Origin of the sequence: Comamonas sp. MYb21, from assembly GCF_037479395.1 — a bacterium.
GTDB lineage: Bacteria > Pseudomonadota > Gammaproteobacteria > Burkholderiales > Burkholderiaceae_C > Comamonas.
This window is the reverse complement of sequence record NZ_JBBGZC010000005.1, coordinates 284,645-333,966: the sequence shown is the minus strand read 5'-3', so window position 1 is coordinate 333,966 and position 49,322 is coordinate 284,645. Positions and strand designations below refer to the sequence as shown.

General features: G+C 60.7%; 42 protein-coding genes and 1 pseudogene (1 of these 43 cut by a window edge). 34 read left to right on the top strand and 9 right to left on the bottom strand.

Annotated features, from left to right (window positions below; translation table 11 throughout):
- Both WH367_RS09760 and WH367_RS09755 read right to left on the bottom strand, forming a co-directional pair.
- Nucleotides 1-1,187: pseudogene (locus tag WH367_RS09760) on the bottom strand (RHS repeat-associated core domain-containing protein); the annotation flags it as partial.
- Nucleotides 1,174-2,508, bottom strand: a complete 1,335-nt coding sequence (locus WH367_RS09755; protein WP_339535805.1) for a DUF6531 domain-containing protein — start codon at nucleotides 2,506-2,508, stop codon at nucleotides 1,174-1,176. The pseudogene WH367_RS09760 and the gene WH367_RS09755, both read right to left, overlap by 14 nt.
- A gap of 392 nt (nucleotides 2,509-2,900) precedes the next feature.
- Between WH367_RS09755 and WH367_RS09750 the strand changes: the two genes are divergently transcribed.
- The 13 genes from WH367_RS09750 to WH367_RS09690 all read left to right on the top strand — a co-directional run bounded on the left by WH367_RS09750 (nucleotide 2,901) and on the right by WH367_RS09690 (nucleotide 15,065).
- The gene (locus WH367_RS09750) at nucleotides 2,901-3,680 is read left to right on the top strand and encodes an IclR family transcriptional regulator (protein WP_021026217.1); all 780 of its coding nucleotides are present in this window, start codon (nucleotides 2,901-2,903) and stop codon (nucleotides 3,678-3,680) included.
- A 44-nt stretch (nucleotides 3,681-3,724) separates the two neighbouring features.
- Entirely contained in the window at nucleotides 3,725-4,462 is a 738-nt protein-coding gene (locus WH367_RS09745) for a transporter substrate-binding domain-containing protein (RefSeq protein WP_339535803.1), read from the top strand.
- Between the two features lie 109 nt (nucleotides 4,463-4,571).
- Nucleotides 4,572-5,240: an amino acid ABC transporter permease gene (locus WH367_RS09740; protein WP_116925410.1), complete on the top strand. Its 669-nt coding sequence runs from the start codon at nucleotides 4,572-4,574 to the stop codon at nucleotides 5,238-5,240.
- Nucleotides 5,241-5,251: 11 nt separating this feature from the next.
- Nucleotides 5,252-6,013: an amino acid ABC transporter ATP-binding protein gene (locus WH367_RS09735; protein ID WP_339535801.1), complete on the top strand. Its 762-nt coding sequence runs from the start codon at nucleotides 5,252-5,254 to the stop codon at nucleotides 6,011-6,013.
- 16 nt (nucleotides 6,014-6,029) lie between these two features.
- Nucleotides 6,030-6,620 carry a HutD/Ves family protein gene (locus WH367_RS09730; RefSeq protein ID WP_339535799.1) on the top strand — a complete coding sequence of 197 codons (591 nt, stop codon included), beginning with the start codon at nucleotides 6,030-6,032 and terminating at the stop codon, nucleotides 6,618-6,620.
- Between the two features lie 4 nt (nucleotides 6,621-6,624).
- The gene (locus tag WH367_RS09725) at nucleotides 6,625-8,022 is read left to right on the top strand and encodes a formimidoylglutamate deiminase (RefSeq protein ID WP_339535797.1); all 1,398 of its coding nucleotides are present in this window, start codon (nucleotides 6,625-6,627) and stop codon (nucleotides 8,020-8,022) included.
- Between the two features lie 3 nt (nucleotides 8,023-8,025).
- The gene (gene hutG / locus WH367_RS09720; RefSeq protein WP_339535795.1) at nucleotides 8,026-8,853 is read left to right on the top strand and encodes an N-formylglutamate deformylase; all 828 of its coding nucleotides are present in this window, start codon (nucleotides 8,026-8,028) and stop codon (nucleotides 8,851-8,853) included.
- A 135-nt stretch (nucleotides 8,854-8,988) separates the two neighbouring features.
- Entirely contained in the window at nucleotides 8,989-10,416 is a 1,428-nt protein-coding gene (locus WH367_RS09715) for an FAD-binding oxidoreductase (RefSeq protein WP_339535794.1), read from the top strand.
- Nucleotides 10,417-10,659: 243 nt separating this feature from the next.
- The gene (locus tag WH367_RS09710; protein WP_339535813.1) at nucleotides 10,660-11,892 is read left to right on the top strand and encodes an ammonium transporter; all 1,233 of its coding nucleotides are present in this window, start codon (nucleotides 10,660-10,662) and stop codon (nucleotides 11,890-11,892) included.
- Nucleotides 11,893-12,077: 185 nt separating this feature from the next.
- Complete coding sequence (locus WH367_RS09705) at nucleotides 12,078-12,398, top strand: hypothetical protein (RefSeq protein WP_021026210.1); 321 nt, start codon at nucleotides 12,078-12,080, stop codon at nucleotides 12,396-12,398.
- Between the two features lie 160 nt (nucleotides 12,399-12,558).
- The gene (locus tag WH367_RS09700) at nucleotides 12,559-13,899 is read left to right on the top strand and encodes an aspartate aminotransferase family protein (RefSeq protein WP_339535792.1); all 1,341 of its coding nucleotides are present in this window, start codon (nucleotides 12,559-12,561) and stop codon (nucleotides 13,897-13,899) included.
- 35 nt (nucleotides 13,900-13,934) lie between these two features.
- Nucleotides 13,935-14,504, top strand: coding sequence for a carboxymuconolactone decarboxylase family protein (locus WH367_RS09695; RefSeq protein WP_339535790.1), 570 nt, complete (start codon nucleotides 13,935-13,937; stop codon nucleotides 14,502-14,504).
- A 33-nt stretch (nucleotides 14,505-14,537) separates the two neighbouring features.
- The gene (locus tag WH367_RS09690; RefSeq protein ID WP_339535788.1) at nucleotides 14,538-15,065 is read left to right on the top strand and encodes a GNAT family N-acetyltransferase; all 528 of its coding nucleotides are present in this window, start codon (nucleotides 14,538-14,540) and stop codon (nucleotides 15,063-15,065) included.
- Between the two features lie 66 nt (nucleotides 15,066-15,131).
- Here the strand turns inward: WH367_RS09690 and WH367_RS09685 are convergent, their stop codons facing one another.
- Complete coding sequence (locus tag WH367_RS09685) at nucleotides 15,132-15,650, bottom strand: PepSY domain-containing protein (protein ID WP_148293103.1); 519 nt, start codon at nucleotides 15,648-15,650, stop codon at nucleotides 15,132-15,134.
- Nucleotides 15,651-15,867: 217 nt separating this feature from the next.
- Here WH367_RS09685 and tkt point away from each other — a divergent pair, with 217 nt between their 5' ends.
- Nucleotides 15,868-17,907 (top strand): transketolase, encoded by a 2,040-nt coding sequence (tkt, locus tag WH367_RS09680; RefSeq protein ID WP_339535786.1) that lies wholly within the window; start codon nucleotides 15,868-15,870, stop codon nucleotides 17,905-17,907.
- Nucleotides 17,908-18,015: 108 nt separating this feature from the next.
- Here the strand turns inward: tkt and WH367_RS09675 are convergent, their stop codons facing one another.
- Complete coding sequence (locus WH367_RS09675; RefSeq protein WP_339535785.1) at nucleotides 18,016-19,011, bottom strand: glycosyltransferase family 2 protein; 996 nt, start codon at nucleotides 19,009-19,011, stop codon at nucleotides 18,016-18,018.
- A gap of 376 nt (nucleotides 19,012-19,387) precedes the next feature.
- On the opposite strand from WH367_RS09675, the gene gap reads away from it, so the two are divergent.
- Together gap and WH367_RS09665 are read left to right on the top strand one after the other, a co-directional pair.
- On the top strand, nucleotides 19,388-20,389 hold the full coding sequence (gene gap, locus WH367_RS09670) for a type I glyceraldehyde-3-phosphate dehydrogenase (RefSeq protein ID WP_021026203.1): 1,002 nt from the start codon (nucleotides 19,388-19,390) through the stop codon (nucleotides 20,387-20,389).
- A gap of 153 nt (nucleotides 20,390-20,542) precedes the next feature.
- Nucleotides 20,543-20,950, top strand: a complete 408-nt coding sequence (locus WH367_RS09665; protein ID WP_339535784.1) for an OsmC family protein — start codon at nucleotides 20,543-20,545, stop codon at nucleotides 20,948-20,950.
- 175 nt (nucleotides 20,951-21,125) lie between these two features.
- On the opposite strand, the gene WH367_RS09660 is transcribed toward WH367_RS09665, so the two are convergent.
- Complete coding sequence (locus WH367_RS09660; protein ID WP_021026201.1) at nucleotides 21,126-21,368, bottom strand: hypothetical protein; 243 nt, start codon at nucleotides 21,366-21,368, stop codon at nucleotides 21,126-21,128.
- A 324-nt stretch (nucleotides 21,369-21,692) separates the two neighbouring features.
- On the opposite strand from WH367_RS09660, the gene WH367_RS09655 reads away from it, so the two are divergent.
- The gene (locus WH367_RS09655; protein WP_339535782.1) at nucleotides 21,693-22,607 is read left to right on the top strand and encodes a pirin family protein; all 915 of its coding nucleotides are present in this window, start codon (nucleotides 21,693-21,695) and stop codon (nucleotides 22,605-22,607) included.
- A 134-nt stretch (nucleotides 22,608-22,741) separates the two neighbouring features.
- Here the strand turns inward: WH367_RS09655 and dinG are convergent, their stop codons facing one another.
- Nucleotides 22,742-24,925 (bottom strand): ATP-dependent DNA helicase DinG, encoded by a 2,184-nt coding sequence (dinG, locus tag WH367_RS09650; protein ID WP_339517038.1) that lies wholly within the window; start codon nucleotides 24,923-24,925, stop codon nucleotides 22,742-22,744.
- A gap of 305 nt (nucleotides 24,926-25,230) precedes the next feature.
- Here dinG and WH367_RS09645 point away from each other — a divergent pair, with 305 nt between their 5' ends.
- The 10 genes from WH367_RS09645 (at nucleotide 25,231) to WH367_RS09600 (ending at nucleotide 36,532) form a co-directional block, all read left to right on the top strand.
- Nucleotides 25,231-25,584 (top strand): DUF2304 domain-containing protein, encoded by a 354-nt coding sequence (locus WH367_RS09645; protein WP_021026198.1) that lies wholly within the window; start codon nucleotides 25,231-25,233, stop codon nucleotides 25,582-25,584.
- 38 nt (nucleotides 25,585-25,622) lie between these two features.
- Nucleotides 25,623-27,065 (top strand): mannose-1-phosphate guanylyltransferase/mannose-6-phosphate isomerase, encoded by a 1,443-nt coding sequence (locus WH367_RS09640; RefSeq protein WP_339535780.1) that lies wholly within the window; start codon nucleotides 25,623-25,625, stop codon nucleotides 27,063-27,065.
- A gap of 74 nt (nucleotides 27,066-27,139) precedes the next feature.
- Nucleotides 27,140-28,231 (top strand): GDP-mannose 4,6-dehydratase, encoded by a 1,092-nt coding sequence (gene gmd, locus WH367_RS09635; protein WP_116925426.1) that lies wholly within the window; start codon nucleotides 27,140-27,142, stop codon nucleotides 28,229-28,231.
- 9 nt (nucleotides 28,232-28,240) lie between these two features.
- On the top strand, nucleotides 28,241-29,323 hold the full coding sequence (locus WH367_RS09630; RefSeq protein WP_339535776.1) for a DegT/DnrJ/EryC1/StrS family aminotransferase: 1,083 nt from the start codon (nucleotides 28,241-28,243) through the stop codon (nucleotides 29,321-29,323).
- Nucleotides 29,324-29,360: 37 nt separating this feature from the next.
- Entirely contained in the window at nucleotides 29,361-30,143 is a 783-nt protein-coding gene (locus WH367_RS09625; protein ID WP_116925428.1) for an ABC transporter permease, read from the top strand.
- A complete protein-coding gene (locus tag WH367_RS09620) occupies nucleotides 30,140-30,883 on the top strand; it encodes an ABC transporter ATP-binding protein (RefSeq protein ID WP_339535773.1) in 744 nt (247 codons plus the stop codon). Before WH367_RS09625 ends, WH367_RS09620 begins: the two co-directional genes overlap by 4 nt.
- Nucleotides 30,884-30,895: 12 nt before the next feature.
- Complete coding sequence (locus WH367_RS09615) at nucleotides 30,896-33,163, top strand: glycosyltransferase (RefSeq protein ID WP_339535772.1); 2,268 nt, start codon at nucleotides 30,896-30,898, stop codon at nucleotides 33,161-33,163.
- Complete coding sequence (locus tag WH367_RS09610) at nucleotides 33,154-34,752, top strand: glycosyltransferase (protein WP_339535770.1); 1,599 nt, start codon at nucleotides 33,154-33,156, stop codon at nucleotides 34,750-34,752. The genes WH367_RS09615 and WH367_RS09610 overlap by 10 nt, the downstream gene beginning before the upstream one ends.
- Entirely contained in the window at nucleotides 34,749-35,372 is a 624-nt protein-coding gene (locus tag WH367_RS09605) for a NeuD/PglB/VioB family sugar acetyltransferase (RefSeq protein ID WP_339535769.1), read from the top strand. Before WH367_RS09610 ends, WH367_RS09605 begins: the two co-directional genes overlap by 4 nt.
- Nucleotides 35,372-36,532, top strand: a complete 1,161-nt coding sequence (locus WH367_RS09600) for a glycosyltransferase family 4 protein (protein ID WP_339535767.1) — start codon at nucleotides 35,372-35,374, stop codon at nucleotides 36,530-36,532. Before WH367_RS09605 ends, WH367_RS09600 begins: the two co-directional genes overlap by 1 nt.
- Nucleotides 36,533-36,626: 94 nt before the next feature.
- On the opposite strand, the gene zigA is transcribed toward WH367_RS09600, so the two are convergent.
- Nucleotides 36,627-37,856, bottom strand: coding sequence for a zinc metallochaperone GTPase ZigA (zigA, locus tag WH367_RS09595; RefSeq protein WP_339535765.1), 1,230 nt, complete (start codon nucleotides 37,854-37,856; stop codon nucleotides 36,627-36,629).
- 175 nt (nucleotides 37,857-38,031) lie between these two features.
- On the opposite strand from zigA, the gene WH367_RS09590 reads away from it, so the two are divergent.
- From WH367_RS09590 to WH367_RS09565, 6 genes are all read left to right on the top strand, one after another.
- A complete protein-coding gene (locus tag WH367_RS09590; protein WP_339535764.1) occupies nucleotides 38,032-38,292 on the top strand; it encodes a hypothetical protein in 261 nt (86 codons plus the stop codon).
- A gap of 27 nt (nucleotides 38,293-38,319) precedes the next feature.
- Nucleotides 38,320-38,748, top strand: coding sequence for a Fur family transcriptional regulator (locus WH367_RS09585; protein WP_339535762.1), 429 nt, complete (start codon nucleotides 38,320-38,322; stop codon nucleotides 38,746-38,748).
- 485 nt (nucleotides 38,749-39,233) lie between these two features.
- Nucleotides 39,234-39,362 (top strand): hypothetical protein, encoded by a 129-nt coding sequence (locus tag WH367_RS09580; protein ID WP_339535760.1) that lies wholly within the window; start codon nucleotides 39,234-39,236, stop codon nucleotides 39,360-39,362.
- Nucleotides 39,359-40,096: a metal ABC transporter ATP-binding protein gene (locus WH367_RS09575; RefSeq protein WP_339535759.1), complete on the top strand. Its 738-nt coding sequence runs from the start codon at nucleotides 39,359-39,361 to the stop codon at nucleotides 40,094-40,096. The genes WH367_RS09580 and WH367_RS09575 overlap by 4 nt, the downstream gene beginning before the upstream one ends.
- Nucleotides 40,093-40,986 carry a metal ABC transporter permease gene (locus tag WH367_RS09570; protein ID WP_339517048.1) on the top strand — a complete coding sequence of 298 codons (894 nt, stop codon included), beginning with the start codon at nucleotides 40,093-40,095 and terminating at the stop codon, nucleotides 40,984-40,986. The genes WH367_RS09575 and WH367_RS09570 overlap by 4 nt, the downstream gene beginning before the upstream one ends.
- Nucleotides 40,983-41,963, top strand: coding sequence for a metal ABC transporter substrate-binding protein (locus tag WH367_RS09565; RefSeq protein WP_339535757.1), 981 nt, complete (start codon nucleotides 40,983-40,985; stop codon nucleotides 41,961-41,963). The genes WH367_RS09570 and WH367_RS09565 overlap by 4 nt, the downstream gene beginning before the upstream one ends.
- A gap of 1,643 nt (nucleotides 41,964-43,606) precedes the next feature.
- Here WH367_RS09565 and WH367_RS09560 read toward each other — a convergent pair.
- Entirely contained in the window at nucleotides 43,607-45,622 is a 2,016-nt protein-coding gene (locus WH367_RS09560) for a sensor histidine kinase (RefSeq protein ID WP_339535755.1), read from the bottom strand.
- Nucleotides 45,619-46,329 (bottom strand): response regulator transcription factor, encoded by a 711-nt coding sequence (locus tag WH367_RS09555; RefSeq protein WP_339535753.1) that lies wholly within the window; start codon nucleotides 46,327-46,329, stop codon nucleotides 45,619-45,621. The genes WH367_RS09560 and WH367_RS09555 overlap by 4 nt, the downstream gene beginning before the upstream one ends.
- A 597-nt stretch (nucleotides 46,330-46,926) precedes the next feature.
- Here WH367_RS09555 and WH367_RS09550 point away from each other — a divergent pair.
- Nucleotides 46,927-49,322, top strand: partial view of a putative Ig domain-containing protein gene (locus WH367_RS09550; protein WP_339535751.1) — the 5' portion only. It continues 7,876 nt past the right edge of the window; only the first 2,396 of its 10,272 coding nucleotides appear in the window; it begins with the start codon at nucleotides 46,927-46,929; its stop codon lies off the right edge, out of view.

Sequence of the window (49,322 nt, the reverse complement as noted above, 5' to 3'; positions counted from 1 at the left end):
CCCGCCCTTTGGTGCCAGACGCTCGCCTGCAGCAGCTCTCCGGTCTTGCCCCATTCATAGCGGTGGGTCGCCGCAGGGGTCCGGTCGCTGGCTGGCAGATGGCGGGCAGCGAGCTGGCCGTTGAGGGTCCATTCATAACGGCTGGTGTGTGATGCCAGGCCCTGCTCTGCGGCCCACCCATCGCTGGACTCGGTGAGCTGGCCAGCTGCGTCGTACTGGTAGCTTTGCACGCGGGCATCAAACCCGGTCTCCTGGGTGAGGCGGTCCATTGCATCCCAGGCAAAGCTGGTGTGCTCGCCGTTCTCGTTGGTGAGCTTTGTCAGGCGCCCTGCTGCGTCATAGGCAAAGGCCAGGTGCTGACCTGCATGGCTGCGCTGCACCAGGCGGCCCCAGAGGTCGTACTGCATGCTGACAGCGGCTGCGGTGGTGCTTTGCGGGATGGTGCTGCTGGATGTGTTGGTTCTGTCATCGTTCCCTGTGCGCCCCGCTTTGACCTCCACGACTTGGCCTTGGGCGTCGTACTGGTAGTGTTCCGTGCTGCCATCGGGGTACTGCACCGCCTGCAGCTGGTCTTGCGCGTTGTAGAGGTAGCGCACCCGCTCGGCCAAGGCGTTGCTAACAGCCAGGGTCTGGCCCCAGCGGTTGTATTCGTAGCGCGTGCTGTGGCCCGAGCAGTCGGTGTAGCTGGCCGTTTGCCCGCTGCGGGTGTAGGTGAGGTGTTTGTCGCCTCCCTTGGCATCGGTGATGCGATGGGGCTTGTCTGCGTTAAGGCGCGTGGCGAGGTCTGCCTGGGCGCCGCTCGCATCTGTGATGTCCGGGTAGTGGTAGTGCTCGGCGCTGCCATCGGGCATGGTCACCTGCGTCATGCGGCCGTAGTGGTCGTAGGCGTAGTGGGTGGTGCGGCCCGCCGCGTCGGTGCTGCTTTGCAGCCGGCCGGTGGCGTCATCAAAGCGCTGGCTGCTGCGCGCCCCGCCCGGGCCTTGGGTGGACAGGAGCTGGCCCAGGGGGCTTACTTGCATGCTGACTCTGCGGCCCAGCGGGTCGGTCACGCTGGTCAGGTGGCCAAACTGGTTGTAGCTGCGCTGCACCGTACTGCCATCAGCTCTTTGGTGCTCTACGAGCCGCGCCAGGCCCGCCTCGCCTTGGAAGATGTAGCTGTCTACGCGGCCCAGGCTATCGGTGACCACGCAGGCCCTGCGCGGCTGGCCGTTGGCTTCGGGGAGCACCTGGTAGACAAAGGTAGTCCAGGCCCTCCTGGTTGCGCTGGGCAATGGCCTGGCCGCCCGGTTCATAGCGGTCGTAGGCGTAGTGGTGCTCGGGGCCGCTGCGCTCTTGGTGGAAGACCATCAAATGGTTGCGCCAGGCAAAGCGGCGGGTGACCTGGCCGTGGCGGTCTTGTACCTCAAGCAAGTCACCCTGGGCGCTGTAGCTGTAGTGCACCAGGGTGATGGGTTGGGGGAGGGATTCTGTGTGTTCGGTAGCGGAAGGGTCGCGTGCGAGGCGGATGCTGGTCAGGCGCACACCGCTGTCGGCTTGCCAGAAGAAGTGGCTGCCTTGAGTGCCATCCTTGTGGCTGTAATGCTGGGCATCCTGCGCGGCAATCGCCTGCGTGTAGTGCAGTTCGTAGTGGCGGCCTACACCATCATCAATGCCGGTGATGCGTTCCTGGCCCAGCACCGTTGACCAGTGGTAGCGCTGTTTGCGGTCCAGGCGGTCTATCTTGCCCAGCAGGATCCAGTTCAGGTCTGGCTCGGGCTCGGAGGTGTGAGTGCTCAGGGGTGTGCCAGCAGTTTGCTGCGCCTGCGTGGCCGCACGCGCCGCTTCGATCTGCTGCCAGTTGGCTGGCGCAAACACCCAGACGGTGTCGCCGTTGCCTGTCGAGGCAAAGACCAGTAGATCGCTGCAAGCCATATCTCGCCGGATCCAGGCAAAGCGGCCTTGCCACCACAGCGGGGCTTGGCCCGGGAGCTGCTTTGCGTTTGCGTTTGCGCTGTGCGGTGCCTCTGCACTGAATCTTGCAGCCCCCGTCATCGCTGCCAACTCCTGCGAGAGCCCACCGGCGTGCATGCCTGAGCGCAGCAGCCAGATATCTTCGCTCGCGCTGTAGATCGACTCGCCCGGCGCCAGCGCATCAAAGGTGATGGTGCGGCCCTGGCTGTCGTGCAGCAAGGTGGCGCTCGCCTGCATCGATATCCGCAGCTCCATCGGCAGGCCCCAGCCATAACCGAGCATGCCGCAGTAGCCGCCTTGCTCGGCATTGACGTAGCTGCTGTACTGGCGCTGCCAGACGAGCGGCATGGCGCCGGGCAGCGCAAAGTCGAGGTCAGAAGCACCGGACAGAACCTTGGCGCCTAGCTGCGGGTTGACGGGGTTGCCGACTGCTGTGCCACTTGGGCATACCGAGCAAGCCACCCCGCCTTGGGTGCCGATCAGGACCGTGCGCGAGCCCGTGACGATGCGTGCGTATTTGACTTTGTCATCGATGCGGGCTGCGGGTTTTCCTGTCATGCAAGTTTCAATCGAAAAGTGATGATAGATAGTTTAAATCTACCATATGAGGCTTTTCGATGGATTGCAGCTTTATCAGGAAAGCGCGACTTTTGGCTTTTCGTGACACCAGAAGATTCAGTACAAGGGCGATTTCCTGCAGCCATTGGCCTTGTTGTGATGGCGCACCCAGGAAGATGTGTTCAGGTGAAATGGCCTCGATGACTGCGCCAAGCGCCGCACCACGCCGGGGATTTTTACATTTCAAATTCCCAATAATTGGGAATTGAATGGGCCATTCAATTCCGACCTAGGGTTTGCGCTAGGGTGCAATACAGAGAGCAATTCGACAATTCTGGCATTGATCTTGCAAGATCCTTGTTGTCACTAGTCCCGAGGAATGGGAATTGCGAATGGATGCTACAGAGTTGTTGGTCAGCGAGCGTGCGGCTGCGGACACCCCGGGTTCCGAGGTGTCGGCGGCCGACCGGGTGCTGCAGGTGTTGGCGGTATTGGCCTGCGCCGGGCGGCCGCTGTCGGCCAGCGAGCTGATGCAGGGCACCGGTTTGCCTCGCAGCAGCCTGTACCGGCAGCTCGCGCGCCTCAAGCGTTTTGGCTTTGTGGCCGACAGCGGCGCGCTGTATGCGCCCGGCCCGCTGGGCCTGCAGCTGGCGCGTGGCTTTGACGATGGCTCCCATTTGGTGCATGTGGCCCGCCCTGTGCTGGTGCAGCTGTCGCAGCAGACCCAGGAGAGCGCAGGCCTCTTGGTAGCTGCCAATGGCCAGGCCGTGTGCCTGGACATGGTGGAAAGCCCGCTGTCGCTGCGCTGCTCCTTCGACAAGGGCAGCAGCGTGCCGCTCAAGGTCGGGGCTTCTGCCAAGTGCGTGCTGGCCTACCTGCCTGCCGTGCAACGCGAAGCGCTGCTCAACCAGCACTACGGCGAAGGCACCCCGGCCCGCGCCGAGGCCGCTGCCGAGCTGCAGGAGCTGCGCACACAGGGCTACATCACCACGGTGGGCCAGGTCGATGCCGGTGTCTGGGGTTGCAGCGTGCCGGTGTTTGCCAGCGGCCGCCGCGCGGTCGCTGCGCTCAGCCTGATGGCGCCGCAGCAGCGTGTGCAGCACCAGCAGGCCCAGCTGGTGCAGGCGACCTTGGCAGCGGCGGCCCGCATCTCCCGCAGTCTGGCTGGATGACATTGCGATTTTGCTTGGTACTTGAATTGAAAAAGGACTCTCCCATGAACTTCCGTCGCCTGGTCTTGAAGACCTCTTTGATCGCTCTGGCCTGTGGTGCAGGCGCTGCCTTTGCCCAGAACAATGTGCTGCGCGTGGCCACCGATGCCACTTTCCCGCCGATGGAATTTGTCGAAAACGGCAAGAAGACCGGTTTTGACGTCGAACTCGTCGAGGCCGTCGCGGCCAAGATGGGCAAGAAGGTCGAATGGGTGGATATCGACTTCAAGGGCCTGGTGCCCGGTCTGATCGCCAAGCGCTACGACATGGCCGTCTCGGCCATCTACATCACCGATGAGCGCAAGAAGGTGGTGGACTTCACCCAGCCTTACTACGCCGGTGGCTTGGTGGCCATGGTCAAGGAAGGCAGCCCCATCACCAAGCTGAGCGATCTGGATGGCAAGAAGGTCTCGGTGCAGGTGGGCACCAAGTCGGTGGGTTACCTCACCGAGCACTTCCCCAAGGTGCAGCGCGTGGAGGTCGAAAAGAACCAGGAAATGTTCAACCTGGTGGACATTGGCCGCGCCGATGCCGCCGTCACCGGCAAGCCTGCCGCGTTCCAGTACAACCGCACGCGCGGCGGCATGAAGGTGCTGGCCGAGCAGATCACCACCGAGGAATACGGCATGGCCATCCGCAAGGACACGCCCGAGTTGACGGTGGCCGTGAACAAGGCGCTGGAGCAGCTCAAGGCCGACGGTGGCTACAAGGCCATCGTGGACAAGTGGTTCCCCAGCAAGTGAGCAAGCGATGCGCGTGTTGACGGCCTGGTAGGAATGAGGCCGTCCACATGTCCCAAGGCAGCGCAGGGCCCCCAGGCCAGCGCGCTGATCTGAGACGACAGGATTGACTATGGATTTGGATTTTTCGCCCGTCTGGGCAGGTTGGCCCGATCTGCTGCGCGGTGCAGCGGTGACGGTGGAGATCACGGCCGCTGCGCTGGTGCTGGGCTGCGTGATGGGTCTGCTGATCGGCATTGGCCGGCTCAACCCCAAGAACAGGATCATCTACGGCATCTGCACGGCCTATGTGGCCGCCATCCGGGGCACGCCGCTCCTGGTGCAGCTGTTCATTCTGTTCTTCGGCCTGCCGCAGTTCGGCATCATGCTGCCGGCCTTTGCCTGCGGCGTGCTGGGCCTGGGCATCTACTCGGGCGCCTATGTGTCCGAAGTGGTGCGCGGCGCCATCCAGTCTATCGATCGCGGTCAGATGGAGGCGGCGCGCTCCATCGGCATGTCGTCAGGCCAGGCCATGCTCTCGGTGATCCTGCCCCAGGCCATCGTGCGCATGATTCCGCCACTGGGCAATGAGTTCATTGCGCTGATCAAGAACTCGGCGCTGGTCTCGCTGCTGACCATCCACGATGTGATGCACCAGGGCCAGAAGATCATCAGCGTCTCCTACCGCTCGCTGGAAGTGTATTTGGCGATTGCCGTGATTTATTTTGTATTGACCGGCGTGACCACCTTGGCCCTGCGCCATTTTGAAAAGCGCCTGCGCGCTGGAGGCATGGTGCAATGACCGCAGCTCCGATGAATTCCGAATCCATGGTCCGCATCCGTGGGCTGCGCAAGGCCTTTGGCACGCATGTGGTGCTCGACGGCATCGATTTTGATGTGCAGCCCCAGCAGGTGGTCGTGGTCATCGGGCCCAGTGGCTCGGGCAAGAGCACCTTCTTGCGCTGCTGCAATGGCCTCGAAGTGCCGCAAGGCGGCAGTGTCGAGATCTGTGGCCGCACCCTGGTGCAGGACGGCCAGATGCTGCCCGAGAAAGCCCTCAACGCGCTGCGCGAAGAGGTGGGCATGGTGTTCCAGTCCTTCAACCTGTTTCCGCACCTGTCGGTGCTGGACAACGTGACCCTGGGCCCGCGCAAGCTCCATGGCTTGAGCCGCAAGGATGCCGATGCGCTGGCGCATGACCTGCTGAAAAAAGTGGGCCTGGGCCACAAGGCCGATGCGATGCCCGGCAGCCTCTCGGGCGGGCAAAAGCAACGCGTGGCCATTGCGCGCGCGCTGGCCATGCGGCCCAAGGTGATGCTGTTTGACGAGCCGACCTCCGCCCTCGACCCCGAGCTGGTGGGCGAGGTGTTGCAGGTGATGAAGATGCTGGCCGCCGAAGGCATGACCATGATGGTGGTGACCCATGAAATGGGCTTTGCCAAGGAAGTGGCCGATGTCGTGGTCGTCATGGATGGCGGCGGCATCATCGAAGCCGGTGACCCCCAGACCATCTTCAGCAACCCGACCAAGGAGCGCACGCGCAGCTTTTTGCAGGCCGTGTTGACCAAGCAATAAACGGGCAGGGATGAGCATGCAATTTTTCAGCAGCAGCGCGCTGCCCGCCGCGCCATGGAAGAACGGCGGCGGCACGACGCAAGAGGTGCTGTGCTGGCCGCCTGGCGCCAGCATCGACAGTTTTGCCTGGCGCATCAGCATTGCGCAGATCGCCAGCAGTGGCCCGTTCTCGGCCTTTGCTGGCGTGGACCGCATCATCACCTTGCTGGGTGGTGACGGCGTGCATTTGCAGGCTGCTGATGGCAGCGTGGACCATCTGCTGCAGCACTGCCTGCAGCCCTTTGCGTTCTCGGGCGATGTGGCGCTGGACTGCGAGCTGCTGGGCGGCGCCTCGCAGGATTTGAATGTGATGACCCGGCGCGGCCGCGTGCAGGCACAGGTGACGATCCACCGGGGTGGCAGCCTGCAGCTGGGCAGTGCCCAGGGCCTGCTGCTGGCGCGGGCTGGCAGCTGGCGCTTGCCAGCGCATGCCGCTGCGCTGGTGGCCGGTGGCGAGGACGGCCTGTACTGGACCGCTGCGCCCGGCCAGCCGCTGCATCTGGGAGCGGGCAGCGACGACGCCCTGTTGATCGCCGTCGCGCTGCAGGAGGTAGCAGCCGGTGTCTGATGCGATGAATACCCATAACCAATTGTTTGCCGCCCAAGCCTTGCTGCCCACGGGCTGGGCGCAGAACGTGCTGCTGCGCTGGGATGCGCAAGGCCGCTTCAGCGCCATCGAAGCCGGCGTGGACGCGGCCCGCTGCGCCGGCGTGGCACAGGCCGGCGGCCCGGTCCTGCCGGGCATGCCCAATCTGCATTCGCATGCGTTTCAGCGCGGCTTTGCCGGGCTGTCGGAGTTCCGAGGCCAGGCGCAGGACAGCTTTTGGAGCTGGCGCAATTTGATGTACCGCTTTGCGGCCCGGCTGGGGCCCCAGCACCTGGAGGCGATTGCCACCTGGCTCTACATCGAGATGCTGGAAGCCGGCTACACCAGCGTCTGCGAGTTTCACTACCTGCACCACCAGCCTGACGGCCAGGCCTATGCGCCCGATGGCGAGCTGAGCCTGGCGCTGCTGCGTGCGGCGCAGACGGCAGGCATCGGCATCACCCTGCTGCCGGTGCTGTACCAGAACAGCGGCTTTGGCGGCCAGGCACCCAATGACGGCCAAAAGCGCTTTATCCGCAGCACCGACAACATGCTGCGCCTGCTGGAAAGCCTGGCCCCCGCCTGCAATGCCCAAGGCGCGGCCCTGGGCCTGGCACCGCATTCGCTGCGTGCCGTGGCGCCCCAGGCCTTGCAGGAGGCGGTGCAAGGCCTGCATGCGCTGAATGCGCAGGCGCCGGTACACATCCATATCGCCGAGCAGATGGCCGAGGTGAACGCCTGCGTGGCCTGGAGTGGCCAGCGCCCGGTGGCCTGGTTGCTGGACCATATGCCGGTGGACGCGCGCTGGTGCCTGGTGCATGCCACGCACATGGACGAGGCCGAATACGCAGCCGCAGCCGCTTCGCAGGCGGTGGCCGGCCTGTGCCCGCTGACGGAAGCCAACCTGGGCGATGGCATCTTCGATCTGCCGCGCTGGCAGGCCGGCAATGGCCGCTGGGGGATTGGCTCGGACAGCCATATCGGCGTGAACGCGGCCGAAGAGCTGATGATGCTGGAGTACAGCCAGCGCCTGCAATCGCAGCAGCGCAATGTGGCGGCCAGCGCCCAGCAGCCCCATGTGGGCAGCCATATGCTGCTGGCAGCGGTGCAGGGCGGCGCGCAGGCCAGTGGCCGCGCGGTGGCCGGCCTGGCGCTGGGCCAGCAGGCGGATTTTGTGGTGCTCGATGGCCAGCACCTGGCGCTGGCCGGGCTGCCCGCTGCCGAGCAGCTCGATGCCCATGTGTTTGCCAGCAGCCGCAGCAGTGCGGTGGCCAGTGTCTGGGTGGGCGGCCAGTGCTGCGTGGCCGACGGCCGCCACCGGCTGCACCACAGCGCGCAGCGCGGCTTTGTCGCCGCGCGCAGCGAACTTCTTCAGGAGCCATGATCCATGCATTTTGAAACCGACCGCGCAGCGTTTGAATTCCGCCAAGGCACGGCGCCGCTGCTGATCTCCTTCCCCCATGTGGGCACCTATGTGCCGCCCGCGCTGGCCGAGCGCTTTACGCCCGAGGCGCGCGAGGTGCATGACACCGACTGGCACCTGCCGCTGCTCTATGCGTTTGCGCAGGAGATCGGGGCCTCGACCCTGGTGGCCACGCATTCGCGTCTGGTGGTGGACATGAACCGCCCCCCCGATGGCGCCAGCCTCTACCCCGGCCAGAGCGTCACCGGCCTGTGCCCGGTGGACACCTTTGCCGACACCCCCGTCTACCAAAGCGCCGCGCTGCAGCCCGATGATGCCGAAATCGCCCAGCGCCGTGACCAGGTCTGGAAGCCCTACCACGACCAGCTGGCCGCTGAGCTGGCCCGCATCCAGGCCCAGCATGGCGCAGCAGGCCTCTGGGATGCGCATTCGATCCAGTCGGTGCTGCCGCGCTTTTTTGACGGCAAGCTGCCCGATCTGAACCTGGGCACCAACAAGGGTGCCAGCTGCGGCGAAGGCCTGGGCGAGGCGCTGCTGGCCGAGGCCCGCAAGGGCGAGGCCGATGGCTTTAGCAGCGTGCTCAATGGCCGCTTTCAGGGCGGCTATATCACGCGCCACTATGGCCAGCCGGCGCAGAACGTGCATGCCATCCAGCTGGAGATGACGCAGAGCAGCTATATGCAAGAGCACATGCCTTTTGACTACCTGCCGGCCGTGGCCGCCAAGGTGCAGCCCCATGTGCACCGCATGGTGGAGACCTTGCTGGCCTACGTGCAGCAATCGGCACGCTGACCCCGCTCTCCCAATATGGCATCCCGGGCTTGCACCGCGCAGGCCAGGGATGCCTTTTTTTTGCTCTACTGACCGAGCAGGTTTTGCTGCTGGCAGGCCGCGCTCCTGCGGCAAATCGGTCGACAATAGCGGGCTATGACTACCTCTAGCACCGACAACGCGGCAGCCGCTCCTGCGGCGGCTTTCTGGACCGATCTTGAGCAAGCGCTGGGCCCCAACGGCTTTTCGCGCGGCGCGGACGCCATCCCCGAGAAGTACTGGACCGACTGGAGCGGCACGCCGCCGGTGCCGCCGCTGGCGCTGCTGCGCCCGCGCAGCACCGAAGAGGTCAGTGCCTTGCTGCGCATCTGCCATGCCCACCGGGTGCCGGTGGTGCCCCAGGGCGGGCTGACGGGCCTGGCCGGTGCGGCGGTGCCAGTCGCCCAGGGCGTGGCGGTGGCGATGGACCGCATGCAGCAGATCGAGGACGTGAATGCCCGCACGGGGCTGATGACGGTGCAGGCCGGCGTCACGCTGCAGGCGGTGCAGGAAGCGGCCGTGGCGGCGGGCTGGGTGTTTGGCGTGGACCTGGGCGCGCGCGGCAGCTGCCAGATTGGTGGCAATGTCTCGACCAATGCGGGCGGCAATGGCGTGCTGCAAAACGGCATGATGCGCGAGCAGGTGCTGGGGCTGGAGGTGGTGCTGGCCGATGGCACGGTGCTGCCGATGCTGCGGCCCATGCTGAAGAACAACACCGGCTACGACCTCAAGCAGTTCTTTATCGGTGCCGAGGGCACCCTGGGCATCATCACCCGCGTGCTGCTGCGCCTGCGGCCCGCCCCGCAGGCCAAGGCCACCTGCATGGTGGCGCTGCCCGGCTTTGACGAGGCGCTGGCGGTGCTGGCGCGCATGCAGGCCCGTTTTGGCAACAGCGTGGCCGCGTTTGAGCTGATGTGGAGCGACTTTGTGCAGACCTCCATCCAGTGGCAAAAGCTGCAGCCGGCCTTTGACCAGCAGCACCCGCTGCAGGCGCTGATCGATGTGGATGGCAAGGACGAGGCTGCGCTGCGCGCTGCGGTGGAAGAGGCCTTGGGCGAGGCCATGGAGGCCGGTGAGGTGGTGGATGCAGTGATTGCGCAATCGAGCGAGCAGGCCAAAAGCCTGTGGAAGCTGCGCGAGGCACCCGCCGAGATGACCGCGCACATGCATCCGCCGGTGAACTTTGACGTCAGCCTGCCGCAGGTGGACATTGGCCGCTTTGCCGCCGCCTGCCGCGCCGCCTTTGATGCGCGCTGGCCTGGCCACCACAGCCTGTTCTTTGGCCATGTGGGCGACGGCAACCTGCATGTCACCACCGACAGCCAAACCATCCATGGCGAGGACGAGGCGCTGGAAGCCGTGCTGTACGGCCTGGTGCAGCAGTTCCAGGGCAGCGTATCGGCCGAGCATGGCATTGGCCTGCACAAGATGCCCTACCTGGGTTTTAGCCGCACGCCGCAGGAGCTGGCCGCCATGCGGGCGATCAAGCAGGCGCTCGATCCGCTGGGGCTGATGAACCCGGGCAAGGTGCTGGCGGCGGACTGAACCCCGCTTTAACCCCTTCCTACAGAACCGGCGCCTGCAGCGATGCAAGCGCCGGTTTTCTTTTGAGGGCTGGTCCATCGCCCAGGGCACCGATGTGGTGCGATCGGGCTTTAGCCGGCAGCGCTGGCCAGCACTGCGCATGCCTGCAGGCCCCGTATCCAGGCGCTTTCCCGGCCGATGGCATAGAAACTGCTACCTTTTGAAACAAACCCGCAATGGATGACAACGTACAAAGGGGATGGCATGCAAATGGTGCAGATGGCTGCGATTGACAAGGCCGATACGGCCTGGCTCTTGGTCTCTACGGTGCTGGTGTTGCTGATGACACTGCCGGGTATTGCGCTCTTCTATGCCGGCCTGGTGCGGCGCAAGAACGTGGTCAACACGATGGTGGCCGTGTTTGCGGTGGCGGCCGTGGTGGCGCTCACCTGGTTTGCGCTGGGCTACTCGCTGGCCTTCAGCAAGTCCAGCGCCTGGCTGGGCGGGCTGGACCGGGCCTGGTTCTCATCGATGCGCCTGGATGCGGCAGCGGGCACCGTGTCGGTCAGCCACCTGGCGCCCCATCTGCCCGAGTCGCTCTATGCGCTGTTCCAGATGGCCTTTGCCGTTATCACCACCACCTTGATCATTGGCGCCGTGGTCGAGCGCATGCGCTTTTCGGCGCTGCTGCTGTTCTCGGGGCTGTGGAGCGTGCTGGTCTATGCGCCGGTGGCCCACTGGGTCTGGGAGAGCGATGGCTGGCTCAACAAGCTGGGCGCGCTGGACTTTGCCGGCGGCGCGGTGGTGCACGTCAATGCGGGGGTGTCAGCGCTCGTCTGCGCGGCCATGCTGGGCCGGCGCCAGGGCTATGGCCGCCAGGCCTTTGAGCCGCACAGCCTGGGCTGGACGGCGATGGGCGCCGCGCTGCTGCTCATTGGCTGGTTTGGCTTCAATGCCGGCTCGGCGCTGTCGGCCGATGGCCGTGCCGCGCTGGCGATGCTGGTGACCATGGTGGCGGCCGCTGCTGGCGCGCTGTCCTGGATGCTGGTCGAGTGGTGGGTGCGCGGCGCGCCCACCTTGCTGGGCGTGCTCTCGGGCCTGATTGGGGGGCTGGTGGCCATTACCCCGGCGGCCGGCTTTGTGCAGGTGGGCGGCGCGGTCGCCATTGGCCTTATTGCGGGCGTGGCCTGCTTTTGGGGCGCCACCTGGCTCAAGCGCCGCCTGGGCGTGGATGACTCGCTCGATGTGTTTGGCGTGCACGGCGTGGGCGGCATTGCCGGCTCGCTGCTCACCGCCTTGTTTGCCGACCGCGCCATTGCCGGTGTGGATGCCACGGTTCTCAACCAGCTGGTGGCCGTGGCGGCCGTGGCTATTTACAGCGCGGCGGGCACGGCCATTTTGCTGACCATCATCCGCGTGGTTCTGCCTTTGCGGGTGACGGCGCAGCAGGAGCTGGATGGCTTGGACCAAAGCCTGCACCAGGAAAGCCAGCATTGAGAGTCGCTCACACGCCCCTGGATACGTCGTTGCAAAACCTTGGCGGTGTACAGCCTAAGGATTTGCGCCTCGTCTCCACCGCAAACCTGCGGTGTGCGGGGCCGTGTTAGCGCCTCTTATTGAGGCAGGTTGCGCCGCCTGGGGCGCGCAGCCTATCCATCAGGTTCTGCCACGGAGGAGCTTGTATGAATGACAGTGAACGCCTGGCCATCGCCGCGCATTTGCATGTGGCGCTGCGCCGCAAGACGGGCCGGGTCACCGATACCGAGTGGATGGCCAGCGATACCGCCTACGGCCAGGCCATGGCCCAGTTTGCGCTGAACCATGCCCGCAGCAACCAGGATGCGGAGTTGGAGCGGCTGGCGCTGCGTTTTGCGGCCAGCCTGCCGGGCGCGCCAGCACCGGCGGCAGCAACCATGGCCGCTGCGGCGGCAGGGCCCGCTGCGGATGCCGTTGCGCCGGGCCTGGTGGCTAGCGCCAAGCGCTATGTAGGCGGCTTGCGTTGAAGGGATAGCGAGAGAGGGAGGGAAGGGGAAGCCTGGGAACAGAAATAGATCGAAATGGAACAAATGATCCAATAATCTATTGAAAAAATACAAATGATCCTTATACTATGCGTATCGCTGCCGGCGCAGGGCTGGTGACGCATTGTGAAGGAGTGCTCGCATGAGCCATGTCATCCATCGTTCTCTGGCCCAGGTTCCTCTTGTCGCGGTCGGCGGCAAAGGCGTGGAATTGTTTGACCAGGCCGGCAAGGCCTACCTGGATGCCAGTGGCGGCGCGGCGGTCTCGTGCCTGGGCCATGCCCACCCGGATGTGCTGGCAGCGATGCACCGCCAGCTCGACCAGCTGGCCTATGCCCACACCAGCTTTTTCACCACCGAGGTGCAAGAGGCGCTGGCCGACCACCTGGTCGCGCATGCGCCTGCGGGCATGACCGAGGTCTACTTTGTCTCCGGCGGCTCCGAGGCGGTGGAGGCAGCGCTGAAAATGGCGCGCCAGTATTTTGTCGAGATCGGCCAGCCCGAGCGCACCCACTTTGTCGCGCGCCGCCAAAGCTACCACGGCAACACCTTGGGTGCCTTGGCCGTGGGCGGCAATGAATGGCGGCGCAAGCAGTTTGCCCCCATCCTGATGGACGTGGGGCGCGTGGCCCCGGCCTATGAGTACCGCGACCGCCTGGACGGCGAGAGCCAGTCCGCCTATGTGGCGCGTCTGCTGGCCGAGATCGATGCCCAGTTCCAAGAGCTGGGCCCAGACAAGGTGATCGCCTTTGTCGCCGAGCCCGTGGTGGGCGCGACCCTGGGCGCGGTGGCGGCCCCTGCCGGCTACTGGCAAGGCCTGCGCGCGCTCTGCGACCGCTATGGCATCTTGCTGATCGCCGATGAGGTGATGTGCGGCATGGGGCGCACCGGCACCCTGCACGCGGTCGAGCAAGAGGGCATCAGCCCCGATCTGATGACCATTGCCAAGGGCCTGGGCGGCGGCTACCAGCCGATTGGCGCGGTGCTGGCGCAGCGCAAGATGGTCGAGGCCATGCGGCGCGGCAGCGGCCTGTTCCAGCATGGCCATACCTACATCGGCCACGCGATGGCGGCGGCCGCCGCGCTGGCGGTGCAGCAGGTGATACAGCGCGACCAGCTGCTGCCCCAGGTGCTGGCACGCGGCGCCTATTTGCAAAAGCAGCTGCATGCGCGTTTTGATGCGCACCCGCATGTCGGCGATATCCGGGGCCGAGGCCTGTTCTGGGGCGTGGAGCTGGTGCAGGACCGCAGCAGCAAGGCGACCTTTGACCCGGCGTTCAAGCTGCATGCCAAGGTCAAGGCGCAAGCCATGGCCCATGGCTTGCTGTGCTACCCCATGGGTGGCACGATCGATGGCCTGCATGGCGACCATGTGCTGCTGGCGCCGCCCTTTATCAGCAGCGAGGCCGAGCTGGACCAGGTGGTCGAGCGCCTGGGCGATGCCATTGACAAAGTGCTGGCCCAACAACCGGTAGCCGCCTGAACACGCCCCCGAAACGATCTGAAAGAACCCGCCCGATGACGCCCTCCCAGGACCGCCTGGCGCCCTTGCCCCCCGAGGCCTGGAGCGAAGAGCAGCGCCGCTATGCCCAGCCCATCATCGATGGCCCGCGCGGCGCGCTGATATCGCCCTTTGTGCCCTTGCTGCGCAGCCCCGAGCTGATGGACCACACCCAGCGCCTGGGCGAGTACCTGCGCTACCGCAGTGCCATCGGCGTGCGCCTGACCGAGCTGGCGATTCTGGTTACGGCCCGCCAGTGGACGCAGCAGGTGGAATGGGCCATCCATGCGCCGATTGCGCTGCGTGAAGGGGTGGGCCAGGCGACCGTGGATGCCGTGGCCCAAGGCCGCCGCCCCGATGCGATGCCCGAGGACGAAGCGGTTGTGCATGACTTCTGCATCGAGCTGCACCAGCAGCGCCAGGTGAGCGACGCCACCTGGGCGCGCGCGCAGCGGCTGTTTGGCGACAAGGGCGTGATGGACCTGATCGGCATCAATGGCTATTACAGCCTGCTGTCGATGGTGATGAATGCCGCGCGCACGGCGGTCCCGGCATCCACCGCCCAGCCACTGGTGCCCTTGGCCTGATGTGATGGCTGCCGCATCGCCGACAATGGGCCGATGCGTTTTCATTCCAACGACCAGCCCCTTTGGTCTCTTGAACCCCTGACCGCGCAGCACCTGGATGGCCTGATGCAGGTCCAGCTGGCCTGCTATGGCGCAGACTTTATGGAGAGTGCCGCGCTGTATGCGGCGCGCTTGGCCAGCCCTGTGCAGTGCTCGCTGGTGGCCGTGCAGCAAGGCCAGGTGCTGGCCTATCTGGCGGCCTACCGCTCCGTGCTGGGCAAGGTGACCCCGCTGCATGGCGGCTTTGCTGGTGCAGCGCCTGCTGACACGCTGTACCTGCATGACATGGCCGTGGCTCCTGCGCGCGCTGGCGAGGGCCTGGCCTCTGCGCTACTGCAGGCGATGCTGCAACAGGCGCTGAGCGATGGGCTGCGTTACTCGGCGCTGGTGTCGGTGATGGGCTCGCAGCCGTACTGGCAGCGCAAAGGCTATGCAGCGCTGCTGCCCTGGTCGGCCCAGGAGCGTGAGGCCTTGCTGAGCTATGGCGAGGATGCGCAGTACATGGCGCAAGCTTTGGTTTGAGTCCAAACCCCGGGCGCAAAAAAGGCCAGCACGGGGCTGGCCTTGGCGTCTTGCTTTTAAAGCCGCTTACTGGTGGATATTGCCTTCAACGGCGTTGACGCGCACTTCCACCTCGGTATTGGCCGCGTTGAGGATCTTGACGTCATAGGTCAGCACACCCAGGTGGTCGTCCAGGTCCACTTCGATGGCCTTGCCGGGGGTGTGCTTCAAGGCGGTGGCGATGGCATCGTTGATGCCGATCTTGGCGGCAGCCAGGCGGTCGGTGTCCTTTTTCTCGGCGGCGCCATCGTCCTTGTTTTCCGTCACCTTGGCGGCGTCCAGCGCGCTGAACTTGAGCTTGATCTCACGGCCCTGGGCGTTGATGCCGCTGACTTCGTAGATGGGCTGCTTTTTCTTGGTATCGATCTCGGCCTTGAGCACCTTGAGGCCATGCTGGCTCTGCGCGCTCTGGACGGCCTGGGCCAGGTCGAAGCGGGCCGCTTGCACGGCAGCGATCTTGTCGGCGGTGCTGGCCAGGGCGCTGCCGCTCAGCGATGCCAGGGCGAGCGTCAAGGCCAGAGCGGTGGTGGAGAGGGTGCGTTGCATGGTCAATCCTTTCAAGCGGTAGCTAACAAACGATAGTCAGCATAAATAATATTAATAGAATTTTATTGGCGATAGCTTGCGCATTGTCAGTGTTTGCCCAAGCCCTTGGGGTAGGCGGTGGCCCTGCACCGACGTAGGCCAAGACTGGCGTATAGGACGCCGCGAACGGCAGGCCGCTAAAATGCGGCCTTTGTCGCTTTTTTCTTCCTCCACTCCCATGGTCAACAATCAGAATATGGCGAATGCGATCCGCGCACTCGCAATGGATGCCGTTCAACAAGCCAATTCCGGCCACCCCGGTGCGCCGATGGGCATGGCCGACATGGCAGTGGCCTTGTGGAGCAAGCACCTCAAGCACAACCCGCTCAATCCCCAGTGGATCAACCGCGACCGTTTCATCCTGTCGAACGGCCACGGCTCGATGCTGATTTACGCGCTGCTGCACCTGACCGGCTACGACCTGCCGATCAGCGAGCTGAAGAACTTCCGCCAGCTGCACAGCAAGACCCCGGGCCACCCCGAAGTGGACATCACCCCCGGTGTGGAGACGACCACCGGCCCGCTGGGCCAGGGCGTGACCAATGCCGTGGGCTTTGCGCTGGCAGAAAAGCTGCTGGCCGCTGAATTCAACCGCCCCGGCCACGATGTGGTGGACCACCACACCTATGTGTTCCTGGGCGATGGCTGCCTGATGGAAGGCATCAGCCACGAAGCCTGCGCACTGGCCGGCGCCTGGAAGCTGAACAAGCTGATCGCGCTGTACGACGACAACGGCATCTCGATCGACGGCAAGGTGCAGCCCTGGTTTGTGGACAACAGCGCCCAGCGTTTTGAAGCCTACGGCTGGAACGTGATCGGCCCGATCGACGGCCACGACCCCAAGGCCGTGAGCGACGCGATTGCCAAGGCCAAGAAGGTGGCTGACAAGCCCACCTTCATTATCTGCAAGACTTCCATCGGCAAGGGCAGTCCCAACCGCCAGGACACCAGCAAGGCCCACGGCGAGCCGCTGGGTGCCGAAGAAATCGGCCTGACCCGCGCCGCGCTGGGCTGGACCTCGGCCCCGTTCGAGATCCCTGCCGACGTCTACGAAGCCTGGGACCACAAGACCTTTGGCGCCAAGGCCGAATCCACCTGGGATGCGCAGTTTGCCGAATACGCCAAGGCCTTCCCCGAGCTGGCCGCAGAACTGAAGCGCCGCATGGCCGGCGACCTGCCCAAGCAGTTTGCCCAAGTGGCCGTGGAAGCCGTGGCCCAGGCCCACACCCAGGGCGAGACCGTGGCCAGCCGCAAGGCCAGCCAGCTGGCGCTGGAAGCCTTTACCGCTGCCATGCCTGAGCTGCTGGGCGGCTCGGCCGACCTGACCGGCTCCAACCTGACCAACACCAAGTCGACCCCCGCTTTCCGCGTGGACGACAGCGGCGCTGTGGTCAAGACCGAAGACGGCAAGATCGGCCGCCACATCAACTACGGTGTGCGCGAGTTCGGCATGGCCGCCATCATGAATGGCGTGGCGCTGCATGGCGGCTTCATCCCTTACGGTGGCACCTTCCTGACCTTCAGCGACTACAGCCGCAATGCCATCCGCATGGCTGCGCTGATGAAGCGCCGCGTGGTGCATGTGTTCACCCATGACTCCATCGGTCTGGGCGAAGACGGCCCCACCCACCAGTCGATCGAGCACGCTGCCAGCCTGCGCCTGATCCCCAACCTGGATGTGTGGCGCCCGGCCGATACGGCAGAGACCACCGTGGCCTGGAGCGTCGCACTGACCAACCGCAACAAGCCCACCGCGCTGCTGCTGTCGCGCCAGAACCTGCCTTATGCGCCCAAGAATGGCGACGCCATCGGCAACATCAGCCGTGGCGCCTATGTGCTGTCCGAGCCCTCGGACATTGGCCTGAACAAGAAGGCGCAAGCCGTGATCATCGCCACCGGCTCGGAAGTGCAGCTGGCCTTGAAGGCCCAGCGCCTGCTGGCCGAGCGCAAGATCGCCGTGCGCGTGGTCTCCATGCCCAGCACGACCACCTTCGACCGCGAAGACGTGGCCTACAAGCGCAGCGTGCTGCCCGCTGGCCTGCCACGCGTGGCCGTCGAGATGGGTGTGACCGACTTCTGGTGGAAGTACGGTTGCGCGGCCGTGGTGGGTATTGATTCCTACGGCGAGTCGGCCCCCGCCGGCGTGCTGTTCGAGCACTTTGGCTTTACCGCCGACAACGTGGCCAACACGGTGCAAGTGGCGCTGCAAAAGCGTTAATCGCTCAGCGCCTCACCCATAAATAACGCAGGGATGCGGGCCGCAAGGCCTGCAGCCTGCGTTTTTTTATGGCCGCTTGGGGTGATGGAGTAACTGGCGGGGCAGCGCTTAGCGGCCCAGGCCCTCGCCATCATGGCGGTGCGACTGGGTGGGCTCGGAGGCCACATCGAAGGCGATGAAAGCCAGCACCAGCTGCACGCCCAGGATGATGGGCAGCGCGCTGACCATGACGGTGCCCGCGGTGGTGGCCACATTGGAGACGATGGAGTGCATCCAGTGGACCAGACCGAACACGGTGCCCCAGGTGATGAGCAGCAGGCCCAGCGGCAGCTCCAGCGAGGCCACCGACATGCCGCGCAGGTAGTAGTTGTAGAAAATGCGCTTGCAGAAGTTGCGCAGATGTCCGGCCATGAACTCGGTCAGCACCTTGGAGATCTTGAGGTTGCTGACCTCGTCCTCGTAGCGCGAGTCGATGGGGATGTCCAGAACCACCGCGCGCACCGTGTTCAGGCGGAACAGCATGTCGGTCTCGAAAAAATAGCGCTGGCTGATCTTGTGCAGCGGCAGCTGCGCGGCCGTACTGGCGGCAATGGCGGTAAAGCCATTGGTGGGGTCAAAGCTGCTCCAGTAGCCGGTGGAGAACTTGGTCATGAACGACAGCACCGCATTGCCAAAGATGCGGATGCGTGGCATGCGGGCAATCTTTTCGAGGTTGAAAAACCGGTTGCCCTTGGTGTAATCGGCGCGGCCACTGGCAATGGGGGCCACAAAGCGGGGCACGAGGGTCGGGTCCATCTGCCCGTCGCCATCGATCTTGACGAGCACGCCATAGCCGTCTGCAATTGCTGCGCGGTAGCCCGCCATCACGGCGCCGCCCACGCCCAGGTTGACCTCGTTGAACAGCACCCGCACGCGCGCGTCGGGGCAGTGCTCCTGCACAAAGCGGCCGCTGCCGTCGGGGCAGCAGTCGTCGACGATGTAGATGCCATCGACCTCTGGGCCGATCTCGGCAATCACCGCCAGGATATGGCGCGTCACCTTGTAGCAGGGAATGACGACTGCCGTGCGCAGGCTGGAAGGCGAAGAGGGGAGCGACTGGCTCATGGCGTTTGTGAGGCGGCCCACCATCTGGGGCAGTGTTGCTGCAGGCTGTTGAAAGGATGCCGGGAGGGCGCCCGTGCTGGCAAGGATTGTTGCACAGCCTGGGGCCCGGGCCGGCAACGGCTGTTGCGCGCTGGCAGTCACGCCGGCGATAGCTGGCGCGGGGCTGGCAATGGCCCACTATTCCAGGGCCCAGCCAGTGTTCTCTACAATACGCGGCAAAATCAGACCGCCCCTCCTCGCACCTTCCCGGCCCGCTCTCTGTAGCGTGCCCCTGGCTGCGGTTTGGCAGGTCTGGCCCCTCCGGCAAGTGGCGCCAGCGGCAGCGAGCGTGGCCCAGGCCGGCGGGCATGCGGCATTTCATTACTTGGAGATCACTATGGCAATCAAGGTAGGCATCAACGGCTTTGGCCGTATCGGCCGCAATGTGCTGCGCTCTGCAGTGCAGAATTTTTCCGATATCGAGATCGTTGCGATCAACGACCTGCTCGAGCCTGACTACCTGGCCTACATGCTGCAGTACGACAGCGTGCACGGCCGCTTCCAGGGCACGATTGCCGTCGAAGGCAACACCCTGATCGTCAACGGCAAGAAGATCCGCCTGACGCAAGAGCGCGACCCTGCCAACCTGAAGTGGGACGAAGTCGGCGCCGATGTGGTGATCGAATCTACCGGCCTGTTCCTGACCAAGGAAACGGCACAAAAGCACATCGATGCGGGCGCCAAGAAGGTGATTCTGTCGGCCCCCTCGAAGGACGACACCCCCATGTTCGTGTTTGGCGTGAACTGCAAGACCTATGCCGGTCAAGCGATCATCTCCAACGCATCCTGCACCACCAACTGCCTGGCCCCTGTGGCCAAGGTGCTCAACGACAAGTGGGGCATCAAGCGCGGCCTGATGACCACCGTGCACGCAGCGACTGCCACGCAAAAGACCGTGGACGGCCCCTCGAACAAGGACTGGCGCGGCGGCCGTGGCATTCTGGAAAACATCATCCCATCGAGCACGGGCGCTGCCAAGGCCGTGGGCGTGGTGATTCCTGAGCTGAACAAGAAGCTGACCGGCATGTCTTTCCGCGTGCCTACGTCTGACGTCTCCGTGGTCGACCTGACCGTGGAGCTGAACAGCGAAGCGACCTACGAAGAGATCTGCGCCGAAATGAAGGCCCAGTCGCAAGGCGCCCTTAAGGGCGTGCTGGGTTACACCGAAGACAAGGTCGTGGCCACCGATTTCCGTGGCGAGACCTGCACCTCGGTGTTCGATGCCGAAGCCGGTATTGCCCTGGACAAGACCTTTGTGAAGGTCGTCTCCTGGTACGACAACGAGTGGGGCTACTCGAACAAGTGCCTGGAGATGGTGCGCGTCGTCACCGCCAAGTAAGCGCCTGGCGCGGTCTGTGCCCGGGCGATGGCCCGGGGCATGCGACACACACAACCAGCACCGGCAACGGCGCTGGTTTTTTTGTGCCCGTTTGCAACCGTGCTTGGGCAGAAAGGCCTATATTGCCTTATCAAATTGAGGAGATCTACCGATATGGCGCAGCAGGCACAAGCCCAGGCACAGAGCACGACCAGCAATTACCGCGTGGATCTGCAAGATCCACAGGGCCATCTGTGGCATGGCGATGAGCCCCAGGCCGTTGGTGGGGGCGATACGGCCCCCAGCCCCATGCAGCTGCTGCTGTCGGCCCTGGGTGCTTGCACGACGATTACGGTGCAGATGTATGCACAGCGCAAGGCCTGGCCACTGACGGGGGTGCGGGTGGAGCTGGCGCTCAACCCCGATGGCGGCGCCGCAGCGGGCAACGACATCGTGCGCCGCATTCAGCTCGAAGGCGATCTGAGCGACGAGCAGCGCAGCCGGCTTAAGCAGATTGCAGAAGCCTGCCCGGTGCATAAGTTGTTGGTGGGGGAGGTGCGGGTGGTCACAGCGCTGGCTTGAGGCTGGCCGGACACCCAATAAAGCGCGCAGGCCGTACAGAGCGGCGTGCAGGTGAAAGCGCTTTGCAGCGCTTGAAAACGTTCAGAGTGCCTCACACAACCTGGAGACGATGCACAAAGCGGTTAAGGAAATTAACAGCTCTGTAGCGAGGTTTCAAAGGCCGTGGTCGTCGCTCTTATTGCACAACGATATTGTTGTGGTCGATGTGGTAGTCAAAGTCGGGCTTGGCCAGCGACACGGTCACGGGTTGGCCCTCGATGGTCCAGGACAGCACAAAGCTGGCGATGGCCGTCGAGACATCGACTTCCATGGGGCTTGGGATGGTTTCGAGCTGACCGTCGCCGATGCGGTGCTGAACAATGCCTACCACGCGAGCCTTGAAGTTCTCGGGGTAGTTGTGGGAGTGTTGAGTCGTCATTGGTTGTCTCCTTTCAATGAGGGGGCACCGAATTCCAGCCTGGCATCATGCGTTGCCAAGCCGGAGTCATGGAAGCCGCCAGCACGACCTGGCAAATCTGAGAGTTGCACCGGCTGCCAGAGCGAATCCCTGGGAGCCTGTCGTCGCGCCAGCTGCTGCCGGGCGCTAACACGTTGGAATATGTGGCAGTGACGCCCTCTCTGGTCATCACTTCCGCACCACTTGTTTGTACCATACCTGCAAGGCAGTGATGTGTAGGTCTGTTTCGGCGGAATGTGCGCGCCTTCGCGCAAGCGCACCCGCCCCCGATGAAGGAGATGGAAAATGAGTATCGATAACAAGGCCTTGCGGCATTACCCCGGGCGCATTGCGGATGTGGGCGGTGTGCCGGTGCTGCGCGCGCTGCCCCAGCGCGGACGGCGCATGGTGGGCGCCTGGTGTTTTCTGGACCATGCGGGTCCTTCGCACTTTGAGAGCGGGCCTGGCATGCAGGTGGGCCCGCACCCCCACACCTGTTTGCAGACCTTCACCTGGATGATCGAGGGCGAGATCCTGCACCGCGACAGCCTGGGCAGCGAGCAGCCGATCCGCCCCGGCCAGGTCAACCTGATGACCGCAGGCAAGGGCATTGCGCATTCGGAAGAGAGCCTGGGCAAGCCGGACTTTCATGCGGTGCAGCTGTGGATAGCGCTGCCCAAGGACCAGCGCTTTATGCCGCCGCGCTTTCAGCACTACCCGCAGCTGCCCCGGCTGCAGGAACACGGCATCCAGATGACGGTGCTGGCGGGCGATTGGCTGGGCCAGCAGGCACCCACCGAGGTGCACAGCCCGCTGGTAGCCGTCGATATGGAAGCGGCGCAGGCCAGCAGTGCCAGCCTGGCGTTGCGGCCCGATTTTGAATACGCGGTGCTGTGCCTTTACGGCGATGTGCAGGTCAACGGCGAGCCGGCCCCCAGCAACGAACTGGTCTACCTGCCCGATGGCCAAACCAGCCTGGATCTGCAATGCGGCGCCGGCAGCCGCTGCATTCTGCTGGGCGGCACGCCCTATGAAGGCGGCGTGATGATCTGGTGGAACTTTGTCGGCCAGAGCCAGCAAGAGATCGAGGGCTTTTTGCGCGACTGGCAAAACGGTGAAGGCTTTGGGGCGCCGGTGGCCTCGCCGCTGCCGCCGCTGGTGCCACCGTCGCTCGAAGGCGTGCACCTGCGCAGTCCGGGCGAGGCGCCCGCCAAGGACTAAGAGTCGCTAACACAACCCTTGATACGTCGTTGCCGAGCCTTGTCGTACTACTGTACTGCCTGCGGCTCGGCGCCTAGTCGGGGACGCCTAGTCTCAACCGCAAACCTTCGGTTTGCTGGGTCGTTTTAGCGACTCTAAGCAGTGCTGGCTGTGCGGCGCTGCAGCGTAAAAGGCGGCAGGCTGGCCAGCAGCCGCTGGCCATAGCCGGTGCGCACCAGGCGTTTGTCGTAGCAGTAGACATGGGCCTGGTCTACCTCGGTGCGGATCGCGCGCCCGACCCACTGGGCCAGCCGGATGGCGGTGGCGGGCACCACAATCTCGCTGAAAGGGTCGCGGCCCGAGTTCTTCAGCCATTCGGCGCGGGCCTCGTCGACGGGGTCATCGGGCGGCGCAAAGGGCAGCTTGGTGATGAACAGCGATTCGCACAGCGCGCCGGGCAGGTCCAGCCCTTCGCCAAAGCTTTGCATGCCAAAGATGATGCTGGGCATGCCAGCGGCCACGCGCTCGCGGTGCTGGTGCAGCAGCTGGCTGCGTGGCAAGGTGTTTTGCACCAGCACATGCTGGCGCATCGCGGTGGGCAGTGCGTCAACGGCCAGGCGCATCTGCTCGCGCGAGGTGAACAGCACCAGGCCACCCGATTGCACCTGGGCCAGGTCTTCCAGCAGCGCATCGACCATCTCGTTGGCAAACTGCTGGGGCGTGCGCGGATCGGCCTGGGTCTCGGTGACGATCAGGCTGCCTTGTTCGGCATAGTTGAAGGGGCTGGCGACCTCCAACGTAGAGACGGCCGGGTCGTTGTTGAGGCCCGATTCGCGCAAGAAGAAATCGAACTGACCGCCGCTGGTGAGCGTGGCCGAGGTCAGCACCGCGCCGCGCACCTGGCTCCACAAGTGGTGGCGCAAGGTGGAGCCGGGGATCACCGGGCTGGCATAGGCCTTGATCGCGACAAAATCGCCCACGACATCCAGGGTGAACCATTTGGCAGCCGGCACGCTGCCCTGGGGCGCATCTTGCAGCAGCAGCTGGGTGGTGTCATGCACGGCCTCCAGGCGCGGGGCCAGGCTGCCCACCTGGGCATACAAGGTGGACAGGCGCTTGGCCTCGTCGGGCCGGTCGCGCATCTGTGAGCGCAGCGCCTTGGAGATGGCCTGCAGCACATCCAGAAAAGCGCTGGCATGGTGCGCGGCCTGGGCCAGCGGCTCGACCAGCGCGGGCGGCAGCTCGCCCCGGGGCAGGCGCACGCGGGCGGGGCCCCGGCCGCCCGACTGCAGCTGCTGGCGCATGCCCTCGCCGTATTCATCCATCAGCAGCCTTGCGCAATCCTGCAGATGCTGGCGCAACTGGCCCGAGTGGCGCGGGATATCGGCAATCTCGCTGACTTCGACCAAGGCGCCCACGCGCTGGGCGCGGCTGGCGAGCTTGTCGATCCAGGTGAGCTGGCTCAGGTTCATCTCGCAGGCGAACTGCGACAGCGCAGTGGCGGGCAGGTGGTGGGCCTCGTCCAGGATCAGCAGGCAGTTGTCCAGCTCGGGCAGCAGGCGTGCACCCAGGGTGGACAGCAGCAGATCATGGTTGGCCACCAGCACTTGGGCCTGGACCAGGTCCTTGCGTTTTTCGTAATAGCTGCAGCTGCCAAACACCGGGCAGTGCTTGCCGGTGCAGGAGCTGCCTTCGGCGGCGACCGGGCTCCAGACCTCGGGCTCGGGCGGCGTATCCAGGCTGTCGCGGTCGCCATCCCAGCCCCGGGTGGTCAGCGCATCGGCCATGCTGGTGTAGAACTGCAGGCGCGCGGCGTTTTCTTGCGGGCTGCGCTGCGACTGGCGTGCCTGCGCCGCTTCTTCGGGAAAGAAATCGTCGTCGATGGGCTCGCCGCCCTCCGCACCATCCCCCTGGACCACGCTGGCCAGGCGCTCAAGCTTGAGCTTGCAGACATAGCGGCCCCGGCCCTTGGCCAGCGCGTATTTGAAGGGCTGGTCCATCTGCTGGGCCAGCGCCGGTAAATCCTTGTTCACCAGCTGCTCCTGCAGCGCGACGGTCGCCGTCGAGATCAGCACCCGGGTGCCCCGCTGCAGTGCCATCGCAATCGCCGGCACTGCATAGGCGAGCGACTTGCCCACCCCCGTGCCCGCCTGGATCACCGCAATGGCGCGCTGTGGCTCCTCGTCCTCTTCGAGCTTGCCCAGCTGGGCAGCTGCAAAAGTCTCGGCCACTTTCTCCGCCATCAGCCGCTGGCCGGGGCGCGAGCGAAAGCCACCCTCGACATTGACCATGCGATCGAAGGCGGAAACAGCGCTGCGGGCCCATTCGGAACTAGACATAGGCGGGGAGTGTGGCATGGATTGGCCGCTATCGCGGGTACTGGGGTTTTATGCGGTAGTCGCCGAAACCCAGGCGGCTGTCAGGAGGAAGACGGACGTGCCTATCCGCTAAGCAAAGGGCTTGTAGTGACATTTGGCTGCAATCCCCGGCGTCCCTGCACAGTAGAATCATGCGGCTGTTCAAATAAGCGATTTGAGCAGGGTAAAAGAATTTTCTGTTTCAGGCAGTAAAGACGCCGCCATGGGACATGCGCCGCTTGCGCCTTATCCGGGCCTTCGGTATGTCCCTGTGAATCAAGGTTGGAATGGCCAATTATCAAATTACGACCACCGTTCTGGGTGTGCTTTTTGCTGCGGTGATTTTGTTTCTGATCCGCGGCGACCGGCTGTATTTGCGCCTGGGCCTGTTCTGGATGGCTGTTGCCCTGCTGGCCGTATTGCTGGGCGTGTGGCCGCGTCTGCTGGACCACTTTGCCGACGAGCTGGGGATTCGTTACTCCCCCACCTTGCTGCTGGTCTGTGCAGTCGGTGTGCTGTTTATCAAGGCCCTGCATGCGGATATGGTCAATACCCGTATTGAGCGGCAGGTACGGCGCCTGAACCAAAGCCTGGCGCTGCTGCAGCTCAAAAACCAGCAAGCGGCCAACGACAAGCGCTGAGGCGCTGCTGCAACTCCTATTTACCGAGATTGATTCGAATGCCAAAACTAACGCCTGTCATTCTGTGTGGTGGCAGTGGAACCCGCCTGTGGCCCTTGTCGCGCGAGCACTATCCCAAGCAGTTTTTGAGCCTGGGAGGCGATGGCCAGTCGATGCTGCAGAACACGGCGCTGCGCTTGAATGGCGTCCACCCCGGCATTACGCAAACCAGCCCTGTGCTGGTGTGCAATGCCGACCACCGCTTTTTGGCCGCACAGCAATTGCAGGAGCAAGGTATTGCTGATGCCAAGCTGGTGCTGGAGCCAGCAGGCAGAAACACCGCCCCCGCGCTGACCTTGGCCGCCTTGGCTGCGGACGCCGATGCGGTATTGCTGGCCATGCCGGCCGACCATGTGATGACGCGCCCCGAGCAATTGCACCGAGCCGTTGAAGCGGCTTGGCCGCTGGCCAGCGAAGGCGCGATGGTGACTTTTGGCATTGTGGCCAACCGCCCCGAGACGGGTTATGGCTATATCCAAAAGGGCGCTGCAGACAGCAATGGTGCTTTTGGCATCGAGAGCTTTGCCGAGAAGCCAACCCTGGAACTGGCCGAGCAGTACCTGCGCAGCGGCCAGTACCTGTGGAACAGCGGTCTGTTCATGGTGCGTGCCGACCAGTGGCTCAAGGCCATGGCCGCCCTGCAGCCCACGATGCTACAGGCCTGCGAGCAGGCCATGGCGCAGAGCAGCCGAGATATGGACTTTATCCGCCCCCATGCCGAACTGTTTGGCGCCTGCCCAGCCGATTCCATCGACTATGCGGTGATGGAAAAGTTGCCGGTTCGCCCTGAGCTCGGCGTGCCTGCCCGCGTAGTGCCGCTCGATGCTGGCTGGTCGGATCTGGGGGCCTGGGATGCCCTGTGGGATGTATTGCCGCGTGATGCACAAGGCAATGCCGGCAGTGGCGAGACCCTGGCCATCGACACCAACAACAGCCTGCTGTTCTCCGAAAGCCGCCTGATCGCTGCCGTGGGCCTGGACAACGTGGTGGTGGTGGAGACCGCCGATGCCGTGCTGGTGGCCGACAAATCGCGCACCCAGGATGTGAAGAAGGTGGTGGCGCAGCTCAAGGCCCAGAACCGCAGCATGGCCTCGGCCCACCGCAAGGTGCACCGCCCCTGGGGTTGGTACGACAGCATCGACAGCGGCAGCCGTTTCCAGGTCAAGCGTATTGTCGTCAATCCGGGCGGACAACTGAGTTTGCAGATGCACCACCACCGTGCCGAGCACTGGATTGTAGTTACGGGTACGGCCGAAGTGACCAATGGTGAGCGCACGTTCTTGCTGGGCGAAAACGAATCTACCTATATCCCGCTGGGCCATGTCCACCGCCTGGCCAACCCCGGCAAGGTGCCGCTCGAGATCATCGAGGTGCAGTCGGGCAGCTATCTGGGTGAGGACGATATTGTTCGGTTTGAGGATACCTATGGGCGAACCAAATAAATGGTGAGAACTCTTCGGTAATGAAGATATTTACACTGTCCTTTTATTAATATAATATTTTAATTGAGAGTTTTATGAGTAAGAAAATTGCGTTGATCACTGGTATCACTGGGCAAGATGGAGCTTATTTGGCTGAATTCCTACTGGCCAAGGGCTATGAGGTGCATGGAATCCGACGCCGAGCTTCATTGTTTAATACTGATCGTATTGATCATCTGTACCATGATCCGCATAAAAAAGGCTACGACCTGACACTGCATTATGGGGACTTGACTGATTCATCTAGCCTCATTCGCATCATTCAACAGGTCAAGCCAGATGAAATTTATAATCTGGCAGCACAGAGCCATGTGGCCGTATCTTTCGAAGAACCTGAATATACCGCTAATTCTGATGCGCTGGGTACATTGCGTATCCTAGAGGCCATTCGAATTGCCGGACTGGAGAAGACTGCGCGCTTTTATCAGGCATCTACTTCGGAACTCTATGGGCTTGTGCAAGAGATTCCACAGAAAGAAACAACTCCATTTTATCCTCGCTCGCCTTATGCGGTAGCGAAAATGTATGCATATTGGATCACGGTCAATTATCGTGAAGCCTATGGCATTTACGCGTGTAATGGGATTTTGTTCAACCATGAATCTCCGATTCGCGGAGAGACATTCGTCACGCGAAAGATTACCCGTGCACTAGCTCGCATCAAGCTCAACCTGCAAGATTGTCTTTACCTGGGAAACATGAACGCTCTGCGCGATTGGGGCCATGCACGTGACTATGTCGAGATGCAATGGTTGATGCTTCAGCAAGATAAGCCTGAAGACTTTGTCATTGCGACCGGCGAGCAGCACTCTGTGCGAGAGTTTGTCGAGCTGGCAGCGAAAGAGATTGGTATTGAGATCCGCTGGGAAGGCAATGACATTGAGGAGAAGGGCTACGACGTTGCAACTGGAAAGTGCATTGTTGCTGTTGATCCGCGCTATTTCCGCCCTGCTGAGGTCGAAACGCTCCTCGGTGATCCATCCAAAGCAAAAAACAAACTGGGTTGGACGCCACGGACAAGCTTTGCCGAGTTGGTTGCAGAAATGATGCGTGAAGACCTTAAAGAAGCACAGCGTGACGAGCTTGTAAAGCAGCATGGCTTTAAATATTTCAATCACCACGAGTAAAGAGTCAACATGATCCCCGTTTATCAGCCTTATTTCTCAGGTCGTGAGAAAGAGTATGTTAACCAGTGTCTTGATTCGACGTGGATCTCATCCAAGGGTGAATTCATCAACAGATTCGAGCGTGGTTTTGCAGATTTCATCGGTGCAGAGCATGCAACGACTGTCAGTAATGGAACCGTTGCTATTCACTTGGCGTTAGAGGCTTTGGGTATTGGTCCTGGTGACGAGGTCATTGTCCCTACGTTGACGTACATTGCGTCAGTTAATACCATTTTGCAAACAGGTGCTACGCCTGTGTTTGTCGATTCGCTGGAGAGCACCTGGCAAATTGACCCGGAAGATGTCAAGCGCAAAATTTCTCCTAAGACCAAAGCTGTGATGGCCGTGCATCTTTACGGCCTTCCTTGCGATATGGATCCTTTGGTAGCTATTTGCAAAGAACATCAGATATTTTTGGTCGAAGATTGTGCAGAAGCATTTGGTAGTAGCTATAAGGGTCAGCACGCCGGCACTTTTGGGGACATTGCCACTTTTAGCTTTTTTGGTAATAAAACCATTACTACTGGAGAAGGTGGTATGGTGGTTGCCAAAAATAAAGACATCTTGGAAAAAGCTTACCACTTGAAAAACCAAGGCGTCTCTCCGACTAGAGAGTATTGGCATGATCGCGTCGCCTATAACTACCGCATGACCAATATTTGTGCAGCCATCGGCTTGGCACAGCTAGAAAATGCGCCAGAGATCCTGGAGAAAAAACGCTGTATTGCGGAATGGTACAGACAGGATCTGGAAGGGTTGCCACTTAAGACGCATGATGAGCAGCCGGATACCGTTCATTCATTTTGGATGTGCTCGATTGCTGTCGATGATGCAGGAAATCGATCGGATTTGCGCAGCAAGCTAAAAAATGAGGGAATCGAGACACGGCCCTTATTCTTTCCTGCGCATACCATGCCACATTGTGCTGCTGACGGTCATTACCCCATCGCTGAATCCATCGGCGCACGAGGAATCAACTTGCCTAGTTATCCTGGCCTCAAGCGCGAGGATGTGGGTTTGGTCACTAAGTCAATTCGAAGTTTTTTTGATTGAGTATTGTAATTTCTAAGATTGACAGGGGAAGGCGAGCGTGATCAACTATTTGACCGGCGTTTGGAAAGCACGTTATTTTTGGACGCATTTATCGTTGTCAGATCTACGCTCAAGATGGCGCAGATCATTCTTCGGGATATTGTGGTCGATTCTGCAACCCTTAGGTATGACGGCATTGATAGCACTGGTATTCAGCAAGATGTTCAATTCGAATATCTATGCTTATGCACCATATATCCTTTCCGGAATTATCGTGTGGGAATGCATCATGGCCTGCGTGGTTGGGGGATCATTGTCATTTGTTCAGGCAGATGCGTATATCAAGCAGTATCGTCATCCCCTGGCGATCTATACATTAAGAACGGTACTGACCAGTTTGATTGTACTGGCCCTTGCTAGTACCTCTCTGTATGGATGGTCTGCAATTGTTCTTTCGAAAAATTTCGGATGGTCATGGTTGGCAACGCTGACTATTTTTCCAATCTTGGCTTGCATATTGTGGCCAGCTTCAACGTTGTTAGCTTACTCAGGTGCCCGGTTTCGAGATATTCCGCATGCTGCTGGTTTGGTAATGCAGGCTTTGTGGTTTGTATCCCCTGTGTATTTTGAAGAGAAAATATTTAGGCAAGGTGGCCTTAGCTTCTTGGTTGATTACAATCCCATATACCATTTGCTGCAAATTTTCCGCGCCCCTTTGCTGACAGGCCAATGGCCCACAGTAGAAAATTATGCTTTTTCATTGGGCACCGCTTTCGTATTTTTATGTGCTGCCTGGATTGTGGGCAGGCGTGCTGAAAAGCAAGTGATTTTTTACATATGACAAACCCCGGCATTAAGCTGGATGCGGTGAATCTTCACTATGCATCCTCCGCTTTTAAAGATCATTCCCTTCAGGCTACCATTACACGTCTGGTAAAAACCCGTACCTTTAAATCTAAGGTCGCGGATGTGCATGCACTGCGGAATCTCTCTTTGTCCATCAAACAAGGGGAACGCGTAGGCTTGCTCGGCCATAACGGTGCGGGAAAGAGTACCTTGCTAAAAACTATTGCAGGACTTTATCCAATTTCTAGCGGCAACTTGAATGTGACTGGAGAGATTAGATCCTTGTTTGATCTGAGCCTTGGCTTTGAACCGGATGCCACAGGAAGAGAAAACATACTCTATCGAGGCCTATTGTTAGGTATGTCTCCCAAGTTCATGCGTTCCAAAGAAGAGGAAATCGTGGAATTTGCTGGATTGGGTGAGTTCATTGATTACCCAATCAAAACCTATTCAGCGGGTATGCAAGTGCGCTTGGCTTTCGCTGTCTCTACTGCGATCGGTGGGGATATATTGTTGCTGGATGAAGTGATCGGTGCCGGAGATGCTAATTTCATGGCCAAGGCGAAAAACCGTATTTCACAGCTGATTGCGCAAGCTGAGATATTGGTGCTGGCATCACATGATGTGAGTGCCTTGAAAAATCTCTGTGACAGAGGAATTGTGTTGCAGCGCGGTTCATTGATGTTTGATGGCGCTATTAATGACGCTATTGATTTTCATTTAGCACATCAGTGATTGGGGCCTGTCATGACTTTACGTGTTATGTGGATGCTCAATCACACTTTGGCAAGGGAATTCGAAATTCCCATGCTTAAGCGGTATGGTGTGTCACAGTTCTATCTTCCTAAAATAGTGCCGAATGAAATATCTTTTCAAAGCAACAGTGTTAGTTACGAAGAAGATATTGGCCTTGAAATACCGCCAGCTGAGCTTGAGGTTCTAAATAGTTGTGACTGGTATTCTGGAGCAACACCAGAAGCCTGGGCTATAGCAAATCGATATTTTAACGTCGTATTCTGCATTTTCCATGATGGTGTGCTTTTAAAGGAGATTGCTAAGTACTTCAAAGGCTTGGTTGTCTGCAGAGCCTATGGTCTGAAAAATTCACACACATATAGCGAGATAATTTGTAAATATAAGCTTGAGCCTCATATTCGAAAAATATACTCTCGCTTTTATTTTTCAGAATCCTTCCCGCGTTTGATAGATATAGAAGAGCGCTATCTGTCTAATCGGCGATTAAATATGCCGTTGGGGGTGATGACTCAAGCTGCTGATAAATGGCAAGGTAGCGAAGAGAGAATATACTTCATATGCCCTCAAATTGAAACTAGTGATTATTATAAAAACGTCTTTGAGAATTTTAAAGAGGGCTTCTCGGATTTCGATTTTGTTGTTGGAGGTGAGCAGCTAATACCTGTTAATGATTCACGTGTGTTAGTTGAGGTAACTGAGAAAGATAGACATTTCCATATTAATCAAAACCGGGTGATGTTTTATCATTCTCAGGAGCCTAATCATATTCATCATCATCCTTTTGAAGCTGTTTTGGCCGGTATGCCTTTGGTCTTCATGGCTGGGGGAATGCTTGATCGGCTGGGTGGAAGAGATTTGCCAGGTCGAGCAACATCGTTGAAGGAGGCTCGTCGAATTATTCGACGTCTGATGAAGGGTGATAAGGGTCTTGCAGAAACAATTCGCAACTCTCAGCAAGTTCTACTCAAAAGCGTTGATGCAGAGTTATTGAGTTCAACTTGGAAAGCCGGAGTTCAGCAGTTGGAGGGTGACCTTCAGATATTGTCACAGATAGAAAGTAAACGTCCTTCTCGGCCAAAGCGTATTGCCGTGATCCTCCCCGAGGCATATCGGGGTGGTACTTTGCGTGGAGCGTTGATGCTAGCGCAAGCAATCCATATAGGTAGTCGGCAATGTGGCGAAGCGGTAGAAGTTGTATTTGCCTATAGAGAAGACTCTAATCTATACGGAGAAGATGATTTTGTTGATCTAGGGAAGGATATTGCGCTGAGGCCCTTCCGCTGGCATCAACTTTCAAGTAAGGAGGCTTGCCGTGCGATGCATTTTGCAGGACATGAAGGCTGGTTTAGTGCTTCTTCTCACGTAGTACCTGATGATGGAATGCGTCAGTTCATGGACTGCGATCTTTGGTTAGTTGTCAGTGACCGAGTTGGAGCACCGCTACTGCCCCTGCGCCCCGTTGTAGCGATGATTTACGATTACTTGCAGCGCTACGAAGATGTGATCGCTCGGTCAGCAGACCTCCAATTTATCCAAACTGCTCGCTCAGCCGATAGAGTCTTAGTAACTACACAGTTTACGAAGAATGATGCTTTGCAATATGCAGGGGTTGATCCTCGACGTTTGGCGCAACTACCCATGCTGATCCCTCAATTTTCAAAATGGCAGGTTAGCATGAATGAGGTCGTTGAGCCTTATTTCATCTGGACAACAAATGCAGCGCCCCATAAAAATCACATCGAGGTAATGAGGGCGCTAAGAATTTATTATGAAGAATATGGAGGAGTGCTGCTTTGTAAGGTGACCGGCGTCGGTTCGGATGCCATTCCGGAGGGGAAACTCCCGCACCTAAAGCCAATAATACCATTGCTCCGGCAATCTCCTCTGCTGAGTTCACGGGTTCGTTGGCTTGGCGACCTGCCAGATCACGAATACCGTGCTCAATTGAAATCGGCTGCATTTCTTATGCATCCAGCGCGCATTGATAACGGGACGATCAGTGTCATTGAGGCTGCCCAGTTGGGTGTTCCTTCATTGTCAACAGACTATCCCGCAATGCGTGAGATGAATCAATGGTATTCACTGAATCTTCAGTTCATGGATGGAAGCTCTGCGCGGAATATGGCTGGAATGCTCATGCAGATGGAAAAGAATTGTGAGTCACTGCGATCATCGCTGCCAAAGGCAGAGGTATTTGAATCCAATGACATATCTGTTCATGCGCAGCGGTACTGGCAAGAGGTCAGAAAATGTCTGTGAAAGAATACGGTATCTATATTGCATATCCACCTATGGTGGATCTCAAAAAGGAAGGGCTAGGTCGATACCTGGCCATGTTCCTCAAAGGTGCTGGGGAGAGGGAAGACCTGAGCTTTACCATTGTGTGTCCCAGTTGGAGTAGAGAGGCGCTGGCAGAGTTATTTGAGAGTGAAAGAATTTCTGCAGATCTCTTTACTATTTGTACCCCTCAAGGCGAACCATACGCACTCAAATTTTTCGAAAGACTGCATAGGCGTAAGAAAAATAGACGAGGCAGATGGCTCCTTAATTTTGTTCAAAAGGCCCGAGCTTTGAGTTTGGGCTTTTGGGGTAATATCGCTTCTCAAGCGGTACAGGTGCACTCTTTATCTGCTTTATTGATTTTTCTCGCCTCGACGGGTCTTAAGGGACTGATTGCTATAATTCTTGGTCTATTTATAGTGCCTGTGGTCACAGTTGCTGCTGTAGTCACGTATTTTCTTAAAAAGATATCTCGGTCTAAAATATACCATCGCATTATTTCTGTTCTTGTACCCACTTCTGCAAATGGGCTTGCAATGCATCTTTTTGATGAGATGCATCGGGCTGAACTGGATCGAATGCAAAATATAATTGGGCAGTTGAGTGATGTACGTGCATGGTATTGCCCTGTTGCATTTTGGCCTTCCTTTCATGATATCGACAAACCGCGTCTGATTTGTATTCCTGATGTATGGCCAACGGATTTTCCTGTCGGCTTTTCAAGCCATGGTGACCGATTGAAGCTCATTGTTGAACGTGTAAATGAATCAATTTATCGCGCGGATCACTTGGTTACCTATAGTAATGAAATTAAGTGGAGTACTCTCGTTGATCACTATGGGATCAATCCTAACAAGGTTTCCGTTATTCATCATGCCCCCAACCGCATGGATGGGTTCAACTCGACGCGTCCCCCTAATCCAGGACTTTCGCTGAAATATTGTCAGAACCTACTTTTATCAGCAATCCGCCGCAGCGTAAATCAGAAGTACACTGGCAGCTTTAAAAATTCCCAAGTGGATTATATTTTCTATGCGAGCCAATTTAGACCTAATAAGAATGTCCTGACGTTGCTTCGAGCTTATGTGCATTTACTCAGGGAAAAGCATATTTCTCATAAATTGTTTTTGACAGGTAATGGGGAGGCCGCTGACGTCAAAGAATTTGTGACCCGCCATCGCCTGCAAAACGACGTGCTGTTTTTGCATGGACTATCCACCAGCGAATTGGCTGCATGCTATCAATTGGCGGATTTGGCGGTGAATCCGTCTTTTGCCGAAGGTGGTTGCCCATTTACCTTTACGGAGGCATTGTCTGTAGGCACTCCGGTGGTGATGGCACGTATACCCGTGACAGAAGAGGTATTGACTGACCCGGATTTGCAGCAAGTGACCCTGTTTGATCCCTACAGCTGGCAGGACTGTGCAAACCGCATTGAATGGGGACTCCACCATCGAGATGAACTCCTGGAGGTGCAGAACAAGGCCTTTGAGCAGCTTTCCCGCCGGACTTGGACAGATGTCGTCAATGAGCACGTCGCTATTTTGGACCGCATTTCTCAACCATGAGTGACCGAAAACTTCTTGTATATGGATTTGGGGGGCATGCGCGCAGTGTGGCGGATGTAGCGCTGTGCTGTGGCTATACCCACCTGGCGTTTGTTGACGCGCAAGCCCGTCCCCATGAAACATTCATTGGGCACCCGGTGGTGTCTGCATTTGGGGATCTACAAGGAGATTGGTCAGAGGCCATCGCCGCGTCGGGAGATGGATCCAAACGCCAAATGCAGCTCGATGAGTTGACGCAGTTGGGCTTTCAAGTGATCTCGTTGTTATCACCTCGGAGCACCATTGCGTTCAATGCAAAAGTTGCGATAGGTAGCTTTGTTGGACACCACGCCCATATTGGGCCTGGCGCCTGTGTGGGACGAGGTGCAATCGTCAATACGGCTGCTGTGGTGGAGCACGATACCTACGTAGGCGACTTTGCACATGTGTCGGTCAATGCGACGCTCGCTGGCAGCTCTAGGATTGGAAATTTTTCGATGCTAGGTGCTGGAGCCACAGTCATTGATCGGATCACTATTGGCGACCATACGACGGTGGGCGCTGGATCCGTTGTTATCAGAAGCATTGCCAGTCCCGGTGTCTATGCCGGTGCACCCTGTAAGCCCATCCGAAAGCAGTGATGAAGCTGGATCTGGTTTTTGGTGCTGACAATCTTCACTACCCGCTCACTGGTATTGGCCGTTATGCCTACGAGTTAGCATCGCGGTTGGAAAGCGATGAGCGCATTAGTCGCGTGAGGTATTTTTCGTTGGGGCGCTGGATCGCAGATCCTCTTACGCAGTGCATGAAGTCACAGGGGTCTGCCCGGCGTCAGGCATGGGACTTGCGTGCACGTTTGGCCAACAATCGCTTGGCTGCATCGGCTTACACCGCGCTAGCACCCATGTACTTTCAATGGGCACTGCGAAAGCTGGACAGCAAAACAATTTTCCATGCGCCCAACTTTTTCGTTTTGCCTAGTCAAGCGATCAAGGTCGTTACCGTTCATGATCTTTCGCACGAACAGTCTCCAGAATTTCACCCTGCTGCTCGCGCGCTGTTGATGTCCACCATGCTGCCCGAGTCTCTCCGTCGGGCAGACCACGTCATCACGGTATCGGAAGCTGTTCGCAAAGAGTTGATCAGCCGCCACCAGGTGCCAGCAGATCGCGTCACAGCAGTGCACTTGGCAGCAAGCGACGTGTATCGGCCGCATACCCATGAAATGCTAGCACCGGCGATGACAGAGCTCGGCTTGCAGTGTGGGGCCTACAGCCTATTCGTAGGTACGGTGGAGCCGCGCAAGAACCTGGATCGATTGGTGCAAGCCTATGCGTTGCTGCCAGAAGAAATGCGGCGCGCATGTCCGTTGGTGGTAGCCGGAGGCCAAGGCTGGAACTCCGAGTCCGTTCACGCTCGAATGGCTAAAGCGCAAGAGCAAGGATGGCTTCGATATATGTCTTTTGTTGATCAGCGCCTGCTACCTGCCCTTTATGCGGGAGCGCGTTTGATGGCCTATCCATCGCTCTACGAAGGCTTTGGCCTGCCCATCGTTGAGGCGATGGCCAGTGGCACACCTGTGCTCACCTCCAACACATCCTGTATGCCCGAAGTAGCTGGTGGTGCCGCTTATTTGGTCAACCCGCGCGATGTAGATGACATCCGCCACGGTCTGGAGCACTGTCTGAGCGACGAGGCATGGCAGGCCGATGCGCGGGCCAAAGGGCTCGCACGAGCGGTACAGCTGTCATGGGACCGCTGTGCCAGTGAAACCATCGCGGTATATCAGAAACTGGTGTGAGGGCGCCCACCTAAGTGCCCTTCGGTGGGCTTGAAGCCGACGGAATCTGCAGCGCTTGCAACAGCGGGGCAAAGGCAGAGGCGCTGCCGGCCCCTCAAGGCCAATCCACAAACGAATGCCGCCACCCCTTCCACACCGCAGGCCCCTGCGCCATCTCTGCATCGGTCAGCAAGCAACTGTCCAGCTGCGCGCGCAGGGCGGGCTCATCCATGTCCATGCCGATCAACACCAGCTCCTGGCGGGCATCGCCTACGCGCTCATCCCAGGCTTTGCGGATCAGGGCCAGCGCCTCTTCGTCTTGCGGCCAGCGTTCTTGCGGCACGGCGGCCCACCAGTAGCCGGCAGCGCTGTGGCGGGCCACCGCTCCGGCCTGTGACCACTGGCCTGCCAACGTGGGGTGGCTGGCCAGCCAGAAAAAGCCTTTGGAGCGCACGACTCCCGGCCATTCCTGGTTGATCAGCGCAAAAAAGCGCTCGGGGTGAAAAGGGCGGCGTGCGCGGTAGACAAAGCTGCCAATGCCATAGGCCTCCGTCTCCGGCTGGTGGCTGCCGCGCAGCTCCTGCAGCCAGCCGGGGGCCTGGGAGGCCTGCTCAAAATCGAACAGACCCGTTTGCAGCACCTTGTGCAGGGGCACCTGGCCAAACGCGGCCAGCTCGATGCGGGCGCGCCGGTTCAGGCCGCGCAAGATGCCCATCAGCTGCTCGCGCTCGGCGTCAGACACCAGGTCGGCCTTGTTGAGCACGATCACATCGCAGAACTCGATCTGCTCGACCAGCAGGTCCACGACGGTGCGCTGGTCCTCATCGCCCAGCGATTGGCCGCGTGCCCGCAGCTGGTCGCGCGAGCTGTAGTCGCGCAGAAAGTTGAAGGCATCGACCACGGTGACCATGGTGTCGAGCTGCGCCACATCGCCCAGGCTGCGGCCGTCCTCGCCGGCAAAGGTAAAGGTCTCTGCTACGGGCAGGGGCTCGGAGATGCCGGTGGATTCGATCACCAGCTGGTCAAAGCGGCCTTCGCTGGCCAGACGGCTGACTTCCAGCAGCAAATCCTCGCGCAAGGTGCAGCAGATGCAGCCATTGCTCATCTCCACCAGCTTCTCATCGGTGCGCGACAGCTCCGCCCCGCCCTGGCGCACCAGGGCTGCGTCGATGTTGACCTCGGACATGTCATTGACGATAACCGCCACGCGCCGGCCTTCGCGGTTGTTCAGGATGTAGTTCAGCAGGGTGGTTTTGCCGGCGCCCAAAAAACCGGAAAGCACAGTGACGGGGAGTTTGGCGGGGCGTGTTGTGGCCAGTGGATAGGAGAGGGCGGTGGAAGTCATCGTGGAAGGTGGGGTTGGCGCTGGCTTGGGTGGCTTGCTGCATGCCAAAGCCAGCGTTGGGTGGTGCGTGTGTTGCGGATGTGATATGTTATAACATAACAAATTGAAGCTGATTTTTCTCAAGCGTTCACGGGGGACCGGGGCTGGCAGCCGTTGAGATGTGGAAAGAATACTGATGATTCCAAGAACCTACGCGCAGTGGCGGCACTGCATCACGGTTGAATGCGGCATTCCCTTGAGCGCCGACTTCATCGCGCAACGCCTGGCGGTGTGGCGCAATCCGCAGCTGGAAGAAACCCAGCGCTTCAGGCGCCTCTATGGCGATGCGCATTGGCAGGCGGTGCAGCGCTGGTTTGTGCAGGCGGCACAGGAGCAAAAGCAGGAGGGCGCCGCTGCGGTGCCCCCGCTGCCGGCGCCCGCACAGCAGACCGGCTAAACTCGGGCCTCTGCCTTTGTTGTCACCATGTCCACAGCCGCCAAAACGCCCCAGCCCGAGTTGACCAAGCACCAAGCCCTGGTGCTGCAAGCGCTTGCGCGCGAGGCCAATCCGGCCAGTGCCTATGCGCTGCTCGACCAGCTGCGTGACGAAGGCCTGCGCGCGCCCCAGCAGGTGTACCGCGCGCTGGACAAGCTGATCGAATACGGTCTGGTGCACCGGGTCGAGAGCCTCAACTCCTTTGTGGTCTGCGCCCATACGCATGCCGAAGGGCATGACCATGGTCTGGTGGTGTTTGCCATCTGCGATACCTGCGGCCAGGTCGATGAGTTTCTGGAGCCCGCGGTGGAGCGGCGCCTCAAGACCTGGTCGAAGGCCAACAGCTTCCGCCCCAGCAGCACCCATGTCGAGATGCATGGCACCTGCAGCCGCTGCGCTGCGGCACCGGCGGCCTAAGAACCTGTTCAAAGTCTCTACGCAGCCGCGTTGGAGTGCAATCGGGATGAGTTCGAAGGGATGGAGCGCAGCTTGCACCGGGGTGCAAGCAAGGGCCAGCGCGCAGAAATCGCCCGATTTCACTCCAACCCTTAGGGACAGTGGCTTTGCGAGCGGTCTGCGTCGTTGCAAATCCTCGCAATAGCTGGGCTATTGCTGCGGTATTGCGCGGCTGGGCGCCCCCCTAGCATCCCATCTCGCAAAGACACTGTCGCGGCGCGAGGAGACTTTGAACAGGTTCTAAGCGCCTCGGCCAGCCTCCTTCTCTCCTCACAACTCACGATTCTTCTGCTTCGGTGCATGGCGGCCTGCGCCAGGCTGGGCTGCGCATTTTTCCATTGGCATTTTCATTTGATGTTATAACATCACATTTTGAAGATGCTGCAGGTGCATCGCCGATGCTGCCAGCTTGACTGGGCGGCAGGGCACCTGCGAATGGGTGAGCTATGGGATCAATACAAAAAACCAGGCGCCGCAGTGCCTTGCAGGCCTCGGCGCTGGCGCGCTGTCTGCTGGCGCTGGGCCTGAGCGCGCTGCTCTGGGGCGTGGTGCTATGGGCGGTGCAGCAGCCATGATGCAGTCCGTTCCCAGCCTGTCTGCAGCAGCAGTGCATGGTGTCGATTTTGAACTCTCCAACCTGGGCCTGGGCTATGGCGGCAAGCTGGCGCTGCGCGGTGTCAGTGGGCAGTTTGCGGCCGGCTCGATGACGGCCATCGTCGGCCCCAATGGCGGCGGCAAATCGACCTTGCTCAAGGGCTTGCTGGGGCAGCTTGCGCCGATGCAGGGGTCGCTGCGCTGCCGCTATCCGCGCGCCGCGCTGGGCTACCTGGCGCAGGCTTGCGAGGTGGAGCGAGATTTTCCCATCAGCGTGGAAGACTTTGTCAGCATGGGCCTGTGGGCGCAGACGGGTGCGTTGGGGGCCGTCAGCGATGCGCAGCGGGCGCAGATCAGCACGGGCTTGGCAACCGTGGGCCTGCAGGGCTGGCAGCCGCGCTGGATTGCCGAGCTCTCGGGCGGGCAGTTTCAGCGCATGCGCTTTGCCCGGCTCTGGGTGCAGAACCCACCGGTGATCCTGCTGGATGAACCCTTTACCGGTGTCGACGAGCCCTCCATCGATGTGCTGCTGCAGCTGTTGCAGCAGTGGCATACGCGGGGCCGTACCGTGCTGGCTGTGCTGCATGACCGCGAAATGGTGGAGGCGTTTTTTCCGCAGGCCTTGGCGCTGGCGGGCACCCAGCTGGGCTGGGGTGCAAGCGCCGATGTGCTGCCGTGCCTGGCTGCGCGCGCGGGTGCCAGGAGGCGCGCATGATCGCTGAGCTGTTGTGGCAGCCCTTTGTGGACTACGGCTTTATGCGCCGCGCGCTGGCCGGTTGCCTGGCTTTGAGCGCCGGCGCCGCACCCTTGGGCACCATCTTGCTGCTGCGCCGCATGAGCCTGGTGGGCGATGCGATGTCGCATGCCATCTTGCCAGGGGCCGCCCTGGGCTATTTGCTGTTTGGCCTGTCCTTGCCGGCGATGACGATCGGCGGCCTGGCGGCTGGCCTGATCGTGGCCATGCTCTCAGGCGTGGTGACCCGCTACACCGCCTTGCGCGAGGACGCCAGCTTTGCCGGTTTCTACCTGATCTCGCTGGCGCTGGGCGTATTGCTGATCTCGCTGCGCGGCTCCAATGTGGATCTGCTGCATGTGCTGTTTGGCTCGGTGCTGGCGCTGGATGACCCCACCTTGTACCTGACCGCCACCATCGCCAGCCTGTCGATGCTGGGCCTGGCATTGATGTACCGGCCCTTGCTGATGGAATGCCTGGACCCTGGCTTTTTGCGCCTGCAGGGGCGCATGGGCAGCATCAGCCATGGGCTGTTCATGCTGCTGCTCGTGCTCAACCTGGTGGGGGGCTTCCATTCGCTGGGCACCTTGATGGCGGTGGCCCTGGTGGTGCTGCCCGCCGCCAGTGCGCGGTTCTGGCTGCGCGGTGTGGGCCTGCAGATGGCGCTGTCAATGGGTATCGCCATGGCTGGCAGCGTGCTCGGCCTGCTGCTGTCCTACCACGCGGGCATTGCGGCATCGGCCGCCATCACCTTGAGCCTCGGCTGCCTGTACCTGCTGTCGCTCTGCCTGGGGCGGCTGGGCAGCGTGCGCGCGCAGCGCCAACGGCCGGCCAACGATTCTGTGTCTGAACCAATGGGAGTATCCGAATGAGCAACTTTTACCTGAACCGCCGCGCGCTGCTGGGGCTGGCGCTGACCAGCGCCTTGCCTGCCAACGTCGTCTGGGCCGCGGGCCAGCCGCTGCCCGTGGTGGCCAGCTTTTCGATCTTGCAGGATCTGACGCGCCAGGTTGGCGGTGATCGGGTCAGCGTCTCTGCGCTGGTCGGCCCTGACGGCGATGCCCATGTGTTTGAGCCCACGCCGCAGCAGGCACGCCAGTTGCAGCAGGCCAAGGTGCTGGTGGCCAATGGGCTGGATTTTGAGGGCTGGTTGCCGCGCCTGAAAAAAGCGTCGGGCTTTCAAGGCCAGGAGATCGTGGCATCCCAAGGCATTGCCGTGCGCAGCTTGCCCAAGGGCCAGGGTCATGACCACGGCGCTGGCAAGGAAGGGCATGACCATGACCATGACCATGACCATGGGAACGGCCACCACCATGGCCCCAACGACCCCCACGCCTGGCAGGATGTGAAAAACGCCATCGCCTATGTGCGCAATATCGCCAAGGGCCTGGCCCAAGCAGACCCGGCCAATGCAGCCCAATACGACCAGCAGGCCACGCAGTACATCGCCCGCCTGACAGCGCTGGATGCCAGTCTGCGCCAGCGCTTTGCCGCGCTGCCGGCCGATCGGCGCAGCGTCGTCAGCACCCACGATGCCTTTGGCTATTTTGCCCAGGCCTACGGCCTGCGCTTTGTACCGGTGCGCGGCCTGTCAACCGAATCCGAGCCTTCTGCCCGTGATCTGGCGGCCCTCGTCAAACAGGTCCGCGAAGAGCGCATTGGCGCCATCTTTGTCGAGAACATCTCCGACCCGCGCCTGCTGGAGCAACTTGCCCGCGAGACCGGTGCTGCCATCGGTGGCCGCCTGTACTCCGATGCGCTGTCGCCCGCCGGCGGCCCTGCCAGCACCTACATCGACATGGTCGAGACCAACGCTGCTACCTTGCTCAAGGCGTTGCAGGCGGGTTAAACAATCTGCTGCCATAGTGGATCGCCGTTTGTCCCTGCAGCATGACAGACGGCGTATACGACCACGATGGACTACTGCCGTCCATGGTGCGGAGCGTCCTCCATCTTGACGATTCTCCATGGCGTTACGCACCCGTTTGGCGTCAGGTGGATCACGCACACAGGCTGGGATCTGGCGCGGGTCTGACTTTGTTCAATGTGCGCGTTTGCAGCGGTTTTGGTTTGGAAGGTGCACATTCGACCGCCGGTGTGAACGCTTTGACCATCTCTCTGCCTGATACATACCGTGGGCTAGGGTCGCCCATACGAGCAATCAAATATCTGTTAAGGCTCTCAAATTATAAAAAAACTGATATCAAATTCGCTTTTCTGATCATTGTCAATTGATGTTAATTTGCTTAAATTTTCAGCATTTTAGAAACCCAAAGTAGCGGCAGATGGACTTGTTTTTGCTTGATGGGTAAAAGGTCATCTATGATCCGATCTAATAAATAATCTATAAAAATGTAATTGAAAATAGTATTTATTAATTATTTGTGGATGATGCAATCCAGACCCCTACGACCAAAAGCAACCTCTCTGTACTTGTGTGAGGACTGCAGCACCTTGTGCAGGCTACAGACCACGCTGACCGGTGCCTACGCCTATCCAAAGCTGCGTTTGCTGAATCCGCAAGGATTCAGAACTTTGATGGCTCTGCGCTTAGCGGTTAAGCGGTGTGCATTAGCCGTTGTGGGGGCACTGGCGGCGGGGTTATGCCCCAAGGTGGCGACCGCCGGTCCTATTTTGCCGCATGCTCAATATAGTGCTTCCGCTAGCCTTGCGGCCATTCATGCGACTAGCAGGAGTGGTAACACCCACCAGAAATTGGTCTTGGATGGGGAGGCCTTGGCGCTAGCGAGCCAGTACTGGTATGTTCAGGGCACCCACACCGTCACCAAAAACCTGTACCAGCAGCGCCTGAGCTGGACCTACATACATAAAATGCAGTATCGACAACGGTGCATAGCCACCCAAAGCGCCCCCGCAGATGTGGACCAGGATGCCAACTGTGTGTCCGTGGCAGTCAACGGCGCCAATGGAGAAACGGACAACAGCTGTGCCATTACCAGCGCACCGGTATGGGATGCGCTCAGTGGCATCTATACCGCGTGTGCGCAGCGTTCGGACGCAGAAATGGTTGCCTTTTGCGAGCCAGGGAAGGGCGATGACCAACCCGGGCGGATGGACCTCTACTGCGAAGGCCGTGGCAGCCCCTTGAGCAGCACTGTCGCCCCCAGCGCCTGCCATGCGGGGTTAGAAGGCAACTACATGGTTGAATGTACCGACCCCCAGAACCACTGGAGCAGGCGGGAGCACGGCGGACCGGGCGCCTGCCGCACCACTGTCACGCCCGGCTACGATTTGACCTGTGATGTGCGCCGCACCCCGTGGAGGCCAGTGTCGTCTTGCACACCCCAGGTCCCTGGTGCTCGTAACGGCTGGGTGGGCACCGAATGCCTGCAACAGGACAACATACAGCCCCAAGATCCGACGGCGCAGAGACACAATGGACGACCTGTGCAGGGCGTTCGAGCTTTAAGTGTGATACCAGACGGGGTGCTGGCACCCTGAAACACTGCGTATTGGTGATTGCCGCAGCATTCAGCGCGTGCCAGTGACGGTGGTGGTATGAGGCAGCCCCGCCCCCAGCTGCAGCACCGCCGTTACCATCGTGCCGGCCGGGCTCGATTGCACGCTGAAGCTGGCGCCCAGGCGTTCGGCGCGGGCAGCCATGCTGCGCATGCCCACCGATTGGCCAGCGCGCTGCACGGCCTGCACATCAAAGCCCACGCCATCGTCCTCGACCCGCACCAGCAGCTGGTTGGGCCGGGGCTGCGAGTACTCCACCCGCACCTTGCTGGCATGGCTGTGCTTGATGACGTTGGACAGCGCCTCCTCCACCAGCCGGGTCAGCAGCAGGCATTGCAGCGCATTGGGGCGCTTGCCTTCTTCGACCGTGCCCTGCCACTGCGCGGCAATGCTCCAGTGCGTTTGCACGCCAATCTCATCGAGGATGCGGGTGATGCGGTGGCGCAGCGGCGCGGCCCATTGCACGGGGGTGTCGGGCACCGATGCGCCGGCGCTGGAGCCGTAGTCGATCAGCTGGTTGAGGTCATCGCGCATGCTTTTGAGCAAGGACAGCACGCGCGCGCTGCTGATGGTCTCGTCCGCCTGCTCGACCAGCGCCATGCTGCGCACCAGGGCACCGCCCAGGCCGTCGTGCAGGTCATGGGCCAGGGCCATGCGCTCCTGCAGCTTGGCGTTCTCCAGCGCCTGCACATGCTCGCGCTGCAGCGCCTGGGCCAGCTCGCTGCGGGCAGATTCCACCCCTTGTTTGAGCTCGCGGTTGAAGCGCCGCACCTCATGCATCTGCCGCACCAGCTGGCCGCCCAAGAGCAGCATCAGCAGGCCAATCACCAGCACGCCGCTGAGCGCCGCCCAGTCGCGCGCCACCTGCCAGCGGTCCAGCACCGAGTACAGGTTGTTCAGCGCCACCAAGGTCAGCAGCAGCCAGATGCAGGCGAGCAGGATATGCGCCAGATTGCGCGGCCGTTTGCGCGGAAACCAGGCATGGAGCTGGAACTGCAACCCATTGACCAGGAACACCGCCGTCGCGCCCTGCCACACCAGGCTAAAGCCCTGGCGTGCATGCTCGGCCGGCACCAGACAGGTGATAGCGGTACCGATCAAGGCCAGCAGCCACAAAAAGCGCTCCACCCAGGGCAGCTTTTGCGCGCCAAAGCGGAAGGTGAAGATGCACACGCTCAGCACATAGCCCAGCAGCGCCACCAGGCTGAAGCGGGCACGGGTGAGCGAATCCGGCCAGGGCCACTGGCTGCCCGCCAGGTAGGTGCTCAAATACAGCATCCAGCACAAGGCCATCAGCGCAAACCAGCCATAGGTGCGGGCCTTGCGCTGCAGCAACCAGATGCTGAAGAACAGCACCCCGGCCATCGCACACAGCACGGCATTGACAAAGTAGACCGTGCGCTGGCGCCATTGCTTGCCCGCCTGCACCTGGGCCACCTCTTGCGGCGCGCCCAGGCGCAGCTGGCCCAGGCCCGGGCTCAAGGCGCGGTGGCCCACCGCATACACCCAGATAGTGTTGACCCCGGGCTGCAGCAGCGATTCGGGCAGCAGCCACCAGCGCGGCACATTCCAGCTGCGTGACAGCGGCTCGACCAGGGAGGCATCGCTCCAGAGCAGGTCATGGTTCACATACACCGCACCGGCCACGCTGATGCCATCAATGCCCAATGCAATGGGCTCAGGGGGCGAGGAGGACTCGGCATCGAGCCCAGGCTGTGTGCTGGCGCAGCTGCGCTGCCAGGCAATGCGGTACCAGACCGCGCCATCGTGCGCGGGCCAGCGCTGCGTCCAGAGATCGGGCAGCGTGACCGGCTCCCAGCCCTCGCTAGGGGCGGGCAGCTGCGGGTTGAGCGCGCTGGCGCGTGCCGCATCCACGTGCAGGATTTGCGCCTTGCAGCTGCCAGCCTGGGGAGTGCTGCCTGGCGCGGTTTGGGCCATCGCAGGCCCAGCCAGCAGCACAAACAGCAGCACCAGCAGGTACGCCCCGGCTTGCAACAGGCGGGGCAGGGGGTGAGCGCGCGGGCTCACTCAATCATTCCCCGGGCGCGCGCCTCGCGCACCGCCATCATGCGCGAGGAGACGGCCAGCTTGCGGTAAATGCGCTTGACATGGCTCTCCACCGTATGGCGGGACAGATGCACTTCGTTGGCGATCTCACGGTTGCTCATGCCATCGGCCACCAGGCGCAAGATCTCGGCCTCCCGGGGCGTCAGGCCCACATCGGGCTCGCCGCCGCTGGCAGCGGGCGCTGCGTGGTCGGTCGGCTTGGGCACGCGTAGTGGCAGCAGCTGCAAAATGCGCCGGGCAATAAAAGGGTCGATCGGCGCGCCCCCGCGCAGCACGCTGCGGATGGACAGCATCACCTCGAAATCGTCGCGCTGCTTGAGCACATAGCCCGTGGCCCCGGCGCGCAAGGCGCTCAGGATCAAGTCTTCGGAGCTCCAGGCCGACACCACCAGGATGCCCAGCCCCGGATCCTCGGCCCGCAGCTCTTCGATCAGCGACTGGCCATTGCCATCGGGCAGGCGCAAATCCACCAAGGCCAGGCCCACCGGCCCCTCGGCGAACACGGCCCGCGCCTCTGCCAGCGTGCCGGCAAAGATCAGCGCATCGTCTTCATAGCCAAGCTGGTGCAGCACCTGGCGCAAGCGTTGTTGCAGAAGCGGCTCGTCCTCCACGACCAGGACGGGGACAGGCAAAAGAGCATCTTCAACAAGCAACGAAGGTTCAAGCATGGATAAGCAAAAAAACGCGCGGGCGGACCCCCGCGATGGTATGCGAGTGGGCGAAAAATGCTATCCCTGAAATTGGGGAATTTGCGCGGAATGGTTCCGCTTGGAGCCAGGCCTGCGCAGCGAATGGCAGACGAAAGATCCAGCTAATGCTGGCTTTTAAATCTGGCGGCTGCGAAAAAGCAATATGGCTGGAAATGCAGTTTTATATTTATAGGTTCGACAAATAGATTGACGGAAGTCACACCGTAAGGAATCTCTAAGTTTAGAAACCATAAGTAAATATAGTTCTTTTTAAAAACAGTGATAGAGAGAAACAAAGGTTTCAAGAGAGAATGGCGCCCATTTCTATCATCGAGCGACGGGCGGGGTATGACAGGTCAGAAGGTATCGCAGCCGCAAAGACGAGAGCTGCAACAAAAGATAGTTTGGGTAAGCATATTTTTGATGGCTTTATGGTTGTTGCTGTGGTCCGCATCTGCGGTCGCACAAACTGCCAATATGACTTTGGAGCGGGTAAGTCTTTTCTTCAGCGATGGCGTTGCAGCTGAGGAAATACTACAAGTCCCTGCGCAAGTCCAAGCACCGCTTAAAAACGGCTTGACGCTTATCAATGCCGAGAAATCCAGCTTTGGGGCAAGTGGCGTGCAGTGGAAGTGGTTACTTCGAAATAGCACCGCATCGCCGCTTGACGATGTGCGCATCACCGGCTTTGTGGATATTGACCAGGATGCTGCCGATAACACCTTTTTCAACGAGTCGGTGTTGGCCCCGACGCTGACCGCACCTGCTGGCCATATTGCTGCGGATCGATGGGAAGCGGGAGAGATGGGCTATTGGGCTGGCTCCTTGCTGTCACGCGCTGCGGTCGGTGATCTGCTCAATAGCACCCAGGCACCGGCTGCTGGCGAGGATATGGCTATCGCCCTGTCCGCCATACCCGGGCAATTGGCTCCCGGGCAGGAGCTCAGCGTCTGGTTGGTTGTGGGTGACCAGGACAATGCCGGGGCTACGCAAAATGACCTGGCATCGCTGCGCAAGCATTTTGCGCAGTTCTATCTATTAAAAGGCGCGGCACCGGATAACCGTGCGCAAGTGGATTACGCCGTCACGCAGACGGTGGCCAGTACCCAATACAAGGTGGGTGAGTTGGTGCAATACCGCCTGGTGGTCAGCAATGCCGGCCTGGCTGCTGGCTCGGGCGTGACCTTGAGCAGTACGGTGCCAGCCTCGCTGGCCGATGTGCAGTGGGTGTGTACTGCCCAGGGCCTGGCTGCCTGCGATGCCAGCCCAGGCATGGGCCACCAGCTGCGGGTGGATGCCCAGGTGCCCGCTGGCGCTGGCAACCAGGTGGTGGTGACGGTGACCGGTAAAGCGACTGCAGATGGCGTGCTGACGCACCGAGCCTCGGTGGCGCCAACGAACGCCGATACCGTGGACACGAATGCAGCCAACAATGACAGCCTGGTGCAGGTCAGTGTCAGCACTGCTGGGGCTGCGCAGGCCGATTTGGCGGTGTTCAAAACCACCAGCACACCCAACGTGCTGCCCGGCGGCAAGCTGGCCTTCCAGCTGGTGGCCGTCAACCATGGCCCGGCAGCGGTCAGCGCAGCGCGGCTGCAAGACCTGATGCCCTCGGGCGTGGAGGACGTACGCTGGACCTGCAGTGCACGCGGTGGTGCCGTATGCGGCACCGCGTCAGGGCAAGGCGGCGATATCCACGTGCTGGCGGAGATGCCGGTGGGCGCTTCCATCACCATCGATGTGACGGGCGCCATGGCGCAGGCTGGCGGTCATCTGGTCAATACCGTAACCGTGGCCGCCGAGCTGCCCGATCCCGTGTTGTCCAACAACAGCGCATCCGCCTCCGTCAATGCACCAGCGGGCGCCCTCAAATCCATTCCCACCATGGGATGGCTGGCGCTGAGCGTGCTGTCGGTATGCACGCTGTTGCTGGGCGCACGGTGGCTGCAGCGCAAGGGCGGTGTGGGCAGCCGGCGCAGCTGGATGCTGGCCTTGCTGCTGGTGCTGGGCCTGGGCGCGGGGGGTGATTCGCACGCCATCTTTGTCAATGGCGATTTTGAAAGCCAAACGGTGACGGGCTGGACCAAGCGCTTTGGCCTGAACCCGGGCTTGACCGGCGCGCCGCCTTTTCAAGTTGGCGATGTGCGTTTCAATGGCGGCGGCGTGGAGAAGGTCAGCGTGGTGGATGGCCGCTTTGACCCGCGCGCACCGCAGCTGGTACTGCCGCGCCAGGGCAATTTCTCGGCCAAGGTCAACGACGACGACAACGGCGCACACATCAACGAGATCAGCCAAAAGGGTGTGATCACCGAGACCGACCGCGACCCGGGTGACGGCAAGCTGCATGTGCGCTTCAGCTATGCCGCCGTGCTGGAGGACCCCAGCCACAATCCCACAAACCAGCCTTACTTCTTTGTCGAGATCAAGGATCTGACCAAGGGCGAGACGCTGTACTACGACTTTGCCTTTGCCAACCAGCCCGGCCGCGTGTTCTACACCACGGTCTACAAGGGCAGCAAATGGCTATCCACCCCTTTTATCGATGTGGACCTGGAGGTGCCCGACAGCAGCCTGGGCAACGAGTTGCAGATCCGCGTAGTGGGTGCCGATTGCTCCCAAGGCGGCCACGGCGGCTATGTCTATGTGGATGCCTTTGGCTCGGTCAGCATTCCGCCGCAGGGTGCCTGCGTAAATGATCTGCAGTTGCGCGCCAAACCTGGCAATGTGCAGCTGACCTGGGCCGATACCGGCGCCGCCAGCTATGCGGTCTACCGCGCAGACAAGCTGGAAGGTCCTTTTGTGCGTTTGGGCACCACGCAGTCGCGCCACTCTACCTGGCTGGACCGCACGGTGCAGGCGCAAAAAATCTACTATTACAGCATCCGGGCACTGGATGTGGATGGCCATGCGCTGTGCAGCTCTGGCGAGGTAGCGACCTATGTGCCTGCGCACTGGAGTGTGGGCGACCCGGT

Excerpts from the sequence above, each read along its gene's own strand:
- WH367_RS09755 (WP_339535805.1), bottom strand. The coding sequence starts at position 2,508 with ATGACAGGAAAACCCGCAGCCCGCATCGATGACAAAGTCAAATACGCA.
- WH367_RS09750 (WP_021026217.1), top strand. The coding sequence starts at position 2,901 with ATGGATGCTACAGAGTTGTTGGTCAGCGAGCGTGCGGCTGCGGACACC.
- WH367_RS09745 (WP_339535803.1), top strand. The coding sequence starts at position 3,725 with ATGAACTTCCGTCGCCTGGTCTTGAAGACCTCTTTGATCGCTCTGGCC.
- WH367_RS09740 (WP_116925410.1), top strand. The coding sequence starts at position 4,572 with ATGGATTTGGATTTTTCGCCCGTCTGGGCAGGTTGGCCCGATCTGCTG.
- WH367_RS09735 (WP_339535801.1), top strand. The coding sequence starts at position 5,252 with ATGAATTCCGAATCCATGGTCCGCATCCGTGGGCTGCGCAAGGCCTTT.
- WH367_RS09730 (WP_339535799.1), top strand. The coding sequence starts at position 6,030 with ATGCAATTTTTCAGCAGCAGCGCGCTGCCCGCCGCGCCATGGAAGAAC.
- WH367_RS09725 (WP_339535797.1), top strand. The coding sequence starts at position 6,625 with ATGAATACCCATAACCAATTGTTTGCCGCCCAAGCCTTGCTGCCCACG.
- hutG (WP_339535795.1), top strand. The coding sequence starts at position 8,026 with ATGCATTTTGAAACCGACCGCGCAGCGTTTGAATTCCGCCAAGGCACG.
- WH367_RS09715 (WP_339535794.1), top strand. The coding sequence starts at position 8,989 with ATGACTACCTCTAGCACCGACAACGCGGCAGCCGCTCCTGCGGCGGCT.
- WH367_RS09710 (WP_339535813.1), top strand. The coding sequence starts at position 10,660 with ATGCAAATGGTGCAGATGGCTGCGATTGACAAGGCCGATACGGCCTGG.
- WH367_RS09705 (WP_021026210.1), top strand. The coding sequence starts at position 12,078 with ATGAATGACAGTGAACGCCTGGCCATCGCCGCGCATTTGCATGTGGCG.
- WH367_RS09700 (WP_339535792.1), top strand. The coding sequence starts at position 12,559 with ATGAGCCATGTCATCCATCGTTCTCTGGCCCAGGTTCCTCTTGTCGCG.
- WH367_RS09695 (WP_339535790.1), top strand. The coding sequence starts at position 13,935 with ATGACGCCCTCCCAGGACCGCCTGGCGCCCTTGCCCCCCGAGGCCTGG.
- WH367_RS09690 (WP_339535788.1), top strand. The coding sequence starts at position 14,538 with ATGCGTTTTCATTCCAACGACCAGCCCCTTTGGTCTCTTGAACCCCTG.
- WH367_RS09685 (WP_148293103.1), bottom strand. The coding sequence starts at position 15,650 with ATGCAACGCACCCTCTCCACCACCGCTCTGGCCTTGACGCTCGCCCTG.
- tkt (WP_339535786.1), top strand. The coding sequence starts at position 15,868 with ATGGTCAACAATCAGAATATGGCGAATGCGATCCGCGCACTCGCAATG.
- WH367_RS09675 (WP_339535785.1), bottom strand. The coding sequence starts at position 19,011 with ATGAGCCAGTCGCTCCCCTCTTCGCCTTCCAGCCTGCGCACGGCAGTC.
- gap (WP_021026203.1), top strand. The coding sequence starts at position 19,388 with ATGGCAATCAAGGTAGGCATCAACGGCTTTGGCCGTATCGGCCGCAAT.
- WH367_RS09665 (WP_339535784.1), top strand. The coding sequence starts at position 20,543 with ATGGCGCAGCAGGCACAAGCCCAGGCACAGAGCACGACCAGCAATTAC.
- WH367_RS09660 (WP_021026201.1), bottom strand. The coding sequence starts at position 21,368 with ATGACGACTCAACACTCCCACAACTACCCCGAGAACTTCAAGGCTCGC.
- WH367_RS09655 (WP_339535782.1), top strand. The coding sequence starts at position 21,693 with ATGAGTATCGATAACAAGGCCTTGCGGCATTACCCCGGGCGCATTGCG.
- dinG (WP_339517038.1), bottom strand. The coding sequence starts at position 24,925 with ATGTCTAGTTCCGAATGGGCCCGCAGCGCTGTTTCCGCCTTCGATCGC.
- WH367_RS09645 (WP_021026198.1), top strand. The coding sequence starts at position 25,231 with ATGGCCAATTATCAAATTACGACCACCGTTCTGGGTGTGCTTTTTGCT.
- WH367_RS09640 (WP_339535780.1), top strand. The coding sequence starts at position 25,623 with ATGCCAAAACTAACGCCTGTCATTCTGTGTGGTGGCAGTGGAACCCGC.
- gmd (WP_116925426.1), top strand. The coding sequence starts at position 27,140 with ATGAGTAAGAAAATTGCGTTGATCACTGGTATCACTGGGCAAGATGGA.
- WH367_RS09630 (WP_339535776.1), top strand. The coding sequence starts at position 28,241 with ATGATCCCCGTTTATCAGCCTTATTTCTCAGGTCGTGAGAAAGAGTAT.
- WH367_RS09620 (WP_339535773.1), top strand. The coding sequence starts at position 30,140 with ATGACAAACCCCGGCATTAAGCTGGATGCGGTGAATCTTCACTATGCA.
- WH367_RS09615 (WP_339535772.1), top strand. The coding sequence starts at position 30,896 with ATGACTTTACGTGTTATGTGGATGCTCAATCACACTTTGGCAAGGGAA.
- WH367_RS09610 (WP_339535770.1), top strand. The coding sequence starts at position 33,154 with ATGTCTGTGAAAGAATACGGTATCTATATTGCATATCCACCTATGGTG.
- WH367_RS09605 (WP_339535769.1), top strand. The coding sequence starts at position 34,749 with ATGAGTGACCGAAAACTTCTTGTATATGGATTTGGGGGGCATGCGCGC.
- WH367_RS09600 (WP_339535767.1), top strand. The coding sequence starts at position 35,372 with ATGAAGCTGGATCTGGTTTTTGGTGCTGACAATCTTCACTACCCGCTC.
- zigA (WP_339535765.1), bottom strand. The coding sequence starts at position 37,856 with ATGACTTCCACCGCCCTCTCCTATCCACTGGCCACAACACGCCCCGCC.
- WH367_RS09590 (WP_339535764.1), top strand. The coding sequence starts at position 38,032 with ATGATTCCAAGAACCTACGCGCAGTGGCGGCACTGCATCACGGTTGAA.
- WH367_RS09585 (WP_339535762.1), top strand. The coding sequence starts at position 38,320 with ATGTCCACAGCCGCCAAAACGCCCCAGCCCGAGTTGACCAAGCACCAA.
- WH367_RS09580 (WP_339535760.1), top strand. The coding sequence starts at position 39,234 with ATGGGATCAATACAAAAAACCAGGCGCCGCAGTGCCTTGCAGGCCTCG.
- WH367_RS09575 (WP_339535759.1), top strand. The coding sequence starts at position 39,359 with ATGATGCAGTCCGTTCCCAGCCTGTCTGCAGCAGCAGTGCATGGTGTC.
- WH367_RS09570 (WP_339517048.1), top strand. The coding sequence starts at position 40,093 with ATGATCGCTGAGCTGTTGTGGCAGCCCTTTGTGGACTACGGCTTTATG.
- WH367_RS09565 (WP_339535757.1), top strand. The coding sequence starts at position 40,983 with ATGAGCAACTTTTACCTGAACCGCCGCGCGCTGCTGGGGCTGGCGCTG.
- WH367_RS09555 (WP_339535753.1), bottom strand. The coding sequence starts at position 46,329 with ATGCTTGAACCTTCGTTGCTTGTTGAAGATGCTCTTTTGCCTGTCCCC.